This is a genomic window from Streptomyces fulvoviolaceus, from assembly GCF_000718165.1.
GTDB lineage: Bacteria > Actinomycetota > Actinomycetes > Streptomycetales > Streptomycetaceae > Streptomyces > Streptomyces fulvoviolaceus.
On the sequence record NZ_JOEY01000004.1, the window covers coordinates 170152 to 225429 of the forward strand.

At 68.3% G+C, this 55278-nt stretch carries 58 protein-coding genes and 1 pseudogene (1 of these 59 only partly in view); 27 read left to right on the top strand and 32 right to left on the bottom strand.

The features are described 5' to 3' along the window. Positions 1 to 405 carry the 5' portion of a hypothetical protein gene (locus IG08_RS0105815; protein ID WP_030597021.1) on the bottom strand. The gene continues 195 nt to the left of window position 1, outside the view, so only the first 405 of its 600 coding nucleotides appear in the window; it begins with the start codon at positions 403 to 405; the stop codon falls past the left edge of the window. After that, positions 402 to 689, bottom strand: coding sequence for a hypothetical protein (locus IG08_RS0105820; protein WP_030597024.1), 288 nt, complete (start codon positions 687 to 689; stop codon positions 402 to 404). The genes IG08_RS0105815 and IG08_RS0105820 overlap by 4 nt, the downstream gene beginning before the upstream one ends. Positions 690 to 1257: 568 nt before the next feature. Between IG08_RS0105820 and IG08_RS0105825 the strand changes: the two genes are divergently transcribed. Beyond that, on the top strand, positions 1258 to 1971 hold the full coding sequence (locus IG08_RS0105825; RefSeq protein ID WP_052424494.1) for a MerR family transcriptional regulator: 714 nt from the start codon (positions 1258 to 1260) through the stop codon (positions 1969 to 1971). A 3-nt stretch (positions 1972 to 1974) separates the two neighbouring features. Continuing rightward, positions 1975 to 2448: an NUDIX domain-containing protein gene (locus IG08_RS0105830; protein WP_030597029.1), complete on the top strand. Its 474-nt coding sequence runs from the start codon at positions 1975 to 1977 to the stop codon at positions 2446 to 2448. Here IG08_RS0105830 and IG08_RS0105835 read toward each other — a convergent pair. Next, positions 2436 to 3002 (bottom strand): HD domain-containing protein, encoded by a 567-nt coding sequence (locus IG08_RS0105835; RefSeq protein WP_043453333.1) that lies wholly within the window; start codon positions 3000 to 3002, stop codon positions 2436 to 2438. The genes IG08_RS0105830 and IG08_RS0105835 overlap by 13 nt on opposite strands. 1 nt (position 3003) lies before the next feature. Continuing rightward, a complete protein-coding gene (locus IG08_RS0105840) occupies positions 3004 to 3465 on the bottom strand; it encodes a GntR family transcriptional regulator (RefSeq protein ID WP_030597032.1) in 462 nt (153 codons plus the stop codon). A gap of 635 nt (positions 3466 to 4100) precedes the next feature. On the opposite strand from IG08_RS0105840, the gene IG08_RS59955 reads away from it, so the two are divergent. Continuing rightward, positions 4101 to 4370, top strand: a complete 270-nt coding sequence (locus IG08_RS59955) for a hypothetical protein (protein WP_158812182.1) — start codon at positions 4101 to 4103, stop codon at positions 4368 to 4370. A gap of 338 nt (positions 4371 to 4708) precedes the next feature. Here the strand turns inward: IG08_RS59955 and IG08_RS59960 are convergent, their stop codons facing one another. After that, positions 4709 to 4864: a hypothetical protein gene (locus IG08_RS59960; RefSeq protein ID WP_158812183.1), complete on the bottom strand. Its 156-nt coding sequence runs from the start codon at positions 4862 to 4864 to the stop codon at positions 4709 to 4711. 657 nt (positions 4865 to 5521) lie between these two features. Here IG08_RS59960 and IG08_RS0105845 point away from each other — a divergent pair. The 3 genes from IG08_RS0105845 (at position 5522) to IG08_RS59965 (ending at position 6748) form a co-directional block, all read left to right on the top strand. Further along, entirely contained in the window at positions 5522 to 5746 is a 225-nt protein-coding gene (locus IG08_RS0105845; RefSeq protein WP_030597033.1) for a LexA family protein, read from the top strand. After that, a complete protein-coding gene (locus tag IG08_RS0105850) occupies positions 5743 to 5961 on the top strand; it encodes a hypothetical protein (RefSeq protein WP_030597034.1) in 219 nt (72 codons plus the stop codon). The genes IG08_RS0105845 and IG08_RS0105850 overlap by 4 nt, the downstream gene beginning before the upstream one ends. A gap of 217 nt (positions 5962 to 6178) precedes the next feature. Beyond that, positions 6179 to 6748, top strand: a complete 570-nt coding sequence (locus IG08_RS59965) for a hypothetical protein (RefSeq protein ID WP_158812184.1) — start codon at positions 6179 to 6181, stop codon at positions 6746 to 6748. Between the two features lie 623 nt (positions 6749 to 7371). On the opposite strand, the gene IG08_RS0105860 is transcribed toward IG08_RS59965, so the two are convergent. The 13 genes from IG08_RS0105860 to IG08_RS0105920 all read right to left on the bottom strand — a co-directional run bounded on the left by IG08_RS0105860 (position 7372) and on the right by IG08_RS0105920 (position 14720). After that, positions 7372 to 8745, bottom strand: coding sequence for a tyrosine-type recombinase/integrase (locus IG08_RS0105860; protein WP_030597037.1), 1374 nt, complete (start codon positions 8743 to 8745; stop codon positions 7372 to 7374). Then, positions 8742 to 8915, bottom strand: a complete 174-nt coding sequence (locus IG08_RS0105865) for a helix-turn-helix transcriptional regulator (protein ID WP_030597040.1) — start codon at positions 8913 to 8915, stop codon at positions 8742 to 8744. Before IG08_RS0105865 ends, IG08_RS0105860 begins: the two co-directional genes overlap by 4 nt. 11 nt (positions 8916 to 8926) lie before the next feature. Then, a complete protein-coding gene (gene repSA, locus IG08_RS0105870; protein ID WP_030597042.1) occupies positions 8927 to 10300 on the bottom strand; it encodes a replication initiator protein RepSA in 1374 nt (457 codons plus the stop codon). Then, complete coding sequence (locus tag IG08_RS0105875; RefSeq protein WP_030597044.1) at positions 10297 to 10497, bottom strand: hypothetical protein; 201 nt, start codon at positions 10495 to 10497, stop codon at positions 10297 to 10299. The genes repSA and IG08_RS0105875 overlap by 4 nt, the downstream gene beginning before the upstream one ends. A gap of 86 nt (positions 10498 to 10583) precedes the next feature. After that, on the bottom strand, positions 10584 to 10913 hold the full coding sequence (locus IG08_RS0105880) for a hypothetical protein (RefSeq protein WP_030597046.1): 330 nt from the start codon (positions 10911 to 10913) through the stop codon (positions 10584 to 10586). Positions 10914 to 10938: 25 nt separating this feature from the next. Next, positions 10939 to 11094, bottom strand: coding sequence for a hypothetical protein (locus IG08_RS60595; RefSeq protein WP_199820808.1), 156 nt, complete (start codon positions 11092 to 11094; stop codon positions 10939 to 10941). Positions 11095 to 11110: 16 nt separating this feature from the next. After that, complete coding sequence (locus IG08_RS0105890) at positions 11111 to 11305, bottom strand: mobile element transfer protein (protein WP_030597048.1); 195 nt, start codon at positions 11303 to 11305, stop codon at positions 11111 to 11113. A 19-nt stretch (positions 11306 to 11324) separates the two neighbouring features. Then, positions 11325 to 11996: a DUF2637 domain-containing protein gene (locus IG08_RS0105895; RefSeq protein ID WP_030597050.1), complete on the bottom strand. Its 672-nt coding sequence runs from the start codon at positions 11994 to 11996 to the stop codon at positions 11325 to 11327. 72 nt (positions 11997 to 12068) lie between these two features. After that, on the bottom strand, positions 12069 to 12260 hold the full coding sequence (locus IG08_RS0105900; RefSeq protein ID WP_030597051.1) for a hypothetical protein: 192 nt from the start codon (positions 12258 to 12260) through the stop codon (positions 12069 to 12071). Beyond that, the gene (locus IG08_RS0105905) at positions 12257 to 12478 is read right to left on the bottom strand and encodes a hypothetical protein (RefSeq protein WP_234342812.1); all 222 of its coding nucleotides are present in this window, start codon (positions 12476 to 12478) and stop codon (positions 12257 to 12259) included. The genes IG08_RS0105900 and IG08_RS0105905 overlap by 4 nt, the downstream gene beginning before the upstream one ends. Beyond that, on the bottom strand, positions 12462 to 12938 hold the full coding sequence (locus tag IG08_RS0105910; protein WP_030597054.1) for a hypothetical protein: 477 nt from the start codon (positions 12936 to 12938) through the stop codon (positions 12462 to 12464). Before IG08_RS0105910 ends, IG08_RS0105905 begins: the two co-directional genes overlap by 17 nt. Before the next feature lie 85 nt (positions 12939 to 13023). Then, positions 13024 to 14361, bottom strand: a complete 1338-nt coding sequence (locus tag IG08_RS0105915; RefSeq protein WP_030597056.1) for an FtsK/SpoIIIE domain-containing protein — start codon at positions 14359 to 14361, stop codon at positions 13024 to 13026. A 2-nt stretch (positions 14362 to 14363) separates the two neighbouring features. Then, complete coding sequence (locus tag IG08_RS0105920; RefSeq protein ID WP_030597058.1) at positions 14364 to 14720, bottom strand: SCO3933 family regulatory protein; 357 nt, start codon at positions 14718 to 14720, stop codon at positions 14364 to 14366. A gap of 151 nt (positions 14721 to 14871) precedes the next feature. On the opposite strand from IG08_RS0105920, the gene IG08_RS0105925 reads away from it, so the two are divergent. From IG08_RS0105925 to IG08_RS0105935, 3 genes are all read left to right on the top strand, one after another. After that, on the top strand, positions 14872 to 15243 hold the full coding sequence (locus IG08_RS0105925; RefSeq protein ID WP_030597060.1) for a winged helix-turn-helix domain-containing protein: 372 nt from the start codon (positions 14872 to 14874) through the stop codon (positions 15241 to 15243). A gap of 233 nt (positions 15244 to 15476) precedes the next feature. Then, positions 15477 to 16691, top strand: coding sequence for a helix-turn-helix domain-containing protein (locus IG08_RS0105930; RefSeq protein ID WP_030597061.1), 1215 nt, complete (start codon positions 15477 to 15479; stop codon positions 16689 to 16691). Between the two features lie 18 nt (positions 16692 to 16709). Then, positions 16710 to 17198, top strand: coding sequence for an NUDIX domain-containing protein (locus IG08_RS0105935; protein ID WP_043453338.1), 489 nt, complete (start codon positions 16710 to 16712; stop codon positions 17196 to 17198). An 11-nt stretch (positions 17199 to 17209) separates the two neighbouring features. On the opposite strand, the gene IG08_RS0105940 is transcribed toward IG08_RS0105935, so the two are convergent. Both IG08_RS0105940 and IG08_RS0105950 read right to left on the bottom strand, forming a co-directional pair. Continuing rightward, positions 17210 to 18130, bottom strand: coding sequence for a nuclease-related domain-containing protein (locus IG08_RS0105940; RefSeq protein WP_043453359.1), 921 nt, complete (start codon positions 18128 to 18130; stop codon positions 17210 to 17212). 1338 nt (positions 18131 to 19468) lie between these two features. After that, the gene (locus IG08_RS0105950) at positions 19469 to 20044 is read right to left on the bottom strand and encodes a DUF6082 family protein (RefSeq protein WP_158812185.1); all 576 of its coding nucleotides are present in this window, start codon (positions 20042 to 20044) and stop codon (positions 19469 to 19471) included. A 292-nt stretch (positions 20045 to 20336) separates the two neighbouring features. Here IG08_RS0105950 and IG08_RS59970 point away from each other — a divergent pair, with 292 nt between their 5' ends. Then, a complete protein-coding gene (locus IG08_RS59970) occupies positions 20337 to 20912 on the top strand; it encodes a hypothetical protein (protein WP_152039028.1) in 576 nt (191 codons plus the stop codon). Between the two features lie 382 nt (positions 20913 to 21294). Here IG08_RS59970 and IG08_RS59975 read toward each other — a convergent pair whose 3' ends face one another. Both IG08_RS59975 and IG08_RS0105960 read right to left on the bottom strand, forming a co-directional pair. Beyond that, positions 21295 to 21678 carry a hypothetical protein gene (locus IG08_RS59975; protein WP_152039027.1) on the bottom strand — a complete coding sequence of 128 codons (384 nt, stop codon included), beginning with the start codon at positions 21676 to 21678 and terminating at the stop codon, positions 21295 to 21297. 1592 nt (positions 21679 to 23270) lie between these two features. Continuing rightward, a complete protein-coding gene (locus tag IG08_RS0105960) occupies positions 23271 to 23912 on the bottom strand; it encodes a hypothetical protein (RefSeq protein ID WP_030597078.1) in 642 nt (213 codons plus the stop codon). Between the two features lie 810 nt (positions 23913 to 24722). Between IG08_RS0105960 and IG08_RS0105975 the strand changes: the two genes are divergently transcribed. Together IG08_RS0105975 and IG08_RS0105980 are read left to right on the top strand one after the other, a co-directional pair. After that, positions 24723 to 25781, top strand: a complete 1059-nt coding sequence (locus tag IG08_RS0105975; protein WP_030597080.1) for an acyltransferase family protein — start codon at positions 24723 to 24725, stop codon at positions 25779 to 25781. A 42-nt stretch (positions 25782 to 25823) separates the two neighbouring features. Further along, entirely contained in the window at positions 25824 to 26324 is a 501-nt protein-coding gene (locus IG08_RS0105980; protein ID WP_030597082.1) for a peptidylprolyl isomerase, read from the top strand. Positions 26325 to 26384: 60 nt separating this feature from the next. Here IG08_RS0105980 and ku read toward each other — a convergent pair whose 3' ends face one another. Continuing rightward, entirely contained in the window at positions 26385 to 27419 is a 1035-nt protein-coding gene (gene ku / locus IG08_RS0105985) for a non-homologous end joining protein Ku (protein WP_476713186.1), read from the bottom strand. Positions 27420 to 27491: 72 nt separating this feature from the next. On the opposite strand from ku, the gene ligD reads away from it, so the two are divergent. The 3 genes from ligD (at position 27492) to IG08_RS58815 (ending at position 31099) form a co-directional block, all read left to right on the top strand. Further along, positions 27492 to 28373: a non-homologous end-joining DNA ligase gene (gene ligD, locus IG08_RS0105990; RefSeq protein WP_030597085.1), complete on the top strand. Its 882-nt coding sequence runs from the start codon at positions 27492 to 27494 to the stop codon at positions 28371 to 28373. A gap of 38 nt (positions 28374 to 28411) precedes the next feature. Beyond that, a complete protein-coding gene (locus IG08_RS0105995; RefSeq protein ID WP_030597086.1) occupies positions 28412 to 29692 on the top strand; it encodes a vanadium-dependent haloperoxidase in 1281 nt (426 codons plus the stop codon). Positions 29693 to 29788: 96 nt separating this feature from the next. Next, positions 29789 to 31099: a vanadium-dependent haloperoxidase gene (locus IG08_RS58815; RefSeq protein ID WP_052424495.1), complete on the top strand. Its 1311-nt coding sequence runs from the start codon at positions 29789 to 29791 to the stop codon at positions 31097 to 31099. Between the two features lie 4 nt (positions 31100 to 31103). On the opposite strand, the gene IG08_RS0106005 is transcribed toward IG08_RS58815, so the two are convergent. Then, positions 31104 to 31907 carry a nuclease-related domain-containing protein gene (locus IG08_RS0106005; RefSeq protein ID WP_030597091.1) on the bottom strand — a complete coding sequence of 268 codons (804 nt, stop codon included), beginning with the start codon at positions 31905 to 31907 and terminating at the stop codon, positions 31104 to 31106. A 116-nt stretch (positions 31908 to 32023) separates the two neighbouring features. Between IG08_RS0106005 and IG08_RS0106010 the strand changes: the two genes are divergently transcribed. The 6 genes from IG08_RS0106010 to IG08_RS0106035 all read left to right on the top strand — a co-directional run bounded on the left by IG08_RS0106010 (position 32024) and on the right by IG08_RS0106035 (position 37941). Next, positions 32024 to 32530, top strand: coding sequence for a protein-tyrosine phosphatase family protein (locus tag IG08_RS0106010; RefSeq protein ID WP_030597094.1), 507 nt, complete (start codon positions 32024 to 32026; stop codon positions 32528 to 32530). A gap of 97 nt (positions 32531 to 32627) precedes the next feature. Next, a complete protein-coding gene (locus IG08_RS0106015) occupies positions 32628 to 33326 on the top strand; it encodes a hypothetical protein (protein ID WP_030597096.1) in 699 nt (232 codons plus the stop codon). After that, positions 33323 to 34558, top strand: coding sequence for a sensor histidine kinase (locus tag IG08_RS0106020; RefSeq protein WP_030597100.1), 1236 nt, complete (start codon positions 33323 to 33325; stop codon positions 34556 to 34558). Before IG08_RS0106015 ends, IG08_RS0106020 begins: the two co-directional genes overlap by 4 nt. Positions 34559 to 34731: 173 nt before the next feature. After that, complete coding sequence (locus tag IG08_RS0106025) at positions 34732 to 35082, top strand: SH3 domain-containing protein (protein ID WP_030597103.1); 351 nt, start codon at positions 34732 to 34734, stop codon at positions 35080 to 35082. A 40-nt stretch (positions 35083 to 35122) separates the two neighbouring features. Then, complete coding sequence (locus IG08_RS0106030) at positions 35123 to 36484, top strand: FtsW/RodA/SpoVE family cell cycle protein (RefSeq protein WP_030597106.1); 1362 nt, start codon at positions 35123 to 35125, stop codon at positions 36482 to 36484. Further along, on the top strand, positions 36484 to 37941 hold the full coding sequence (locus IG08_RS0106035) for a penicillin-binding transpeptidase domain-containing protein (protein ID WP_030597110.1): 1458 nt from the start codon (positions 36484 to 36486) through the stop codon (positions 37939 to 37941). The genes IG08_RS0106030 and IG08_RS0106035 overlap by 1 nt, the downstream gene beginning before the upstream one ends. Here IG08_RS0106035 and IG08_RS53925 read toward each other — a convergent pair. After that, positions 37936 to 39906 carry a sensor histidine kinase gene (locus IG08_RS53925; protein WP_052424496.1) on the bottom strand — a complete coding sequence of 657 codons (1971 nt, stop codon included), beginning with the start codon at positions 39904 to 39906 and terminating at the stop codon, positions 37936 to 37938. The genes IG08_RS0106035 and IG08_RS53925 overlap by 6 nt on opposite strands. 167 nt (positions 39907 to 40073) lie before the next feature. Between IG08_RS53925 and IG08_RS0106045 the strand changes: the two genes are divergently transcribed. Then, entirely contained in the window at positions 40074 to 40580 is a 507-nt protein-coding gene (locus tag IG08_RS0106045; RefSeq protein ID WP_030597112.1) for a DUF3291 domain-containing protein, read from the top strand. A gap of 180 nt (positions 40581 to 40760) precedes the next feature. Here IG08_RS0106045 and IG08_RS53930 read toward each other — a convergent pair. Further along, positions 40761 to 42039: pseudogene (locus IG08_RS53930) on the bottom strand (RNA-guided endonuclease InsQ/TnpB family protein). A gap of 268 nt (positions 42040 to 42307) precedes the next feature. On the opposite strand from IG08_RS53930, the gene IG08_RS0106055 reads away from it, so the two are divergent. The 4 genes from IG08_RS0106055 to IG08_RS0106070 all read left to right on the top strand — a co-directional run bounded on the left by IG08_RS0106055 (position 42308) and on the right by IG08_RS0106070 (position 45525). Then, positions 42308 to 43246, top strand: a complete 939-nt coding sequence (locus IG08_RS0106055) for an AurF N-oxygenase family protein (RefSeq protein WP_030597115.1) — start codon at positions 42308 to 42310, stop codon at positions 43244 to 43246. Between the two features lie 153 nt (positions 43247 to 43399). Then, complete coding sequence (locus IG08_RS0106060; protein WP_030597117.1) at positions 43400 to 44047, top strand: TetR/AcrR family transcriptional regulator; 648 nt, start codon at positions 43400 to 43402, stop codon at positions 44045 to 44047. Then, positions 44040 to 44360, top strand: coding sequence for a hypothetical protein (locus IG08_RS0106065; protein ID WP_199820809.1), 321 nt, complete (start codon positions 44040 to 44042; stop codon positions 44358 to 44360). The genes IG08_RS0106060 and IG08_RS0106065 overlap by 8 nt, the downstream gene beginning before the upstream one ends. Before the next feature lie 142 nt (positions 44361 to 44502). After that, on the top strand, positions 44503 to 45525 hold the full coding sequence (locus IG08_RS0106070) for a C40 family peptidase (RefSeq protein WP_043453344.1): 1023 nt from the start codon (positions 44503 to 44505) through the stop codon (positions 45523 to 45525). A gap of 81 nt (positions 45526 to 45606) precedes the next feature. Here the strand turns inward: IG08_RS0106070 and IG08_RS0106075 are convergent, their stop codons facing one another. From IG08_RS0106075 to IG08_RS0106095, 5 genes are read right to left on the bottom strand one after another with little or no spacing between them, the layout of a single operon-like run. After that, positions 45607 to 46860 (bottom strand): styrene monooxygenase/indole monooxygenase family protein, encoded by a 1254-nt coding sequence (locus tag IG08_RS0106075; protein ID WP_030597126.1) that lies wholly within the window; start codon positions 46858 to 46860, stop codon positions 45607 to 45609. Positions 46861 to 46896: 36 nt separating this feature from the next. Then, entirely contained in the window at positions 46897 to 47541 is a 645-nt protein-coding gene (locus IG08_RS0106080; protein ID WP_030597128.1) for a GTP-binding protein, read from the bottom strand. Then, positions 47522 to 47938: a DUF742 domain-containing protein gene (locus tag IG08_RS0106085; RefSeq protein ID WP_030597130.1), complete on the bottom strand. Its 417-nt coding sequence runs from the start codon at positions 47936 to 47938 to the stop codon at positions 47522 to 47524. The genes IG08_RS0106080 and IG08_RS0106085 overlap by 20 nt, the downstream gene beginning before the upstream one ends. Further along, positions 47935 to 48471: a roadblock/LC7 domain-containing protein gene (locus IG08_RS0106090; RefSeq protein ID WP_030597133.1), complete on the bottom strand. Its 537-nt coding sequence runs from the start codon at positions 48469 to 48471 to the stop codon at positions 47935 to 47937. The genes IG08_RS0106085 and IG08_RS0106090 overlap by 4 nt, the downstream gene beginning before the upstream one ends. Further along, positions 48468 to 51341: a sensor histidine kinase gene (locus IG08_RS0106095; RefSeq protein WP_078655461.1), complete on the bottom strand. Its 2874-nt coding sequence runs from the start codon at positions 51339 to 51341 to the stop codon at positions 48468 to 48470. Before IG08_RS0106095 ends, IG08_RS0106090 begins: the two co-directional genes overlap by 4 nt. A gap of 365 nt (positions 51342 to 51706) precedes the next feature. On the opposite strand from IG08_RS0106095, the gene IG08_RS0106100 reads away from it, so the two are divergent. Continuing rightward, positions 51707 to 52495, top strand: a complete 789-nt coding sequence (locus IG08_RS0106100; RefSeq protein ID WP_030597140.1) for a protein phosphatase 2C domain-containing protein — start codon at positions 51707 to 51709, stop codon at positions 52493 to 52495. 29 nt (positions 52496 to 52524) lie between these two features. Here IG08_RS0106100 and IG08_RS0106105 read toward each other — a convergent pair whose 3' ends face one another. Continuing rightward, positions 52525 to 55206, bottom strand: a complete 2682-nt coding sequence (locus tag IG08_RS0106105; RefSeq protein WP_158812186.1) for a hypothetical protein — start codon at positions 55204 to 55206, stop codon at positions 52525 to 52527. Positions 55207 to 55278 lie beyond the last annotated feature (72 nt).

The following is a 55278-nucleotide window of genomic DNA, read 5'->3' on the forward strand; positions in this document are numbered from 1 at the left end:
GAGGCGGTAGCCGAACTGGGCGAGTACGTCGATGGCCAGCTCACGGTCATGGTCGGCGGCGCAGGCGGCGGCGCGCTGCGGGGTCCACAGCCCGTAGTCCATCAGGTAGGTGACGTGGGCGAGTTCACCGGCGGCGCACTGTGCGGCGTAGTGCCACGGTGGGGTGTTCTGCGTCTGGTGCTTGGTGTTGCCGGTGACGCCCCACTGACCGGGCTGCGGCTCCCACGCGATGACCTCGGACGTGATGATGTGCATGCCGTAGGCCATGGACAGCACCGCGTGGCCAGCCTCATGGAAGGCCATGCCCAACCGGGCCTGCTCGTAGGTCAGCGGCATGTTCAGCGCCGGGCGGGGCTTGCCGGTGTGGTCGGCCAGCACCTCGGGGCCGGGGGCCGTGGTCCTCATGCCGCCACCCCCTTGCGCGCCGTGCGGCGGCGGGTGGGGCGGACCAGGGGGACGACGTCGAACAGGTCCGGGTTGTCCTCGATGACCTGCGCCGCGATGCGGACCAGGTCGTCGGGAAAGTTCGGGTTGTCGGCGAGGATGTCGCGCGCCGCGTCCTCGCGGGCCGCGCGCTCCTGCTCGCTCTCGCCCTCGACCCCGAGCCACAGCTCAACCGGGGTGCCGAGCGCGAGTTCCGCGAAGTCCTCGGCAGAGATGGCCTGTTGGCGGCCGATGTACGTACGCATGACAGTTCTCCTGGCGTCGAAGGGACGCCGGGGCGGTCGCGGTCCTTGGCGAGAGGCGACCACCCCGGAAGGCAGTTGGCCGCCGCACGAGGTGCGGCGGAAGTTGAGGTGGTGGGTGTCTCCTTCATCGCGACCGCGCTCCCGTATCAGGTAGAGCTGTCCGGCCTCGAAGTAGGCGTATGGAGACGTGACCTTTCGGTCTAAGCCCTCCGGTGAATGCCAAGGCGCCGGGTCGCCTCCCCCCGTCCGATGCGGGGCTCCTGGTCGTGCGGTCTTGCAGATCAAGCACGTGCGGCATGAGCCGCTTCCGCTGAGTTGTTGCGTTCAGCAGATGCAGTACCTGTTTTACAGGTACTGCATGGGGGTCCGTCAAGTGCAGCGACGGAACCTCTTGGTTTTGCGCCGGAACTTCTTGGCGCACAATCAGAATCGCCCCAGGTCAGGGGAGTTGGTCACCCCATACGTGGACAGCGCCGCGTCATCTGGCTACCGTCAAGAAGTCCCTAGAAGTCCACCGGGGGTAAAGGTGTCCAACGAACGGTTGCGGTCTGCCCTGCTAGCTCGCGGCATGACGATCCAGGACCTGGCCGATGAGATCCAGGTGATCCCGAAGACCATCGAACGCTGGATCACGCAGGGCAAGTTGCCGTACCGGCGTCACCAGTACGCAACGGCAGCGGCGCTCCAGGTTGACGTGACGATGCTGTGGGACGACTCCCGGACTCAGGAGTCCGCCGCTGACCTGAGCAAAGCGGAGATCGTCACGGTCTACCCCCATCGGCACGTCGTACCGACCGACCTATGGCGGGAGATGTGCGAACGGGCAGAGGAGCGCATCGACATCCTCGTCTATGCAGGCATCGGCCTTGCCGAAGATCCGCGCTTCCTGTCGGTTCTCAAGGCGAAATCACAGAGCGTCGCGATTCGCGTCCTGATGGGCGACCCAGCGTGCGAGGCAGTCATCCGGCGCGGTATCGACGAAGGTCACCGCATCATGGACGGAAAGATCCGCAACGCTCTGGTCAACTACCGCCCTCTGTTCACCAGCCACCCCGAGATCTCGTTCCGCCTGCACGACACCGTGCTTTACAACTCGATCTACCGTGTGGATGACGAGATGCTCGTCAACACGCACGTGTACGGCATCGGCGCCTACCTGGCTCCGGTTCTGCACCTACGGCGACTGCCCGGGGGCGAGCTCTTCGACACCTTCGCCAACAGTGTTCAGCAGGCATGGGAAGGCGCAAGGCCAGTAGCTGAACACGACTTCACGGGAGCATGAGGCATGGGACGCATCGACTATCTTCACGACCCCGAGGCCCCGCCAGCCAACTCGGTGGTGCCGTCCGTCGTGGCATTCGTGCAGAACGATGCGGGGCAAGTGCTGATGATTCAACGGTCCGACAACGGCCGTTGGGCACTGCCCGGTGGCGGACACGACGTGGGGGAGTCCATCAGCGACACCGTGGTGCGCGAAGTCTGGGAAGAGACCGGCATCAAGGCCGAAGTCGTCGACCTGTCCGGGATCTACACCGACCCCGGACACGTGATGCAGTACGACGACGGAGAGATCCGGCAGCAGTTCAGCATCTGCTTTCGCGCGCGGCCGGTCGGCGGTGAGCTTCGTACGAGCAACGAGACGACACAGGTCCGCTGGGTCGACCCAGCGGACCTGGCGAAGCTGGACGTCCACCCCACGATGCGGCTCCGGATTGAGCACGCCATGGACCGGACGCGGCCGGCTCCCTACATCGGCTGAAGCTTGGCGGCGGCGACCCGTTCGAGCACGCGTGACGTGCACGCGAGGATCTCCGGCTCAGCGCGGCGGATGAACGTTCCGATCAAGCTGTCCGGCCCGTAGCGTCCGGCGATCTCGTTGACGCGGTCGACGGGATTCGTCGACGTACCGTCCGGCGTGGTGTTCATGTCGCAGTAGCAGAGCGCATCGTTCAGGTGCGCGCTCTCGCGCGGGAACTCGCCCTCCAACTCCTCACGCAGGCCCCGAGCCTCTGCTTCCATCCACGCACAGGAGTGGTGAGCCACCAGGTTCACGACCCGTTCGTCCGCCTGCGCCACGTCCCGCAGATAGCGAGCACCATCGAGCGGGTGGAATCCCGTTTTGGCAAGGTCCGGCGAGTAGCCGATGTCATGCAGGACAGCCGCGGCTTCCAACAACTCGGCATCCTCCCCGAGGACGAGCGCAACGGTCCGCGCCCGCTCGGCAACTCCCAACGAGTGCTGCCACCGCCTCGGCAGCGGCTCGGCGAGCAGGGACTCAGCGAGGGGATAGGCCCACTCCGTCAGCTCCGACAAGCTACGAACGCTCCTCTCGAATCGGCACGGCGCGGACCGTCCGCACCTTGCCTTGCCCTTCGCTCGCCAGCACGCCGGCGGCTTCCAACTTGTCGAGCGCCTTGGTCACAGTGGGGCGGGAGACTCCGAACCTGCCCATCAGGTCCGACGCACTCAAGAAGGCCGCACCCACCTCGAACCCCTCGGCGGGGATGAGGTCGGCGATGCGCTCGTCGAGCGGTCGCCGGTCAACCTGCTCACCTTCGCGTACGACGCGCCACCGGCCGCCCCGCACCGGTTCGGCGACACCGTCGCTCTCAAGCGCCTTGAATGCACGAAGTACAACACCGCGCGAGACGTCGTGATCACGCATGAGATCTGCGACGGGCGGAAGCTGGGTCACCTGCGGGTTCGCCTTGACCTGAGCCTTCACCACCTCCGCGATTTGCAAGAAGGTCCCCCGAGGGCTGGCCTGCTGCGACACGCGCTCTCCCCTGTCTAACTCGATTGTTGCAAGCTTCCCACGCTCGGCTTTCGAGGTCGACACTTAGCTCCCACCTTCACGTCCCAGGTCCACTAGGCCTTCCTTGATTATCCCGCATGAGTGACACCTGTGGCATTAATATGCCTCACACAGCTCAACCGAAGGGGGGCTTCGTGTCGCCAAAGGGGCGCAATATACCGGAGCCGATCAAGCGTCAAATACGTCAGCGGTGCGGATTTGGGTGCGTTATTTGCGGCCTTCCGCTCTACGAATATGAACACGTACGAGAATGGTCAATTGTGAAGCAGCATAATCCGGAGGATATGACACTTCTTTGTCCGACTCATCATGCAGAGAAAACACGGGGCCTCCTTCCTGTCAGTGATGTCTTGGCCGCTAACGGCAGTCCGCACAACTTGAGGCTTGGTATTTCCGAGGCATTTCCGCTGCGGTACTCCGGTGACTCCTGTCTGGTGAACGTGGGGAGCAACCGGCTCATGCACGACTTTACGCGTGACGCAGTGATCCCCCTGTTGACCATTAGAGGTTGTCCTGTGGTCAGGGTCAAGAAGCAAGATGGTCGGCTCCTTCTGTCTCTCCGGATTTTCGATAAGGAAGGAAATCTACTGCTTGACGTGAACGACAATGAGTTGATTTTCTCCGTCGATTCTTGGGATGTTGAACTCGTGGGGAGGAGGTTGACGATTCGCGAAGGGTTGGGTGCTATTTTGGCGCAAGTTGAATTCTATGCTCCGAGCGCCATCGTGATCAATCGTGGAATTTTTGCTTATGACGGTTTCCAGGTGCGGGTAGCTGCCGATCACATCTTTCTAGAGCAATACGGCATACGCATTTCGAAATCAAGTGCGCGCATGAACGGCGGTGCGGGATTCAACTTCAATTAAGAGACGGGCTTTGTCGAGAAGTTGGGGGTATCCGATCGGATCGTCTTCCAGCGGGAGGCGGACGGCGACCTGGGGGACACATGAGCACAGGCACGGCGACTCTGTTGGTTGCGCTCGTAGGGGTGGTGGGCACTCTGCTGTCACCGCTGACTACAGCGTGGGTGAGTACACGAACACGGCTGCAAGAGTTCGAGATGCAGCAGCAGGCAAGCGCCGTAGTCCGCAGGGAAGAGTCAGCCGCAGCTGACTTGGAGCGTCGGCGGGAGGCGTACACGGCGTTGAACAGCAGCGCCAGGCGGTGGCGCATCCTCCTCATGGAGGATGCGCGGGCTTTGTCATCAGGTAGCAGCGCAAGCGAGCGCACGGAGGAAGCGCGCCAGGCATTTCACGACGACTTCGCCCGCGTGCAGATGTTGGTTCCAGACCTTGTCCTCGATGCTGCCAACCGTGTTCGACTCGTGCTCGCTGACGCGCATACGCGGCTCGGTCGTCAAGCAAGGGATAGCACTACGACCGAGGCCGAGTGGCGTGAACTGCAAGGTTTCCTGCTGAGTCTCTGGGACGTGATCACTGAGATGCAGGCAGCCATGCGGAAGGATCTCGGAGTGGGTTCCGGCGCTCCAGTTCCTTCGGAACGATCCGGAGCCTATCGGGACGGCGTGGTCGGGTACCCGCAAGTGCCAGGGTCATGAGCTCCGTCGCGGGGCTCTTCGGCGGGACGACGCGTTGAGGTGTACCGCAGGCGAAGGCATGGGGCTAATTCCCCCAGGCGTCCCCCGAGTTGGGCCGGTGAAGTAGAAGTGGCTGGTCAGCGGCGGATGAGCCAGCCTGCTGTAAATCTTCCGGCTCGGCCTTCCCAGGTTCGGATCCTGGCGCCGCCACGCTGGACAGATGGCCTTTCGATGGCCTTTCCCTGTCCGCCCGACCGAGCGTGAGGCACCCAACGGCAGAGGACCCGGACGAAGTGTCCGGGTCCTGCTTGAACGGTCGGGATCCACAGAGGTGGGTAGGAGGTGTCCCACCTATCCAGCTGTCCCATCAGCGGAGGTGACCGACGGGCCGGTGGCTGGCCGTGGGTCCAGGGTGGAGGTCGCAAGTCCGTGCCGCATGTCGACTTGCAGCGCAATTCGAACACGCGCTCTAATTTGGCCATGGCGAACCACAGGGTCGACTACCTCACCAGCACCCAGGAGAACATCCTGCGCTGCATCCGCGAGTCGATCGCCGACCGAGGTGAAGCCCCGACCATGCAGGAGATCGGTGAGCAGGTCGGCATGCGCAGCCGCGCCTCCGTGCACTACCACCTGGGACGGATCGAAGCGCTCGGGTACATCGCCCGCGAGCCCCACAGACAGCGCGGGATCAGGCTCACATGACCAGCGCCACCCCAGGCCCGGAGCGCTTCCACCTCACCGTGGCCACCGCTGGCCGCACCGTCATGCATGGCTGGTGGTCCAGGGAGGTGACGGCCCGCAGCAAGTTCCGGGATTGGATCGGCGCGTACAGCAAGATGCCGGACGCCCACCTCGTCCTTGCGGAGCGAACGGGCGCCGGCGAACAGGTACTGGAGAGCTGGCCCGACGCCTTGTAACTAAGGCATCGGCAGGCTCGGAATGCCGTACGGCGCGCTTCGCTGCCTGCTCCACCTCATGCCGCGACATGAACACGTCGCCAAACCCATGCCAGGTTGGGCGGGGAGCGGTCTGTCACCGTCGAGGGAATGTTGCACTTGGCCAGGTCACGACTGCGACCATTAAGGAGTGACTTCAACTCCCCTATGGGTGCCTCTGGTAGTAGCTGGCATCGGCGTGGCAGCCACGCTAGTCGCAGGGACAGTAGGCGCCCTGATTACGCAACGCTGGTCAGACCGTCGTGAAACCGTCGCCTGGGAGCGTGAGCGACAGCGCGAGCGCGAAACTTGGGTCCGCGAGGACGAGGCCCGTACCTTCGAGCACCGCAGACAAGCGTACGTAGCGTTCTATGAAGCAGTGAAAGCTCTGGCCAGGACCGCTTACGACCATTGCTACGGCTTCACAGAAGAGCCTGAGTTGGAAGAAGGCTGGCAATCTGATGCTTTCGCCAAGCTCGCACAGTTGCAGTTCTATGCCGATCGGGCCGTGGCCGCCGCTGCTTCTGCTGCCTACGGTGCCGCCTGGTCGTGGGGTCAGTTCGGAGTACACGACGCTCCTGATGACCCTAGCTTCTACGAGCGGCAGCAGAAATTCGACGAGGCTGAGCTTGAGATGCTCCTGCTGATGCGGGAAAGCCTCTCGATTCCGGAAGCCGACCTGACACTTCCGCCTCCTGGCTACACACACCAGGGGGACCAAGGCGGAGACGAAGGGCCAGACGAAGAGGTCGTCGTCAGAAGTCCATGAGTTCGTGAACACATGTAGGCACACGTCGCCTGGGCCGTCCGAAGCCGCTCACCGGCCGACAACGACCAACGACGGCCAGCCAAGCGGCCGTGACCAGGCCCCGGAGCTACAAGAACGCACGTCCCCAAGATCCCCGGCAAGACCCAGGGCCTTAGGCCGATATCCTCGCCACCTGCACCGATGAGCATCCCGAGGTGCTTCGAGACCAAGGGGTCGTGGCGTGCACGGCCACATCACGGGCACTCTCAGGGGCGACCAGCTGCAAGACTCTGCGCACGGTACGCGATAGAGATCCCGCATCCGGTCGGCGCCATCCGACATACGCGCAGGTCAAAGCAGGTTTCGGCAGCACTCTTGTCATGCCCTCCGGAGCCGTGTGCGCAGGTTCGAATCCTGCCGGGGGCACCCCTTGTGAGGTGCCTAAAGACCCCGTAACCAGCAGAGATGCTGAGTGCGGGGTCTTCGCGTGTGTGCAGCCATATGCCACTCTGAGCGGCCCTATGTCGGGGTCCGTGGACTATTCGTGGACACGATCTTGAGGCGTCATCCCTGGTCAGCCCCAGGAACGGCGAAAGCCCCCGGACGGGTCCAGGGGCCTGAAGCCTAGCGCGGCGCGTGTGGGATCACTCGTACTCGCGCAACAGCTCTTCGATCTTGCGGTTGCCGGTCTCTTGCCGACCGTCGATGCACTTCGCGTAGCGACTCAGCAGGACCTCAACGCTGTTGCCCGCGCGTTCGGCGACCTCGGTCGGGTCGACTCCGGAGTTGAGCCAGGTCGACAGCGCCGAGTGCCGGAGGTCGTACGGGCGGGCGGCGAGCGGTGAGGCGAAAACGGCCGGCGGGAGTGCCAGCGCGCGAGCCTCCTGCCAGACCCGGAAGTACGTCGACGAGCCGACCACTCCCCCACGTTCGTTGGTGAACAGCCGCCCGTCCTTGGCAGTGCCGAACGTGTCGAGGTGGTCCCGCAGGATCGCCACGAGCTGGGGCGGGATCGGCACCGGTCGGACCTCTTCGGCAGGCCGGTTCTTGAGCCCGCGGTCATCGTGGGTTTCGCCGGAATCGGTCCAGCGCTTGCCGACGCTCGGGCGAGTCCGATTGAGGAGGGCCGTTCCCCAACCCATTTCTGGCAGCTTGAGGTCTGCTTCTTTGACGCCAACTGCCTCCGCCGGGCGAAAGGCGCCGTAGTACATGCAGGCGAACAGGCCGACGAGTCGGCGGCCACGCGCCCGGCGGTATCCACCGATGTATGAGACCGCAGCGAGCAGGGCGCGAGCCTGTTCAGGGTTGGCCACTACTCGGGGATCAACTTCCTTGACCACCTTCGGCTTCTTCCAGCGAATCACGGTGATCGGATTCTCTTTGAACTCGCCGAGATCTACCGCGTAGTGCAAGGCGTTAACCAGTGTCCGCCGCTTGCGCCGCACGGTTTCCGCCGCAGCCGCCGTCCCATCGAGCTTGAGTTTCAGGGAGTCCAAGACAGCCATGCCGATCGCTGGGTCCCCGAGATCGGCGAGAGGGCGCGAAGCCTTCGCCACCCAGTGGAGCGTGTTCGCGATCTCTGTAGGCAAGTCGCTGTCCTCAGGGCCGGGCAAGACGAAGGCCCAGTTGCGGAGCGCCTTCCTGAGCAAGTCGTCGGCGGGCCGCCCTGGGCGATCGTCAAGGAGAGCCACGGTCACAGCGGTCAGTGACTCGTTGATCCCGTCCCGCGTGTTCGGCGCAGCGTGCGGCCACTTCATGGCGAGGTACTTCAATGCGAAGGCGTACCACGTCATCGAGGGCGCCTTTTCGACCATCGAATCCGGAAGCCCGCTGACCGTGTCGAATTCCTCGCCATCACGCATGGCCCGGAGCAGCTTGGAACGGTAGTTGTCAGCAAGTCCCTTGGTGCGGAACTGTTCGGAGCACACGTTCCCGGCGACAACCCACCGAAGGTCATAGGACGGCTTCTTGGTGTTCCTCTTCCGTACGCCCCAGAGCTTCACATCGAGCGACTTCATGCCGCCGCCCTCTCTCGGCTGTTCAGCCAAGCCGTGAAGTCGCTCCGCCACACCCGCAGTTCACCGTTTGGCAGCTTGAAAGCCTGCGGAGCCTGCCCCAGCTCGCGCCAGCGGTAGAACGTCCGGCGCGAGATGCCCTTGAGCTCAGCAAGGATCTCTGGGACGGTCATCAACTCGTCTTTCACGCCGGTTCTCCCTTCAAGGCTTCGCGGGCGGTTTCGCGGTTGAGTTGGAGGCCGCGGTGGATGGTGGCGGCGAGGGCGGATTCGCCGGGGGTGTGGCCGTGTCCGGCGTATTGCCAGTCGGCCAGGACAAGGACGGTGTCCGGCTCGATCTCTTCGAGGCCGCGGGCTTCGCGTTCTTGGGTGGCGCGGTAGTCGGCGCGGGTCTGGCGCAGCGCCCCGAGGGTGGTGGAGTAGCGGCGGGACTTGGAGGAGAAGTGGCCGCGGAAGCCGAGCATGTGAGCCCAGTGGCGCAGCTTGCGGTCCGGGTAGAGGGCGTGCAGGTCGAGGCAGGCGGCGATGAGCCTGCGGGGGTGGTCGGGGATGCCGAGCAGTTCCAGGGCCTCTTTGTTGCCGATCCTGCGATCTACCGTGTCGGTGCTTTCGGCGGCTTTGGTGGCGTACTTAGCGACGTAGGAGGCGACCGCCCGTTCGGTGAGCTCGGAGCCGTCGCCGAAGGCCTTCACGGGCCGGATGTCGAGCTGTCGGCCCCACTGGAAGGTGCGGGCGGGTTGGTCGCCGGAGGCGGGCACGCTGACGCTCGTGTAGGAGTGCCGGGCGGCGGCGCGGATCGCGTCGGTGAGCAGCTCTGTGCTGGCCCATGACGGTGGCGGGGAGTCAGGCCCATCGGGTCCGTCGAGGCGGATCACGGCGTGGAAGTGGACGGCACCGCGCTTCTGGAACTCGGCGACCTTGCCGTAGGAGACCCGGCAGGCATCGGCGAGTTCGCGCTGTGTGAGTCCGGCACGCTTGGCGATCTCACGGCGGAGCCGGTTGGCGAAGCGCATCCACAGCTCGCCCGCATGGTTGTTGAACAGCACCGCGCCCGCGTAGTCGTACAACGCCGGATCCAGGGCCGTGCCGAGCGCCGCATCGTCCGGGGTGTGCCGTGCCCCGCAGCGGCAGGTGCCGCGATCGGGGCGGTTGTGGACCGGGCCGAAGGAGGGGGCGGTGAGGGTGGCGAAGACGCGGGGGTGATCGCGGACGGTGGCGGGGATGTCGCGGCGGTCGTCTCCGGCGAGTCCGGCGCGGATCAGGTGGTAGGTGTCTCCGGCGTAGGTCCAGGCGCAGGCCGGGCAGCGGGAGGCCCGCCGGTTGCCGCAGGCGATACGCAGCCGACCGCCGGGCTCGTGCTCGGTGCTGTAGCGGTGCAGGGTCTCGCCGGTGGTCTTGTCCTTGTGGAGGACCCAGCCGGTCAGGTGGATGGGTTCGGAGCAGCCGCCGGTGCGGCGGATCTGGTCTTGCCAGCGGTCGAAGCCCGGAGACCCGGCCACCCGCAGCGCATCAGCGAGGGTGACCGGGTCCAGGCCCGCGAAGGTCGCGGTGTCACTCATGCACGACCCCCGACAAGCTGGACGGCGCGAACCGGGGTGGTGCCGTGGCCGTGGCAGGCCGTGCAGTCGACGGTGATCGTGCGCAGGTGGCCGGAGGCGTCGCGGCCGAGGCCGGAGGTGACGGCGGCGGTGGCGAAGCCGTCGCAGTTCGGGCAGATCCGCGCCGGGGTGTGCGGGGCCGGGTTGAGGCCGGTCATGATGGAGGTTCCTTCCGGTTGAGAGATCGGACAGGGACGGCGCCCGGGCGGCGGAGACTTGGCGGTTGAGGCCGCCCGGGGGCCGGTCAGCGTCGGGTGTCGCTGGCGAGGATCGAGCGGATCACCAGAGCGCAGATGGCGACCGAGGCGCCGGTGATGGCGACAGCGAGCAGCATCGAGACGAGCACCGCACCGACCACGAGCACGACAGTCACGCCCATCCCGGCCACGGCCACTACCGCGCCGGGAGTGAGCTGGACGGTGGGCCGGGCAGGTGCCGGAGCCTGAGTCATCGGGGCGAACGGCTGGACCGGGGTGCTAGCGCTGGGGATGACGGTGGTCGGCTCGACGATGACGGCGGGCGGCATGGCGTGGCCGGTCGGCATCGGATTGACCGGGATCTTCGGACGGAGCATGAGCTGAACTCCCTTCTGTGGCCGGTTACTTGGTGACGGCGTCGATGGCGGGGGCGAGGAAGCTGTCGGCCAGGAGATAGCCGCCGATCAGCAGGACGATCACGAGCCACCAGGGCGGGCGGATGTGCTTGAGGCCGACCCAGCCCAGGCAGGCGATGAAGAACCACAGCGGCACAGACATCGCGTAATCCCTCCTTTCAGCAGATGGGGCAGCGGTGGCCGCGGGCGGCGACCATGGCGGCCTCGAAGGAGTCGTAGGCGGCAGACCAGCCGCACTCTTCGGCTTCGCAGGCGGCGACGTACTTCATCTCGCCGGTCCGGTGGTCGGGGCCGCCGCCGATGGCGGTGGTGCCGACGCGGTGCATCTCGTTCCAGATCTGATACAGGCCCATGGGTGAACTTCCTTTCATCTCAGGTGAGTTGGGCGGCGATCGCGTCTGCCATGGGGGCGGGGACGCCGAGGCGGGCGCGCAGGGTGTCGGTGTCGATCGGGGTACCGGTCCGCGTCTGGTGGTCGTCGGCGACCTTGCGCGCGTGAGCAACCAGGGCGGCGGGGACCGGCATGGCCGGGGCCGGGTCGGCGGCGGGCAGAGCCGGGGTCTCTTCGCCAGCGGCGAGCGGCACAGCCTGCGGGGCCGGGTCGGGGGCGGGTTCGCGTGCGACTTCGGGTGCGGGGGCCGGGGCTGCGGGCGCCGGCGGAACCGGCACCCGGTCCCCGGCCTGGTTGGGCGCGTGAGCCAGCAGGGTGCCGCCGAGGAAGGCCAGGGCAGGCCAGCCCGCGACGCCGAAGCGCAGCCACGCGGGCGGATGTGCGAGGTCGAGGAATCCGGCGGTGGCAACGTTGGCGCCGAGCGAGGCGAACAGGGCGATCAGGAACCAGCACCAGGCCAGCCGCGACGGGCCGTCGGAGCGCAGTCGTCGCCACGCAGCGACCAAGAGCAGGTCGACCGAGATGGGGTAGGCCCAGGCCTTCCAGCCGGTCTGTCCGGCCGCGGCGGCGAGGTCGTGCAGGTGGGCGAAGGACAAGGCTCCGGCGATCACGGCCTGAACCAGGACGGCATCCGGACGGAACGAGCGGGTCATGTCCTCACCTCCTTCAGGTGGTTGGGCCAGGGCGGGGCGGGGATCGAGTCCGGCCGCCCCGTCCCGGCGGGTTCAGTCGGTGGGGGCTTGGCCGGAGCCGAGGCAGGCCAGGCACAGGCCGGTCTGCTGGCCGACCATGCGGCGCTTGCGGCCGACGTGGACCGTGCGGGAGACCTCTCCGGTGCCCTTGCAGGTCGGGCACGGCGCAGGCTCCGGCTTCGGCTTGACGTGGCGGCGGGCGGTCGGCTTCTTTGCGGCGGTCAGGGCGTCCACCCCTCGCCGGGGTACTCGGGGCCCTCGGTGGGGTCGTAGCCGGGCGGGAAGAGGCCGGGCGGGGGCTCCGGCAGGGACGCGGCCAGGCACGGGCCCACGATCTCGATGAACGTCCGGTCGGCGCCGAGGGTGTCGGCGTAGAGGGCCAGGGCGCCGAGCAGGATCACGGTGCGGTGGAAGTCCTCGCAGTTGTCACACACGGCGCTCACCGGTCCAGGGGCGGCCGTTGGCGGCGGCGATCGCGGTCAGCACCCGACCGAGGTTGGTGGCGTCCAGACTGCCGAGCGCGTGGCCCAGGCGGACCGAGACGCTGCTGTCGGCCAGCGAGGCCGCGATGGCGAGAACGCCCAGTTCACTGCCGGTGGCGACCAGTTCGGCGCCGGTCGGGTCGGCGAGCGCGGACCAGTCGAGGTCATAGACCTCACCGGTCTCGCCGTCAGCGGCCATCAGGTCCTCGCGCTCGGCAAGGCGGGGAAGCCAGACGCCGTGTGCGGCGAGCAGTTCGACCGCAGCCGTCCGGTGCGGAATGCCCTGCGCAGTCAGGCGCAGGACGCTTTCCAGTTCGTCCGCGGTCCAGTCGCTGGCGGTGGCGTACCAGGGGCAGTCGCGTTCGTCGTGGTCGATGCCGGTCTCTTCGCCGTTGATCTCGCCGCAGTGTTCGCAGAACATCGCGGGTCTCCTTCGGGGTTGAGGCATGGAGGGGGTAGGGATCTGGCGCGAAGCGGTCACGCCGACCGTGGAGCGAAGGGGATGTTCAGGCGGCTTCGGCCACCGCGGGCGCCTCGATGGGCGCGAGGTCGACCAGTGGGCGGAAGCGGGCCAACTCCGGGAGATCCGGGGTCAGATGCGCATGCCGGTTGCAGGCGGAGACGGCTTGGCGCATGGTCGTGTGCGGGGTGCGGATGCGCACCCACTCGCCGGTGGAGTAGCCGACCACGGCCATGCCGCGCCGGTTGTTGGAGATCTGGGTGGCGGCGAACACCGCATGCGGGGAGATGTCGCCGAAGGCCATCTTGGCGGTGGATTCGTCGTTGACGCGGTGCACCATCCGGCCGGTGAGCTGGGCGCGGAGCATGGTGATGCCGTCGCCGAGTTCGGAGCCGAAGCGCTGGCCGTAGATGTCCAGGAAGATCCCGGCCGCGCGGCCCAGTTGGGCGAGGCGGACCAGGGCCTTGACGATCCGCTCACGGCGGGGGTCGTTCTTCTTCACGCTCAGGGCGAGTTCGGCGATCTCGTCGATCGTGACCACGATCGGCACCGGGCGCAGATGCTCGGGCAGGTCCCAGATGTTCGCGGCGATCTCCCCATCAAGGGTGTCCGCGCTGATCCGCTGCTCGCGACGGATCACGTCGTAAATGCCGTCCATCCGCGCTATGAGCGCTTCCAGGAGTTCTACTGCGTCGTCGGGGTTGTCGGCCAGGGCGGAGAACCGGCGGGCGAACGGGCCGAGTTCGATCTTCTTACAGTCGATGCCGACCAACGCGACGTCCTGCGCGGCGAGTTCTTTGATCACGGTGCGCTGGGTAACCGACTTGCCGGACTGGGTGGCGCCGACGGTGACCGAGTGCGGCACCTCGCGGTAGTCGCGGTAATGCACGCTGCCGTCTTCCACCAGCGCGAGCGGGATCTTCAACAGGCCGCGCTCGGGCGTGGCGGGCATCTGCACCCGCTTGAGGACGTCGTAGCCGGTCAGCGTGATCTCGATGACGCCCGGCTTGATCTCGCGGGAGGTGACCTGATGGACGGCGAAGGAGTGGCGCAGCCGGTCGGAGGCGGCGGCGAACTCGAAGGCGTCCTGACCCGGCCACAGCCGGATCCGCAGCCGGACCCCGGTACGCGTGGGCCTGATCCACAGCAGCCGGGGGACGCGCTGGGGCGGTACCGGCTTGCCTGCCCAGCGGGCCAGCATCCGGCGCATCCGGGAGGCAGGCATGGTGAGGTGGCAGGCCTCCATCACGGCGGCGTAGCGGAAGACCACCCGCAGCATCGCCAGGGCGACACCGAAGCTCAGCCAGTACCAGACGGGACGGCGCCACCTCAGCAGCAGCGCCACCCCGACCAGGACCGCGAGCGCGATCCCTAACAGCTCCATGCTCAGGCCGCCTTCGGCTTCGACGCAGCCGCAGCGAGCGAGGTGACGGCGACCGCACGGAAGGCGATCCCGTGCCGCTTCTGGCCGTTGAACTCGTTCTCCCACGGCCGCGCGATCAGACCGGTGAGAGCGACCGGGGTGCCCATGGCCAGCTCGCCGGAGATGCCGGGCTCCGGAACGGCGATGGAGAGGATCTCCACCTCGTCGTTGGCCGCGAACATCACGTCAACGGTCATCATCGTCGCGCCGGTCTCGGCATCGGTGGCGATCTCGCCCGTACGGCGGTCCTTGACCTTGGGCTGCGGAGTCTTGGCGACCATCACGGTCGCGGCGGAAGTGTCGACGGGGATCTGACGCATGAAGCGCTCCTAGATTCGATCCACTTAACGTACTTAGTACGTCAACTTCAGTTCGAGGATGCACCTGTCTTACTTGTTGTGTCAAGCTCTCGTTCTCGACTGCTGTCGGCGCGATGTGCTGCACTAGGTACAACAACCTCTGAGAGGGGCTATGGCCGACTTCACCGCCAAGCGCGCCGCGTACCTGCAGATCGCTGACGAGTTCAAACGCCAGATCCGAGACGGCGAGCTATCCCCCGGGGAGAGGCTCCCCTCCGAGTCGGAGCTGATGACCCGTCACGACGTCTCGCGCACGGTGGCACGGCAAGCGATCTCCCGCCTTCGCGAAGATGGCTACGCCACCTCCCACCAAGGCAAGGGCAGCTTCGCCGCTCTGCCCGGAGAAGGCGGGGCGGTAAAGCACAGTCCCGAGTTCGAGCAGATCACCGAGTACCTGTCGGAGGTACGCCAGGACGTTCGCCGCCTCGCGGAGCGGATGGACCAACTTGAGGATCTTGTGCGACAGCAGACGCGAGCGCGGTAACGGCCGCGTCCGCACGGCGGGCCAAATCCACCAAGTCGTCGCCAAGTTCCTTGATCTCGTTGATCAGTTCCAACCGCTCTGCCGGGGTCAGCGCCATCACGGCCCCCTCATCGACACTCGATCCGACAACCTCTTGGGTTGCCACCAACGCTAGGACCAGGTCGAAGAACCACCCCGGAAAAACTCTCCGGGGTCGCATGTAGAGACGGGGGGAGGCTCTTGGCATGCGAGGAATGACGACGAACCTGACGATCGGCGAACGAGTCGCTTGGTACCGCCGTAGGCGCGGCATCTCCCAGGAAGTCTTGGCCGGACGCGTCGGCCGGACGGTCGACTGGCTGAGCAAGGCCGAGAACAACCGACTGGAGTTGGACCGGCTGTCGGTCATCAAGTCCCTGGCTGACGCGCTCGATGTCACCCTCGGCGATCTACTCGCCGAGCCCACCCTGATGGACTGGACTGCCGACAGCGGCCGGCACACGGTCCCCGCCCTGCGGTCGGCGCTGATGAACTACCGCCAACTCACGCCGTTGTTGGGCGTGCCGACCGAGGGCGAGCCGACACCCCTCGATGACCTGCGCAGCAACGTCGCCGAAGTCTGGGACGCCTACCAGGATTCGCGATACGGGTTCGCCACCCGCCGACTGCCGCTCGTGCTCGCTGACGCGCTCATTGCCGCCCAGGCGTACGAGGGCCAAGAGCGCGAGCGGGCACACGAGTTGACGGCGATGACCTACCAGGGCGCCGCCATGGTGCTGACGAAGGTCGGTGAGACCGATCTCGCATGGATCGCTGCCGATCGCGGACTGGCCGCAGCACAGCAGTCCGGCAACGCGATCGTGACAGGCTCGCTCTTCCGGTCCGTGGCGCATTGCCTGCTGTCCAACGGCCGATTCGATGCAGCCGTTCAGCTTGTCGGCGACGCATCGGACTACCTTCGCCCCGGTCTGAACGACGCTGGCCCACAGTTCCTGTCGATCTACGGAACACTCTTCCTCGCGGGCTCGATGGCCGCAGCCCGTGCAGAGAACCGCGACACCACCCGGGCGTTCCTCGCAGAGGCCGAACAGGCTGCGCGTCAGCTCGGAGGAGATGCCAACCACGTCTGGACCGCTTTCGGCCCTACGAATGTCGCCATTCACCGCGTGGCCACGTCGGCGGAGCTGGGGGACATGCAAGTTGCAGTCGACCTTGGCCCGCAGATCGACACTAGCGCCCTGCCGGCCGAGCGCCGAACGCGGCACAACCTCGAAGTGGCACGGGCCTTCAGCGCGCACAACCGAGTGGACGAAGCCCTGTCGATGATCCTCGAAGCAGAGCAGTGGGCCCCGGAGCAGGTGCGGAGCCACTACCTTGCTCGCGAGCTTGTGCTCACCTGGGTCCGGAACCAGCGCGGCCGGCCGAGCCGCGCTATGGCAGAACTGGCGAACCGACTGCACGTCGTCTGAGGTAGGTACGCTCGGCTCATGGCAGCAGCGAACGAGCACGAAGCGAAGATGGCGCATCCGCGCATGGCCGCGGGTGCGCTCTTTTTTGACTCCGCTGATCGAGTCCTCATGGTCGAGCCCACTTATAAGGACTACTGGGACGTCCCCGGCGGGTACGTCGAGACTGGCGAATCGCCGCTTCACGCCGCTGTCCGTGAGGTCCGAGAGGAACTAGGCATCGCCGTTTCCCTGGGGCGCTTGCTCGCTGTCGACTGGGCGCCCAGTGCGGGCGAGGGCGACAAGGTGCTGTACCTCTTCGATGGTGGACAGCTCACCCCCGAGACCTTGGCCCGGATCGCATTGCAGCCCGAGGAGCTGAAGGGCCACGCGTTCCTGTCGCCAGCCGAGATCAACGAACGTGCCATCCCTCGACTTGCCCGGCGAATCCTCGCCGCAAAGGATGCGCGCACAAAGGCCTATCCGATCTACCTGGAACACGGACGGCGACCCGAGGAGGCAGCCGCGTAGCCGTCGGCAGCTCAGGGGCGCAGCCAGACGCGCCGATGCCGGGCGATGGCATAGACCTCCTCCGCTTGGTGCGCGGTGAGCTTGCCCGAGAGCGGACCGAGAGATGACACCTCTCGCTCCTGATAGATCCGTACGGCGTACTGCGTGACGGCGCGATGCAGTGAGGCCACTCCGACGAACACGAGCGCAGGTTCCACAGGTACGGCAAATGTGCAGTGTCGCTCTAACACCCCTTGTACATAAGCGGCTTCCGCTTTGCTCGACGCCGCGTACGGCAGCGGTGGTCCGCCATTGACCTTGGCCATCTCGTCGCCGACCCACACCGATGCGCCGGAATGATGCTTGGTGTTGATGGTGAATACTCCACCAGGGCCGATCAACAGGTGATCGATGTCGCCACCGTTGCTCTTGGGCACCCCGTGCAGGACCCTCCAGTCATGGGCAGACAGGCGCCGAAGCTCACGACCTACGCGCCGTTCACCTTCGAGCCCTGTGTACCAGGAGTCCCACTCCGAAGAACGCCTCAGCACCTTGGACCACGCCCGCTGAGCCGACGATGGGCCGCGAGCCGCGATGGCTTCGAGGAGCACGGCGCCCGGACGGTTCTGCGCCAAGTCATCAGCGACGGTCAGTTCTGGCAGCTTCAGCGGTCGATCTCGTCGGGAGGCCACGGGCGGCGCTGATCGCGGAGGACGTACCGCCGTTTTCTGCTCAGAAGCTGCAACATGCCTCGACGGCTCGTCGTAGACAGTCGCTGAGTCGCCCAGGTGCTGACGCAGCAAGACAACAGCCTCATGGCGGTACTTCTGCACCTTGACGGTGATGACCTTCGTAGCGCGATCCGCCCACGCAACCGTGGTCCCATCCGGCAAATTCACGTACAGCCGATCCCTGCCATGCCGCTTCCACGGGTTCACCGTGAGATCGCTCATTGACCCGCCCCACATGGATGCCATCCCCACACACATGGCATCAGTCGGCGACGAGCCCGGCAAGGGCGCCTTGCGGTCAGACTTTCCCTACTTCATCAAGGCTCGCTGCGCTCGCTCGGCCGGTGGTCAACGGCGCTCTTCGATCGCTGGCCGCGACTCCCGCCCAAGCGCATCAACAGCCGCTTCCGGCTCGCATGCCGCCGCCACCACGATCCGGCCTCGGAGAGGGAAAAGAACAACAGCTGCCAAACCCCAACGCTCCCGTTTCAGGGGCCATCACGCACCCCTTTCCACCCAGTTGCCTACACACGTAGGTCGGATCACCGAGGGCCGCGCAAGCGCGGCGGCGCCGGCCGGTCGCCGCCGCGCCGCCTCCATGTCTCCGCCACCGGCCGCGCCGCGCCGCCCGTCCGTCGCCACACGCAGCGGCCACATACCAACACGGGCACGGGGGCAGATGTGATCCCCAACGGTGCACGTAAAAGACGCTTTGTGCTACCGAAAGAGGCCGGATCGTGGTGGCGGCGGCACGCGGACCGACGCTGCCAGATACGCAGGCGTTCGAGCGGCGCGACGAGTCGGCGCCAAGCCACCGGCCGGACGGCGGACGCGGCCGTCAAGGAGGGGAAACCCGACGTGGCCGGGGTGATCGACTCCGTGACTTTAGCCAGCCACTTTGGGGGGAGCCTCGAAGATCATGGCCCCAACGTCGTGCTTTAACGGGCAGGTCCACAGACTGCCCGACTCGCCGGAAGCTTACGGGGCCATGATCACTCCCCCCAAAGCAGCTCCCGGCCAAAGTCACTCCATCGATCACGTGGGTGACCTCAGGCCTCAGCCTTGGTCTGCTCGATCCGGAATGGTCCGGCTGCCCCGGCGCCAAAGAGCACCGTCTCCGTCCCTCTCTTGCACTCAGTCATCACACTTACCGGGTGTCCGCCGAACTTCTCCAAGGCGTTGACAGCCTGCGCCCACAGCTCTTGCTGAGACTCCTCGGGCACCGGCCGAAACGGATCAGAGGTCAAGTGCTGAGCAGCCCCCTGGTACATACGCCGCACTGGACGCCATTCGTCACCCACCAACACTTCCAGTCGCACGTTCATACTTACCAGCATCCGCCGACAGGGGACGCTCCGCATAGTCTCGGGCCGTCTCGGGGCCGTCGGAGGGTGCTCAACGACGACCAACGCTGACAACCATCGACAGCTAGGTCGCAGCGTTGATCGATTACGCGGTCGCAGGTCAGAGACCCGGACCTTCACTTCTTCGGCTACTGAGCACACTCAGCGGCGTTTAACTCACCCATCCACCTAGCGTGATCTTCGGCAGAGCAGGAGGTCATCGGGCCATAAAGCGCGGCCCATCCGGATCGAAGTAGCCGTCTGCCGCGACTGCAGGTCCTGCCTCCATCGCCGTCTGGTATCCCTCTTCGACGATCGCAGCGAACTCGGCAGCCTTCGCTTTCCGCCCCCCGACCGTCATATGCGGCCAATGATTGCGCGCATTCCGCCAGTGCAGTCGCCCTATCTCACCTCTGAAGTGCTGATCAAGGATGTACCGAAGCGTGGAAGCGTCTACATCGCCGAGCAGGTAAGCCGCATGCCACCTGCCCATGATCAGGTTGGTGTAGATGACTTGCCGGTACCGCTCAAATGTCATCGGAACATCTGGTGGCTCCCAGCAAGCGGCTAGATCGCGATCTTCCATCGCCAAGTAGATCATCTCCCGATGAGTAGCCCTATCGCGCTCATCCCTGACCACCTTCGTCTGCTGCGCTTGGTAGAAGAGCGAACCTGCTACACCTGTCAGCGCCATCCCAGACATCAGCACCGACGCAGCACTAAATGCCTGGATGGTGTCGCTGATCAGAATGAAAGGTGCCGCCAGAAGAGCAGCAACGAACAGCAACGTCACCGCCGAGACGACCACTAGTCGACGGGAGCCCCTCGGACTAAAACCCACTACCCCCCCCCAATTCTGCACTGTCCAGACCAATACTCGCCGTGCGGAGAGCCGCACACAACGAGTCAAACGCCCGTGCCAAAGCCGCGCCAGATCGGGCGGGGAACCACGGGGAACATCGAGGATCAGCAGGCGCCGCCAAGGAGATCAGCGCAGGGCAGGAACGTGCAGGCCAGCCGCCATGTGATCCAACCTCGCTCTTAAAGCGGGTGTCTTAGGGGCCAGCCCCCGGCACACTTCAAGCATGACCGCAGAGCAGGCGACCGTGATCGCCGCCTTGATAGGTGTCGTGGGTGTGCTTGCTGGCGTCTGCTTCGGGCGTTGGCAGGTTCGGGACGAGGCGGTAGTGGAGCACGAGCAATGGCTCCGAGGGCAACGGCAGGAAGCCTTTACAGTTCTTCTCGCTTCCTGGGACGCAAGCATCTTGAAACTTATCGATCTACCACCCTCAAACGACGAGGAGTGGGATCATCGAGAGGCCACATACGAGGGCGATCTAATCGAGGCGACGGAAGAGTACATCTGGAACAAGTCCCTCAAGATCAAGGGGGACCTCGACCAGCCCCTTGAGCGAGTACAACTGCTGGGTCCCAACATCGTTGATGCGGCATGTGTCGCCCTCGCCGGCACGGCGGAGACGGTAGTCCAAAAAGTTCGTCAGGTCCGGTTTCCGCTGGACGAAGCAGCCACTGAGGAACTGGACGAGCTGCGAGAACGCGCCGATGCAGCACGCACAGTGTTCTTCAACGCCGCTCGCCAGGTAATCCACACCCCGCCGAGCCCAAGGCAGAGAAAGTGGATCTTCGGACGGATAGCATGATGCGTCTCGGCTCCTCGCTGCGATACAGCAATGAAGTACAGCAACCGCAACGACCAGTTCGGTGCAAGGGCAACCGCCCCTGACCCATGCACGCCCCATACGACCGTCAATGACCGCTCCACACAGAGCTACGGATCAGAAGGTGCCCGTGCCCCTGCCGTGCCCGATCGACCGGTAATTGGCGGGGAACCACGGTGGTTGACGGACAGAGCACACGAGAACGGCCCCCGACCGAGTTACCTGGTCGGGGGCCGCTGGAGTTTGAACCCACGGTGACTTGCGCCACAACGGTTTTCGAGATCGGTGAATGTCGACACCAGATGAAGGCTTGGCTCGGCCATTGAGACTCCACCAACCTACGAAGCAAGGCCTGTTGGCCAGCCTAATCCGTGTTGGCATGGTAGAGAACTACGATGTCTGACACCGACACGGCCGCGCCGACACCACCACCCTCGCCCTTAATTATAAGAATGTTCTTGGATTCTCTGACCGCGTGAGCATCTAAGACTTCATGCCACGAACGAAGCGCATCCAAGTCTGACCGCGATTCTAGCGAGAAGTTGATTGAAAGCCCGGGGTTGTCGTTTATCTGCATGGTGAGGGATATGTTCCCAGACATCGCCACCTTGAACATCAGAACGGACTTCCGTTCAGGGTCCAGATCGGGCAAGTCGAAGGTGCGCGTGGTTCTGTTGCTGGTCGAATCTGGTAGACGAAAAGCGTCGTCTGTACCTCCAACAGCAACGAATTGGGCGAACTGCGCCATTGATCGCTCCCCTTACTTCGATTGGAGGCCGAGCCGTCGTAGGCAACGGCGGACCGCGGAGTTGCCCTGCGACAGTGTCTCTGGGCGCGGCAAGTCTCGAATCTACTCGCACGAGAGGGCCCTCAACAGGGGCCACGCGGGCCCAATTGAGGAAACGAGACGCTTCACAGCCCTAGCTGCACAACAGTGAATTATAGTAGCCACAGCGGTCCGTCTCGCCTCTATAATGCCGATTGGCAACCCGGCGGCGACTCGTGTAGTCGGGAGTATCCTTCTGGCATAAGCCACGGATTAGAAACTCTCACATTCGAGTTCTATCGAGCACGCCAGTCGAGGCCCTCCGTGGATCATCCAGGGGGCCTCTCGCCTGCAGGGCAGTATCTCGCAACTTCAACTTGTGCATCCTGAGCTACGAAGCCACTCACAGGCCACACGACGCTCAACCCCCTCTTTGGATCGCACGGGTAGATCAATAATTCTGCACCTAAAAGTAACAAGAAGCGCTCAGAAGGTTGACGCTATCTTTAACTGAGTGCAGCCTTGGGTCGCTCAAGCTAGGCAAAATCTAATTGGAAGGTGAAAAATGGATCAGGAAGCTGTTGGTGCTGCAACTCCGGAGGTCGGAACCGAGATAAAATTCCCTGGCAATGTACTTAGGGTTCGCTATTCTATCGGGGCGTATATGCGGTGGGACGAACCTGGCCGATTCGGCGTTGTAGCGCAGCGAACAATCGGGCTTGCGCCTCCTGCACCCCAATGGCCAAATGTCTGCACTCCAACGCGGCTTCTCGACCTAATGGGCTACGCCACGACGGGATCTGACGGTTCGACGATCGTACATGTGCGTAACTTCGTCTGCTGGGACGAATGGAAGATTGCGTCAGAAGACGAGGTCTGGGTTACAGCTACGGCCCGGTCCGACGATCCCGTGTTCTTAACTCATGTGGTTCAGGTGCCGCCACCCGTGCTGCCCGGTCCACCACCACCGCCGACCGAGGTCGACCTACAGATACGGATCTTTTCCTGGGATGGATCCGGACAGCCCAAGCCAAATGTCAATTTCACATGGCGAGCTGTTTTGAGTGTGTCTCTTCCGAGCGGGGAGGGGTAGTACATAGCGGAATCCAACCGGAACGACTGTGTGGCCCTACTCGAAGAAGCGTGCCTCATGCTCTATTCCTGGGTGGCCGCCCCTGCACACGAGCCCGACATGGCGCCACGCGCTGACGCAGTCGCTCGGGCTGAGCGCGTCTGACCACGAGGAGACTGGCGGCGAGGCTGTGGACCATTCGTGGACCGGTCACCCGATAATCGGTGCGCGCAGAGGCAGTGACCTGTGCACATGTCTGAGACCGAAGCGCCCTCCGGAGCCGTGTGCGCAGGTTCGAATCCTGCCGGGGGCACCCTTTCTGAGGTGCCTAAAGACCCCGTGAACAGCAGAGATGCTGAGTGCGGGGTCTTCGCGTGTGTGCAGCCGTGTGCCGCTCTTAGGATCTACGGCGGCTAAGGGCCGTCCCGTAGAGATCCGACTGAGCACCTCGAGCCTGAAGACCGTTGCCAATGAATCCGAGGTAGGGCGCCGGCACGTAGCCCTACCGGTTCGGCGGTGCCACCGGTGTGGGCAGGTCCAACGCACGGCCGAGGGCGGAGGTGACAGGGGTGGCGTGATCGGGCAGGTGCAGGGCGGCCCAGGCGGCGGCCAGTTGGAGGAAGTCGATCAGGTCGCGCTCTGCGTCGGCGAGCAGGCGACGCAGATCGGTGACGGGTAGCTCGATCACCGGGCTGTCGTCGTGCTCGGCGTCGACGGTCAATCGGACGACTTCGCCGTGCCGTTCAGCGAGCGGAGAGGGGTCGTGGCCGAAGGAGGCCCAGCCCTTGCCGTCGATGGCCTCAAGCCAGTCGCGCCTCTCGTCCAGACCGTTGCAGCAGCCCGGCAGCAGCGTGGTGCCGGTTGCGGTGTCAGCGATCCGCAGGCCGCCGGATGCGAAGAGGTCGTCCATGGTGAGCAGTCCGTGCAGGAAGCCCCCGAGTGGGTCGGTGGGCCGTGGTGGGCGCCCGTCGTCCTCGGGATCGATGTTGTTGCATTCGGCGATCCGCATCACCGCTGTGCCGACCTCGGCAGGATCGAGCCTGCCGCTGAGCGGCAGGTAGCCGTATGGCCCGGACTCCGCGACAGGCCAGAGGGTGAAGCCGTCGGAGGCGTGGATCTCCAGGACGGGCTGCAGAACGATCACCCAGGAAGTCTGCGGCACCCCTGCTCACGCCGCACGGCGATTTCTGCGCGACCTCCTGCTCTCGCGCGTCCGTCACACTGCCGACGGGAGCGGGCTGTCCCTGCATCGATCATCCGGTCAGCGGGACGTTGTGCAGGCGGGCGATGCCGAGCACTGCCGACGACCGCCTGGTCGACGGCCCACTCCACCTGGCACGGAGTGGGCTGGAACGCCTGCTTCTTCACGTTGTTGCGGGCGACGGCGCAGGTGCGCTCGGCCGTGTCCTCGCTCGGGTCGTCGGGCGCGGATGCGGCGGCGAGCCGCGTGGACTGAGCGCCGCTGCCGGACGCGGACGACTTCGCGAGCCGCGGGAGCGCCGGGGGGACTCCCGTCCCCTGGCGTTCGGCAGCAGTGGCAGCAGCTGCCGGAGCTGAGTGCGGCGGCGATGGCCGTACTGACCGGCCGCGTCGGCGGTCGGCCCGACGCGTCGTCGGCGCCCCGCGCCTACGAGGGGAAGGAGATCCCCGGGGGCGGACGCAGGAAGTGGGCCGTCGACGGGATCGGCTTCTCGAAGATCGACTTCTCGCTGGTCTCCAAGCTCGACTACGACAGCCTGGAACGGTCGCAGAAGACCGCACCCGTGCGGAAGACCCCGTTCCCACAGGGCAAGCCCACGGAGCGGTCGATCGTCGTCGCCCTGGCCGACATCAACTGCGAACGAGGACGCCCTCAATGCGGCGGAGAAGGTGCTGGGCACCCGAGTGCCCGGGGTGGTACGGCTCGCACAGAGGTCCGGGGTTTGGGGCGGCGGGAAGTGGTGAGGCGGCTGGGATGTCTCAGCGCCTCCTCACAGCCGCCCCTCAGGAAAGTCCCGCGCCCGAGCGCACGCAGGGCCGGGACGCCTTCTTCGACAACGCCAAGTACCTGGCGATAGTCCTGGTGGCGGCGGGCCACGCGTGGGAGCCGCTGCGGGACGGCAGCCGGACGGTGTCCGCGCTGTACATGGTGGTGTACGCCTTCCACATGCCGGCGTTCATCGTCGTCTCCGGGTACTTCTCGCGGAACTTCGACGGGAGCCCGGAGCGGCTGAAGCGGCTGCTGACCGGGCTCGTCGTGCCGTACGTCGTGTTCGAGACGGCGTACACCCTCTTCACTAGGTGGACCGACCAGGAGCCGGACCGGCCCGTCAGCCTCCTGGATCCCCTCTACCTGACGTGGTTCCTGGTGGCGCTGTTCATGTGGCGGCTGACCACCCCCTTCTGGAAGCGGGTGCGCCATCCCCTGCCGATCGCGCTCGCCGTCGCCATGCTCGCGACCCTCGCGCCGTCGATCGGCAACGACCTCGATCTGCAGCGGGCCCTGCAGTTCCTGCCGTACTTCGTGCTGGGGCTGTGCCTGCAGCCGGAGCACTTCCGGATGCTGCGGCGCCGTGCGGTGCGGGTGTGGGCCGTGCCGGTGTTCGTGTGCGCGCTCGTGATCGCGTACTGGGCGGTGCCGCGGATGAGCGGTGCCTGGTTCTACCACCGCGACAGCGCCGCGGAGTTGGGCGCGCCCGCCTGGTCCGGGCCGCTGATGACCCTGGTCGCCTTCGGCTGCTCGCTGCTCCTGGTCGCCTGTTTCCTCTCCCTGGTGCCCGGGCGGCGGATGTGGTTCACGGTGCTGGGCGCGGGCACGCTGTACGGCTATCTGCTGCACGGGTTCCTCGCGCAGGGCGCCAAGTTCTGGGGCTGGTACGACCCCGCCTGGATCCAGGGGCCGCTCGGCGCGCTCGTCGTCGGTGTCGTCGCCGCCGCGATCGTGACCGTGCTGTGCACCCCGCCCGTGCGGCGCGTCTTCCGTTGCGTGGTGGAGCCGGAGATGCGGTGGGGCTTCCGCCGAGAGACCGTGTGACAAGATGCTTCGGTCATGCCATACCAGAAAGGGACGATTCCCATGTCCAGGGTCGAGCTGACCACGAACTTCGGCCGTATCGTTCTCGAGCTCAATGACGCCGAGGCGCCCAAGACCGTCGAGAACTTCCTGTCGTACGTCCAGAACGGGCACTACGACGGCACGATCTTCCACCGGGTGATCCCGGGCTTCATGGTCCAGGGCGGCGGCTTCACCGCGGACATGGCGCAGAAGCCCACCCAGGCGCCGGTCCAGAACGAGGCCGACAACGGTCTGAAGAACACCGCCTACACCGTGGCGATGGCGCGCACCAGCGACCCGCACTCGGCGACGGCCCAGTTCTTCGTCAACGTCGCGGACAACGCCTTCCTCAACTTCACGGCGAAGAACCCGAACGGCTGGGGCTACACCGTCTTCGGCCGCGTCGTCGAGGGTCAGGACGTCGTCGACCAGATCACGGGCGTCAAGACGGGCAGCAGCCGCGGTCACCAGGACGTGCCCACGCAGTCGGTCGTCATCGAGAGCGCCAAGGTCGTCGGCTGACCGACGGCTCTCAACAGGGCTCAACAGGGCTGACGGGACCTGCGGCTGTCACGCCGCAGGTCACGCGGTCCGTTTGCGGGCGGTCGTCTTCTTGGCCGCCGTCTTCTTCGTCCCCCGAGTCGACTGGGCGGTCGACTTCGCCGTCGACTTCGCCGTCGACTTCTTCGCAGCCGCCGTCGTCTTCTTCGCAGCCGCCGTCGTCTTCTTCGCGGCAGCCGTCTTCTTCGCCGTGGACGTCGACTTCTTGCCGGCCGTCTGCTTGGGCGTGGCGCGAGCCGGCTTGCGGGCCGGGAGGCGTGTCACCTCCGCCTCCTCCTCGCCCCGCGACTCCTTCGCGTCCCGCACGCTCTTCTCCAGCGCGGCCATCAGGTCGAGCACCTTGCCGCCGCGAGCCGCTTCGGGAGCCTCCGGCGGCGCCTCGCCCGCGGCCTTCGCGGCGACGACCTCCTCCAGGGCCTCGCGGTACTCGTCGTGCAGGTCGTCGAGGTCGATCTCGCCGAGGGTGTCCATCAGGGCGTCCGCGAGGTCGAGTTCCTTGTCGTTGACCGTGACGTCGGTGTCGGGGGCGACGCCCTGCGGGGCGCGGACCTCGTCCGGCCAGAGCAGTCCGTGCATGGCGATGGCGTCCTCGACCACGCGGAGCATGCCCAGGCGCTCACGGCCGCGTAGCGCGAACTTCGCGATGGCCACCTTGTTGCTGCGCTTCAGCGCCTCCCTCAGCAGCGTGTACGGCTTGGCCGCCGGGACGCCGCCCGCCGCGAGGTAGTACGCGGCCTCCATCTGGAGCGGGTCGATCCGGTCCGCCGGGACGAAGGCCACGATCTCGATCGTCTTCGCCGTCGGAAGCGGCAGATGGGCGAGGTCCTCGTCCGTGATCGGGATGATCGTGCCGTCCGCGTCCTCGTAGCCCTTGCCGATCTCCGCCCCGGTGACCTCCCGCTCCTCCAGCTCGCAGACCTTGCGGTAGCGGATGCGGCCGCCGTCCTCCAGATGGATCTGGCGGAAGGAGATCGAGTGGCTCTCGGTGGCGTTCACCAGCTTGATCGGGATGCTGACCAGGCCGAACGAGATGGCGCCGTTCCATATGGATCGCACGTGCAGCACCCTTTCGGTCGGTTTAGTGGATCTTCTTCACATTTACTCCGCAATACCTGGAATTCTCATCGTATGACGCCGATCACAGAGGTGGAGGGGCGACGGCTCGCGCTCAGCAACCTGGAGAAAGTGCTGTACCCGGCGACCGGCTTCACCAAGGGCGAGGTGCTGCACTACTACGCCACCACCGCCGACGTCCTGCTACCCCATCTGCGGGACCGTCCGGTGTCCTTCCTGCGTTACCCGGACGGACCCGACGGCGAGGTGTTCTTCACCAAGAACGTCCCGCCGGGTACGCCCGACTGGGTCACCACCGCCGAGGTGCCCCGTTCGGAGGGGCCGGCGCGGATGGTGCTCGTGCAGGACCTCGCGAGTCTGATGTGGGCCGCCAATCTCGTCACCGAGTTCCACACGCCCCAGTGGGTGATCGGCGCCCCCGGCGAGGCCGACCGGCTCGTCTTCGACCTCGACCCCGGTGCACCCGCCGGCATCGTCGAGTGCTGCGAGGTCGCGCTGTGGCTGCGCGAGCGGCTGGCGGCGGACGGGATCGAGGCGTACGCCAAGACCTCCGGCTCGAAGGGGCTGCATCTGCTGGCGGCGGTGCGCGGATCAACGTCCGAGCAGGTGTCGGAGTACGCCAAGGAGCTCGCCGTGGAGGCCGAGAAGGCCATGCCCCGGCTGGTCGTCCACCGGATGACGCGCAGCCTGCGCCCCGGGAAGGTCTTCGTCGACTGGAGCCAGAACGCCGCCCGCAAGACCACCGCCACGCCCTACACCCTGCGCGCCCGCCCCGAGCCGACCGTGTCCGCGCCGGTCACCTGGGAGGAGGTCGAGGACTGCCGCTCCCCCGACCAACTCACCTTCCTGGCAGCGGACTTGGCCCCACGCATCCAGGCCTACGGCGACCTGCTGGCCCCGCTCCTCGACCCGGACCACGCGGGCCCGCTCCCCTGACTCCCGCAAAGAGGGGGACCCCACGAAGAAGGAGCCGCATGCACGCACGACCATCCACCCGCACCGCCGCCATCGGCCTGACCGCTCTCGCCCTCGTCGCCCTGCCCTGGGCGACGACACCCACGGAAGCCGCCACCAGGAAGGCCCCGGGCTCCACCGTCATCACCGACTGGAGCAGGACCGCCATGGACGTCGTCTCCGTCGACGCCCAGCGCCCCGCCGCCGAGCCCTTCCTCTGGTACGGCTTCGTCTCGGCCGCCGTCTACAACGCGGTCGTCGGCATCGAGGGCCGCTACACCCCGTACAAGTGGCACGCCCGCGGCCCGCGCGGCGCCTCCTCCGAGGCGGCCGCCGCGACCGCCGCCCGCCGGGTGCTCCTGACCTACTTCCCGGCGTCGAAGACGCGGATCGACACCGCCTACACCGCGTCCCTCGCGAAGGTTCCCGACGGCCAGGCGGAGAAGCAGGGCGTCCGCTTCGGGGAGCGCGCCGCCGCGCGGATCATCGAGCTGCGCAAGGACGACGGGCGCGACGCGAAGGTGACGTTCGACCCGACGCCCGCCCCCGGCGTCTGGCGCCCCGCGCCGCCGGACCACCGCCCCGCCGTCAACCCGTGGCTCGGCAAGGTGCGGCCGATGACCTTCGACGACCCGGCCCGGTTCGTGCCGGGCCCGCCGCCCGCGCTGACCTCGAAGCGGTACGCCCGTGAACTGGCCGAGGTGAAGGCGGTGGGCGCCAAGAACAGCACCGAGCGGAGCTCCTGGGAGACCGAGACCGCGCTCTTCTTCTCCGACCCGCTGCCGCAGCAGCTCCAGCGCGGCTACGCCGACCGCGTCATGCGGCACAAGCTGGACATCGTCGACGCGGCCCGGCTGTTCGCCGCCGCCAACACCGCGTCGGCCGACGCGACGATCACCACCTGGAACGCCAAGTTCCACTACGCCCTGTGGCGCCCGGTCCACGCGGTCCGGCTGGCCGACACCGACGGCAACCCGGCCACCGAGGCCGACCCGGCCTGGGAGCCGCTGCTGCGTACGCCTCCGTACCCGGAGTACATCGGCGGCCACTGCGCCAACGACGGCGCCGTCATGGCCGTACTCGACGGACTGACCGGCGGGGACATCGACCTGCGCCTCACGTCGGCACCGACGGGCACCACCCGGACGTACACCAGCTCCGCCGACTTCAACCGGGACGTCATCAACGCGCGGATCTGGAGCGGGATCCACTTCCGCACCGCCGACGTGGTCGGCAACCGGATCGGCCGGCACATCGGCGAGCGGGCGCTCCGCCACCATTTCCAGCCACTGCACCGGTGAGTTCAGCGGGCTGAGCAAAACGGCGGAACTCGCCGGTCCGCCCCGGTCATGGGTCCAACCTTGGGCACAACACAACCGTCCAAGGGGGGACACCCCATGACAAGAGACACCGCAAGCAGTGCCTTAGCACCCCGTGGCGGGCGCCGGACGCTCCTGACCGGCCTCCTCGCCCTCGCACTCGGCACCGTGCCCTGGGCCGCCTCCGCGGCCGCCCCGCAGCAGCCCACGGCACGGACCGCGAGCCCTCAGGTGATCCTCGACTGGAGCGAGACCGCCGTCGCCACCGTCCACACGGACGCCAAGAGGCCGGTGCCCGAGCAGCTCCTCTGGTACGGCTTCGTCTCGGCCGCCGTCTACAACGCGGTCGTCGGCATCGAGGGCCGCTACACCCCGTACAAGTGGCACGAGCGCGGTCCGCGCGGCGCCTCCTCCGAGGCGGCCGCCGCTGCCGCCGCCCACCGGGTTCTCCTGACCTACTTCCCGGCCTCGCAGGCCCGGCTCGACGCCGCCCTCACCGCGTCCCTCGCGAAGATCCCCGACGGCCGGGCCGAGGACAAGGGCGTCGCCTTCGGCGAGCGGGCCGCCGCACGGATCGTGCAGCTGCGCGAGAACGACGGACGCGGCGCCCCGGTGACGTACGACAGGCCACCCGCGCCCGGCGTCTGGCGGCCCACCCTGCCGGCCAACGCGCCCTTCGCCGTGCCGTGGCTCGGACAGGTGCGGCCGATGCTGCTCGACTCGCCGGACCAGTTCCTGCCGGGCGCTCCGCCCACGCTGACCTCGAAGGCCTACACCCGGGAGTTCGCCGAGGTGAAGGCGGTCGGAGCGCGGACCGGCTCGACCCGCACGGCACAGCAGACCGAGACCGCGCGGTTCTTCTCCGACGCCCTGCCGCTGCAGGTTCAGGCCGCCAACCGCGGCTACGTCGAACGGCACGGGCTCGGCATCGTCGACGCGGCCCGGCTGTTCGCCGCCACCGGTACGGCGATGGCCGACGCGACGATCACGGGATGGAACGCCAAGTTCACCTACGCCCAGTGGCGGCCCATCACCGCCATCCAGCTGGCGGACACCGACGGCAACCCCGCGACCGCGGCCGACCCGTCCTGGCTGCCGCTGCTCGACACGCCTCCGTATCCGGACTGGGTCAGCGGCCACAACGTCAACGACGGTGCCGTGATGAGTGTCCTGAACCGCCTGACCGGCGGGGACATCGACTTCCGGATCTCGTCGGCGGTCACGGGCACGAGTCGTACGTACACCAGCGCCGCCGACTACAACCGGGACGTGATCGACGCCCGGGTGTGGGGCGGGCTGCACTTCCGCTCCAGCGACGTGGTGGCGAACAGGACGGGCGGCCGGATCGGCTCCTATGCCCTCGCCCACTACTTCAAACCGATCAAGTAGCCGGCTAGATGCGCGTCCACGTGTTCCGGTCCCGTGCCATCGCGTGCAGCGCCTCCACGTCCGCCGGCTTCAGCACCCCGCCCAGGCGGGCGAGCCCTTCGAGGTCCGTGTCCTGGAGGATGCGGACCTCGCGGGGCGGGAGGGTGACCGTGACGTCCGCGGGGCCGGCCAGGGCCAGGACCGGATGGACCTCGGCGGTCAGCGCGTAGGAGGCGCGGTCGGCGTCGGCGCGGACGCGGCGCAGCAGCGGGTGCGGTTCACGGCGGCCCAGCGTGACCATGGGGTCGGCGACCGTGACCCGCTGCTTGCGGGCGTACAGGGCGTGGACGGCGAACAGTCCGCCGGGGCCGATCAACAGGTGGTGGACGCGGTCGCCGCCGGGCAGCGGGACCGAGTGCAGCGCGTGCCACCCGGCACCGTCGAGACGGTCCAGGGCCTCTCCCACCGTCTGCTCGGCCTCCAGCGCGCGCCGCCGGGGATCGCGACGGAGCCGGTGCGGCGGGCCGGGGTCCCGGTCCAGGGCGATCTGGAGGGCCTCGCCGGGCCGGTTGGGCGCCAGGTCGTCGTCCGGGTGCAGAGACAGCCGGGCCAGCTCCGCGGGGGTCGGGACCGGCGGCGGACCCACGGCCACCGGGCCGGTCAGGAAGGGGCCGAGGACATGGAGCACGTCGTCCCGGCGGTCTTCGCTCAACAGGTTGATCCGGGCAGCCTCACGGTCGTACCAGGCGATGTTCCTGCCGTCCGTGAGGCAGACGTACAGCCGCTCCTGGCCGTGGCGCCAGGTCGGTACGACGCGCAGTCCGCTCATGCACCATCACCCCCGACCATGGGAACAGGCGGGGTGCTCCGCAGGCAAGAAGCCGGTTACCTTTGGGGTGAGTTGGGCAGTGCCTTGGGGATGGGCAGGGGCTTGGGGAGGCGCCGTTGCGGACCCGCAGGAAGCAACCCGACGTACCGGCTCCGGACAGTCCGTGGAACGAGATCGTGCCCGGGCTGTGGATGGGAGGTCACGAGTTCAGGGGCCTTACCGGACAACTGGAGTTCGCCGTCGTAGGCGATGAGTTCGATGTCGTGCAGACCTTGCTACGACTGCCGGGTCACGGGCCCGACCCGGACGTCGAGCACCATGTGTGGCCGATCCCGGACGGCCCGCTGGACGGCACGCAGCTCGCGGGCGTGATACGCCTCGCGCAGGCCGCGTGCGACGCGATGGACGAGGGCCGCAAGGTCCTCGTCCGCTGTTACAGCGGCTACAACCGCTCGGGGCTGGTCGTGGCCCACGCCCTGGTCCGGCGGGGGCATGCCACGGACGAGGCGATCCGGCTGATCCGGGCCCGCCGCTCGCCGTGGGCCCTGCACAACGAACTGTTCGTCGAGTACCTCCAGGCCGGGCTGTCGACGGCACGGCTGCTGGAGGAACTCACCGAGTAGGCGGTCCCGCGGGGACACCGCTGCGCAAAAAGGACTTCCCTACGAATAAGGTGGTCGGGGCCGACCCAGAGCCCCGGACCCGACCGCCAGGAGCACAGTGCCACGCCCCGCCCGTACCGCCCTCGCCGTAGCCCTGCTGCTCGCGACGGCCGCGGGCTGCGGCGACGCGGGCGGGCTGCGGGGTGCGGGCGCGACGCCGACCGCGATCAGCCCGGACCGGCTGTGGCCGCAGCTGACGCCCGCGTCGAGCCCGGCCTTCGAGATCGGCGAGGTGGACACGGAGGTCGTCAAGGGCGTCAAGGTGCCCGGCGACGACATCCGCGAGGTGGATCCGGTCGCGGTCGTCCGCGCCGAGATCAAGGCGAGTCCGGGCGACTACTCCGACGGCGCCTACGACGACACGGCCCGCCGGATGGCCGACTGCGGCAAGAAGGGGACGGCCGGCAGCAAGTGCCCCGTCCTCCAGCCGTACTACCGCGACCTGACCGGCGACGGACACGCCGACCTGACGCTGGGCTTCCGGCAGCTGCCCGGCAATCTGACGGCCGTGCGCGTCTACACCGTCGAGAAGCACCGGCTCGTCAAGATCATGGCCTGGGAGGACGCGGTGAGCGGGGTCGAGCTGGCCGGGCGGTCCGTGATCATCCGCTCGCCGTCCGAGGTGGCGGGCTACGAGTACCGGCTTCAGTGGACCTGGGACCAGCAGCAGAAGTCGATGCTGCTCACGCACGACGAGATGCTGCGGACCGGTACGCGTACGAGGACGGCGACTCCCTCCGCGAGCGCCACCCGATGAGGCTCGTACTCCCTCGCTGGTCCGGCACCCTCGCGGTGAAGGCCGCCGTCTTCATCACCGTGATGTGCTGCGCGCTCGCCGCGCTGCTCGGCGTCCTCGTGCACGTCTCGGTGACGAACCAGACCGTCGGCGAGGCCCGCGACCTGGCGCTGAGCCGGCTGAAGGACGCGACCGAGGCGTACGAGGCCGGGGACACGCTGATGTGGGACGCCGGCGTCGATCCGCCGGATCTGCCCGCGGCACTGCGGGACCTGGCGGTCGCCGGGGACCGCGGCACGATGGTCGGCGAGCACCGCGGGCGCCCCACGATGTGGGCGGCGGGGCCGGTGGACGACGACCGGGCGCTGGCCGTCGAGGTCGACTACTCGCAGGGCTCGCGCACCATCGAGGGCCTGGACCGGGCGATCGTGTGGTCGTCGGTGCTGGCGATCGGGGTGACCCTCCTGGTCGGCGCGATCGCGGTGACCCGGGTGACGCGGCGGCTGCACGCGACCGCGCAGGTGGCCCGGCGGATCAGCGGCGGCGACCTCGACGCGCGCGTCGACGATGCCCGTACGAAGGATCCGACGCGCCCTCAGGACGAGGTGGCCGCGGTCGCCGCCGCGCTGGACTCCATGGCGGCCTCGCTGCAGGGCAAGCTGCTGAGCGAGCAGCGGTTCACGGCGGACGTGGCGCACGAGCTGCGTACGCCGTTGACCGGGCTGCACGCGGCGGCCGAGCTGTTGCCGCCGGGGCGGCCGACGGAGCTGGTGCGGGACCGGGTGGCGGCGTTGCGGACGCTGACCGAGGACCTGTTGGAGATCTCGCGGCTGGACACCGGGCGGGAGCGGGTGGATCTGGACACGGAGAGGCTGGCCGCGCTGGCCGAGCGGGTGGTGCGGGCGTCGGGGACCGACACGGAGGTCGACGTCGTACGGGATGTCGCCGTGGAGACGGATCGGCGGCGGCTGGAGCGGGTGCTGGGGAATCTCGTCGCCAACGCGCATCGGCATGGGCGGGCGCCGGTGTCTCTGACAGTCGACGGGGCTGTCGTGACCGTTCGGGACCATGGGGACGGTTTCCCCGACTATCTGGTGGAGCATGGGCCGCAGCGGTTTCGGACGGAGGGTGGGGCAAAAGGGCACGGTCTGGGGCTGACTATCGCGTGCGGGCAGGCTGAGGTGTTGGGGGCTCAGCTTGTGTTTTCGAATGCGGTGGATGGTGGGGCGGTTGCGACGTTGATGTTGCGGTAGCTGACTGCCTGCGGGCCGGTGGGGGCTGGTCGCGCCCACGCGGCGGAGCCGCACATCGATACAGCCCCGCGCCCCTTCGGGGCGCTCCTATGGCCCAGCGTGACGGGCGATGCCCGTACACCCCTCCTAATGTGGCGATTAGTCAGCTTCGCCCCCATACGGAGGTTCTCCCCATGTCCCTGCGCTCCCGCCTCCCCATAGCCGTCGCCGCCGGCACGCTCCTCGCCGCGGCCGCCGCCACTCCCGCCGTCGCGAACGACGACTGGGGTCACCACCACGACCACCCGCGCCTGTACAAGGGCGTCGTCACGGCGAGCACGCTGAACCTGCGCAGTGCCCCGAACCGTGGCTCGCAGATCATCCGGACCGCCCACAAGGGCGAGATCGTCACGATCTTCTGCAAGACCGGCGGCGAGACCGTCGGCAGCAACCCCCTCTGGTACCTCCTCACGGACGGCACCTGGGCCTGGGGCGCCGCCCGGTACATCGACAACATCGGGCCCGCGCCACGCTGGTGCTCGTAGCACAGGAAGACAACCCTCCCGATTTGGGTAAGTTCCGGACATGACCAACGCCGGAACCACCGTGGCACCAGCGGATGCCCCCGCTCCCGCGGTACGCCTCCCCCGGCGCCGTGGCATCGAACTGGCCCTCATCGTCCTCGCCGTACTGCTCTCCGTGTACGGCTACTGTGACGTCGGCCTCGCCAAGAACGGCACCGTCCCGCCCGGCGCCGCCGGTTACGGCGCCGGGCTCGGCGTGCTCGCGCTCCTCGCGCACTGCGCGGTCCGCATCCGGGCGCCGTACGCCGATCCGCTCCTGCTGCCCATCGGCGTGCTGCTCAACGGCCTCGGCCTGGTCCTCATCTACCGGCTGGACCTGGAGACACCGGGCGCCCGCGCGGCCCCCGCCCAGCTCGTCTGGTCCACGGTCGGCGTGGCCCTGTTCATCGTGATCGTGCTGGCCCTGCGCGACCACCGGGTCCTCCAGCGCTACGCCTACGTCTGCGTCGCCGCCGCGCTCGTCCTCCTCACCCTCCCGATCTTCTTCCCGGCCGTGAACGGCGCCCGCATCTGGATCCGGATCGCCGGATTCTCCATCCAGCCGGGCGAGTTCGCGAAGGTGCTGCTGGCGGTCTTCTTCGCCGCGTACCTGGCGGCCAACCGCAACGCGCTGGCGTACGCGGGCCGCAGGATCTGGCGGCTGCAGCTCCCCACCGGGCGGGTCCTCGGCCCGATCGTCGCCATCTGGCTGATCAGCGTCGGCGTACTGATCCTCGAGCGGGACCTGGGCACTTCGCTGCTCTTCTTCGGCCTGTTCGTCGTTCTCCTGTACGTCGCCACCGGCCGGACCGGCTGGATCGCCGTCGGGCTGCTGCTGGCCTCGCTGGGCGCGGTGGCCGTCGGCTGGCTGGAACCGCACGTGCACAGCAGGGTGGAGGACTGGCTGCACCCCTTCGCGTCGATCGAGGCGGGCCAGGGCCCCAACCAACTGGCCCAGTCCCTGTTCTCCTTCGCGGCGGGCGGCATCCTCGGCACGGGTCTCGGCCTCGGCCATTCCATCCTCATCGGCTTCGCGGCGAAGTCGGACTTCATCCTGGCCACGGCGGGTGAGGAGCTGGGCCTGGCCGGCCTGTCGGCGATCTTCCTGCTCTACGGCCTCCTCGTGGAGCGCGGCTACCGGGCGGGGCTGTCCCTGCGCGACCCGTTCGGGCGGCTGCTCGCGGTCGGGCTCGCCTCGATCGTGGCGCTCCAGGTGTTCGTGATCGCGGGCGGGGTGACCGGCCTGATCCCGCTGACCGGCATGGCGATGCCGTTCCTCGCGCAGGGCGGCTCGTCGGTCGTCACCAACTGGGCGATCGTGGCGCTGCTGATCCGGGTGAGCGACTCGGCCCGCAGCCAGTACGACGGAGAGGCCGCCCCCTGATGACGCGTTACATCCGCTACGCCGCCGTGTTCTGCGCCCTGCTGCTCGCGTCCCTCCTCGTCAACGCCACCCGCATCCAGGTCTTCCAGGCCCGGTCCTACGACGACAATGCCGCCAACCGCCGCCACAACATCGCCGTGTACAGCCGGCCCCGCGGCGACATCCTGGTCGGCGGCCGGCCGGTCACCGGCTCCCGGGACACCGGAGAGCAGCTCCGCTACGAACGGACGTACAAGGACGGGCCGTTGTACGCCCCCGTCACCGGCTTCGCCTCGCAGGAGTACGGCACGACCTTCCTGGAGCACGCCGGGGACGAGATCCTCTCCGGCACGGACCCGATGCTCACCCCGTTCCCGCTGTGGAACGACCTGACCCGCGCCCAGAACTCCGGCGGCGACGTCGTGACGACGCTGGACCGGGCCGCGCAGGAGGCGGCGTACACCGGACTCGGCGGGCGCAAGGGCGCGGTGGCCGCGATCGAGCCGTCGACCGGGCGGATCCTGGCGCTGGTGTCGACGCCGTCGTACGACCCCGCGGTGCTGTCCGGAAACAACGCGGCGGTGGGACGGTCCTGGTCCCGGCTCAACGCCGACGTGGACAAGCCGATGCTCAACCGGGCGGTACGGCAGACCTATCCGCCGGGCTCGACCTTCAAGGTGGTCACCGCGGCGGCCGCGCTGGACGCGGGTGTGATCACCGACCTCGACGCGCCGACCGACTCGCCGGCCCCGTACACCCTGCCCGGCACGACGACTTCGCTGACCAACGCGTCCGACGGCTGCGAGGACCTCTCGCTGCGGGAGGCCTTCAAGTGGTCGTGCAACACGGTGTTCGCGAAGCTGGGCGTGTCGGTGGGCGTGGGCGACATGACGGCCACGGCGCAGGCCTTCGGCTTCAACGACACGGGGCTGCGGATCCCCTACGCCGCGGCGGAGAGCACCTTCGACACGAGCCTGGACAAGGCGCAGCTCGCCCTGTCGTCCATCGGGCAGTACAACACCCGCGCCACGCCCCTGCAGATGGCGATGGTCGCGGCGGCCGTCGCCAACGGCGGACAGGTGCGCTCGCCCTACCTGGTGGAGCGGACGACCACGGACGACGGCGACACCGTGGCCACGGCCGGCTCCCGCCCGGTGCGGCAGGCGATGCACCCCTCGACCGCCGTCCGCCTCAAGGAGCTGATGGAGCAGGTGGTCACGGAGGGCACCGGCACCAACGCCGCCATCCCCGGCGCCACCGTCGGCGGCAAGACCGGCACCGCCCAGCACGGCATCGGCAACTCCGGGACGCCGTACGCCTGGTTCGTGTCCTGGGCGAAGGGCGACCGGGACATGGAGGCGAAGGTGGCGGTCGCGGTGGTGGTGGAGGACGCGGAGGCGGACCGGGGGGAGATCAGCGGGGGCGGGGACGCGGCGCCGATCGCCCGGGCGGTGATGGAGGCGGTGCTGAACTCATAGGCGGGCGGCGGCTTTCGACGAGTCGGCCTGGTCGACGAGCGCGCTCGGGAGAGCGACGTACGCCGTGACGCCCGTGCCCTGCGTCGGGCGCAGTTCGACGTGGGCGCCGAGGCGGGCGGCGAGGGCGCCGACGACGTGGTGGCCGAGGAACCGGGTGGGGGCGGTGGCGAGCGGGCCGCTGCGGCCGGTCAGCAGGTCGTTGGCCTGGGTCATGCGTTCCACTGTCATGCCGATGCCGCGGTCCAGGACGGCGAGGCAGTACTCGCCGCCGTCCCGCCAGCCGTAGATCTCGACGGGCTGCTTCGGCGGGCTGAACATCAGCGCGTTCTCCACCAACTCGGCGAGCAGGTGCGAGAGTTCGGCGACGCAGTAGCCGCGGACCCGGCACGGCTGGACGTCGGTGACGGCGACGCGCTGGTACTGCTCGACCTCGGCGACGGCCGACTGCACGACCTCGTGGACGGCGACCGTGCCGCGCCAGGTGCGGGCGGGCGACTCCTCGCCGGCGAGCACGAGCAGGGACTCGGCGTTGCGGCGCATACGGGTGGCCAGGTGATCGAGTTCGAAGAGCTCGGAGAGGGCGTCCGGATCGAGCTCCTGGCTCTCCAGGGTGGTGATGAGGCCGAGCTGGCGGTTGAGAAGGGCCTGGTTGCGGCGGCCGAGGCTGGCCAGCGACTCGGTGCTGTTGCGGCGCAGGACGGCCTGCTCGGCGGCGAGGCCCACGGCGGTGTGCTCGACGTTGCGCAGGGCGGCGGCCAGGCGGGTGATCTCCCGTGCGGTGCCCGTGAGTTGGGGCTGTTCGAACTCGGGCGGGAGCGGGTCGTCGGGGTCCGCCTCCTGGATGCGCCGGACGGCGTCGGGCAGCCGGGCGCCGGCCACCGTGTCCGCCTCGTCGGCGAGGGCGCCCAGGGGGCGGGTGATGGAACGGGCCGAGAACACGGCGAGCGCGGTGGCGACGGCGAGGATCAGCACGCCCAGGGCGACGAATCCGGCGAGCTGGCGGGTGGCCGCGTCGCCGGTCTCCTCGGCGCGGACCCGGACATCGTCCCCGACCTGCTTCTGCACGCCGTGCAGAGCGTCGACGAGGGTCGTCATGTCGGCCCACCAGCGGGCGGGGGCGACGGAGAGGGCGGAGCCGTCGGCGCCGCGTTCGGCCTGCGTCTCGTAACCGGTGACGCGGCGGGCGGCGGCGGTCGCGAAGGCCTTGTCGAGCGTGGACTTCTCGGCCTGGGTGGCGAGTTGGCGGAACTGGCCGAGCGCGGCGACGCGGGTGGCGCGGATCTCGGTGAAGTCGAGGAACTCGCCGGAACGGAAGCGTTGTGCGGCGAACACGCCGTTGAGCGAGCCGCGTTCGAGGGCTACGGCCTCCGTGGCGCGGGCCAGCGCCTGGAGTGCCTGCACGCCCTGGGCGATCCGCCGGTCACCGCTCGGGGCGCCGGCCGACTCGGCGTCGATGAGGGCGGTGACGGCCTTGGTGTACGTGGTCAGGGTGGCAGCGCGGTCCGCGGTGCCGGCGTCGACGCCACGGCGGACGGCGGGGAGGGCGGCGAGGGGGATCTCGGCGGCGTCGAGGGCGGAGACGGCGGCATCCGGCAGATCGCCGCGCTCGTCGGAGAGGGCGGCGCGCAGCTTGGTGCGGGCACCGTCGGTCCGGTCCCGCTGTGCGTCCACATCGTCCCGGTACTCCTTCGCGCCGCCCAACAGCCCGTTGGTCAGCCCTCGTTCGAGCTGCACCTCCCGGACGAGGTCCTGCACGCGCAGCAGGACACCGACGTGCGCCTCGGTCTCCCGGGCGGCGGACCAGTCGGCGGCGCGGTCGGCGACGCCCAGCCCGATCAGGGCGAGCAGGAGACAGGTCGGGACGGCCAGCACGATGGCCATACGGCCGCGGATGGAGTTCCAGCCGGGCAGTGCGGGCAGGCGGAGGTTGGTCGATCGGAGGGTGGTCGATACGTTCCCCATCATGGACCGCGAGGCTACGGGCGGGCCGGTCAGAAGGCGGTTTCTCCGCCGTAAGCCAGCTGTACACAGGTACTCACGCGAGCGGTGGGCGGGCTGTGAAAGGCGGACAATGCCCATCTGATGAGACAGGGTCTGGGCCCGCACCGATGTCCCGACCTATCGTTCGGTACATGACTTCAGCCGCCGCGTACGAACTCGCCCAGGCCAACATCGGCCGACTCAAAGCCCCGCTGGACTCACCGCAGTTGAAGGACTTCGTCGACAACCTCGACCCCGTGAACGCCGACGCCGACGCCGCCGACGGTTTCGTCTGGCGCCTGGAGGGAGACTCCGGCGACGCGACGGACATAGCCGTCTTCGACGACGAGTGGCTGATCATCAACATGTCGGTGTGGCGCGACACCAACGCCCTGACGGCGTTCATGTACCAGGGCCGGCACCGCGAGATGCTGGCCCGGCGCCGGGAGTTCTTCGAGCGGGTGCAGGAGATGATGACGGTCCTGTGGTGGGTCCCGGCGGGGCATCAGCCGACCGTCGCGGAGGCGGAGGCGCGGTTGCTGCATCTCCGGGCGAACGGCCCGACGCCGTACGCCTTCACCTTGCGGACGTCGTTCCCGGCGCAGGGGGCGGAGCCGGTCGCGCTGGAGGTGCCCGGCGATCTGGGGTGCCCGGCCTAGTGTCTCGTGATCCCGTCGGCGCTACTTCCGCAGCTCGCAATTCCGCTGGTCAGCGGCCTTGTTGGATGCCCACGCGAGACACGCGAACAGAATTGCGCGACACAACGAGAGCGGCTCCCCTGATAGAGGGTGAGGAGGCGGTCTCGGTCATCGTCGTACTCCCAGGTCAACTACCCAGCGCTAAAGCGCTGGGCTTGCACAACGGGCGTCACTGGCGGTGATGCTGCGTTTGCGTCCAGGACCGCTCCGGCGGTATTGCCGGGGCGGGGCAGGGGCCGTTGACTGGGCCCCGCTTCGCCACAACTCCCAGGCACGAGCCCGGATGTTGCGGGAGCCTCCCCCACTCTCGGCTTCGCTCGAGCGGGAGGTGCCCCCATCGGTCTGCGTGATCAACGAGTCCGCAGCTCCGGCATGCGAACCAGGCCTGACTGACCCGGTTCGCCTTGTCGATGTGACCGCATTCGGCGCAGGTGCGGGAGGTGTACGCCGGATCGACGTGCACCACCGGCACCCCCGCCTTGCGGGCCCTGTACGCGATGAAATCCCCCAGCTGGGCAAACGACCAGCTGGAATGGGTGGCCCGTTGGGGCTTGCGAAGCCGTACCCGCTCGCGGATGCCCGTCAGATCCTCCAGGGCGATCCCACGACCGGTGCGTTCAGCCTCGGCCACCACATGCTTCGCGATCTTGTGGTTGATGTCCTTGGCCCGCCGTGATTCCTTGCGCCGCCGCTTCTTCAGCCGACGCTTGGCGGACGGGGTGTTCTTCTTCTGCAGCTTGGTACGGAGATTTCGTTCCCGCAGACGGGTCCGGTTGAGCTCGCGCCCGGCCATGATCTCGCCGTCCGAGGTGGTGGCGATGTTCACGATGCCCAGGTCGATTCCGAGGAAGTCCACCGGGTCGGCATTCAAGGGCGCCTCGGGCACCTCGCAGGTGGCCAGCAGGAACCACATACCGTCCCGACAGACCAGATCGGACTCGCCCCGGCGGTACAGCGCCAAAGTGGCCAGCTGTTCGGCAGAGGCGGTGAACGCCACGTCTTTCACCCGCCCGGCCACCGTCCAGATCGACACCCGCCGCTCGGCGATCTGCCAGGACAGCATCCGGTCGTCGTAGGGCTGCGCACCCTGGGGGCGGAAGACGATCGGCTTCTCGGTGGCCCGGCGGTAGCGCTTCGAGCCGGGCTTGCCGAGGTTTCCGGCCTTCAGGTTCGCCTTCAACGTGGTGTACGCGTCGCACGTCTTCTTGATCGTGTGCTGGGCGGCCTGCGCACCCAGGCGCCAGCGGGACTTGACGGTGTCGTAGGCGTGTTTGCGCAGGGTGAAGTTCTTGAACTCCCCGCGCTCGAAGGCGACCTCGCTCACCCAGGTGGCGGCCTCGTTGCAGGCGTGCAGGGTCGCCTCGAATGCCGCCGCCTGCTCGGGCGTCGGCAGCAGCTTGACCTGCACCACCAGCTTCACAAGCACCGAACGTACACACCCGCACGAGACGGCACCGCACGTTCGAAGTGGATCACCTGAACGAGTGACCCATAGCTGTGCGTCGACGCCTTGACCGGACGAGAGACCGGACCGCCCCGTCGCCGACACCTGCCAGAGGGGGGCGTCCAAGCTCCGTGATGTACAGGTCACAGGTCGGCATGCCCTGCAGGCCCCTTCGTAGACGAGGGGTCAACAAGTCGCGCACAGGGGATTGACGGCCTTGCTGACAAGCAGTCTCATAAGTGCCATGACGAGCCTGACAGAAGTCGAGGCGCTCGAAGGGCTGCGTGACGCACTCGGTCTGCTCAAGGACCGGGAGCAGGTGGCCGAGCGGCTGCTCGACTCCTCCGCCAAGCACTCCTTCGACCCGGACAAGGAGCTGGACTGGGACGCGCCCTTCGAGGAGGGCAAGTGGTTCTGGCCGCCGGAGCTGGTGTCGCTGTACGACACCCCGATGTGGCGCCGGATGAGCGAGGAGCAGCGGATCCTGCTCTCCCAGCACGAGGCGGCCGCGCTGGCCTCGCTCGGCATCTGGTTCGAGATCATCCTGATGCAGCTGCTGGTCCGGCACATCTACGACAAGGCGGCGACCAGCGCGCATGTGCGGTACGCCCTCACCGAGATCGAGGACGAGTGCCGCCACTCGAAGATGTTCGCCCGGCTCATCTCGCACGGGGACACGCCGTGGTATCCGGTCAGCAGGGCTCATCAGAATCTGGGGCGGTTGTTCAAGACGATCTCCACGACACCGGGTTCCTTCACCGCGACGCTGCTCGGCGAGGAGGTCCTCGACTGGATGCAGCGGCTGACCTTCCCGGACGAGCGGGTGCAGACCCTGATACGCGGGGTGACCCGGATCCACGTGGTGGAGGAGGCGCGGCACGTGCGGTACGCCCGTGAGGAGCTGCGCCGCCAGATGGTGACGGCGCCGAGGTGGTCGCAGGAGTTCACGCGGGTCACCTCCGGTGAGTTCGCGCGGGTGTTCTCCGTCGCCTTCGTGAACCCCGAGGTCTACACGAATGTCGGCCTCGACCAGCGGGAGGCCATGGCCCAGGTGCGGGCGAGCGGGCATCGGCGGGAGGTCATGCAGACGGGAGCGAAACGGCTGACGGACTTCCTGGACGACATCGGGGTTCTGCGGGGTGTCGGGCGGCGGCTTTGGAGGTCTTCGGGTCTGCTGGCCTGATGTCGGCTGCGGGCCGGTGGGGGATGGTCGCGCAGTTCCCCGCGCCCCTGGGTGGGTTCGGCTGAACGCAGGCTGGCCATGCCGACCCAAAGGGGCGCGGGGAACTGCGCGACCAGCCACGACGCGCCCGCAGCCGCCGACTACGCTGCACCCATGACCCCCTCCGCGCCCGCGTACCGTCGTCTCAGCGTCGAGGAACGCCGCACGCAGCTGCTCACCGCATCGCTGACTCTCTTCGCGCACCGCGCCCCTGAGGAGGTCTCCCTCGACGACGTGGCCGAGGCAGCCGGAGTCTCACGCCCCCTGGTCTACCGGTACTTCCCGGGCGGCAAGCAGCAGCTGTACGAGGCCGCGCTCAGGTCCGCCGCCGACGAGCTCCAGCAGTGCTTCGACGAGCCCCGCGACGGCCCCCTCCTCACCCGCCTCGCCCGGGCTCTGGACCGCTATCTGGCCTTCGTCGACCAGCACGACGCCGGCTTCAGCGCCCTGCTGCAGGGCGGCAGCGTCGTCGAGACGTCCCGTACGACGGCCATCGTGGACGGCGTACGCCGGGCCGCCGCCGAGCACATCCTCAGCCATCTGCGGGCCACCGACCCCGGCCTGCGGTTGCGGATGACCGTACGGATGTGGATCACGGCCGTCGAGGCGGCCTCGCTGATCTGGCTCGACGAGGGCAAGCAGCCGCCGGTGGAGGAGCTGCGGGACTGGCTGGTCGAGCAGTTCGTGGCCGTGCTCTCGGTGACCGCGCGGCGGGACCCGCAGACGGCCGCGCTGGTCGAGGCCCTCGCGGCGGATGGCTGACACTGGTCCCGTGAAGAGCGAAGACACCCCCTTCGAGGGCGGCCCCATGGACGGCCGCGTGCTGCCCGTCCTGGTGGGACCCACCGGCCAGCCGCCCAGGACGTACCGCATTCCCGTCCCCGACGCCGCCGGCGGGCCGCCCACGGTGCTGGTCTACCGACGGGTGCCGCGGGGGCACGGCAAGCGGCTCGGACTCCCGGCGGGGTGGAAGTACGCGTACGACCCCGAGGGCAAGAAGGACAACAAGCTCAAGTGGCCGTGGTCCAAGCCCGACGCCACGCCGGGCGGCAAGCCGGATGACGCGGACGGGTGACGTCGTTGCGCCGAACCGCGCACACCCGGCGCGCGGACCTCTCCCGTACGCCTGATGCTCACGGTGCGGAGCGGAAACGCTGCCCCGCACCGGAGGTGATGACGTGTCAGGAAGGCTTCTGCGCCTGGTCTGTACGGCGGCGATGGCGGCCGGCACCGTCCTCGCGCCCCTGCCCGCGACGGCCGTCCCGGAGCCGGAGCCGCGCGAACGCTCCGTCGCCGAGCTGCTGACGGACCTTCAGCGGCTGTACCAGGAGGCCGAGGAGGCCACCGAGACCTACAACGCCACCGAGGAGCAGCTGAAGAAGCAGCGCACCGAGGTCCGCCGCCTCGACACCGAGCTGTCCCGGGCCCGGCTCTCCCTGCACGACAGCCGGGGCGCGGCGGGGCGGCTGGCCCGGCAGCAGTACCAGAACAGCACCGACATCTCGCCGTACGTACGGCTGCTGCTCGCCCGCGATCCCCAGCACGCCCTCGACCAGGGCCATGTGATCGGCCAGTTGGCCCGGGAGCGGGCCCAGACGGTGGGCCGCCTCACCGGCAACGAGCACCGCGCCGACGAACTGGCCCGCAAGGCACGCAAGGCCCTCGACGCCCAACTCACCCTCGCCGCCCGGCAGAAGAAGGAGCGGGACGCCGTACGCAATCGTCTGAAGGACGTCGAGGAACTCCTCGCCACCCTCACCGCCGAACAGCTCGCCGCCCTGGCCGAGTTCGAGGAGAAGGGGGTCACGGAGGAGCAGGAGAAGTTCATGGCGTCCGGCGCGCTCAGCGACCACGACCGCGAGCCGTCGCGGGCGGGCGAGAAGGCCGTGCGGTACGCCGTACGACAGATCGGGAAGCCGTACGAGTGGGGCGCGGAGGGCCCGAAGACGTACGACTGCTCGGGCCTGACCTCGGAGGCCTGGGGCCACGCCGGGGCGCCCATCCCCCGAACCAGTGAGGAGCAGTGGGCGCAGCTGCCGAGGATCCCACTGAAACAGCTGCGCCCCGGCGACCTGGTGATCTACTTCCCCAAGGCGACGCACGTGGCGATGTACATGGGCAAGGGCAAGGTGGTCCAGGCACCGAGAACCGGCGAGAAGATCAGGGTGAGCCCGATCGCGTCCAACCCGGTACTGGGAGCCGTACGCCCAGACCAACGCCCTTCAGGGGCGCGGGGCTGAGACATTGTGCGGCTCCGCCGCGTGGGCGCGACAAGCCACAACGGACCCGCAGCCGCCACCCAACCGCACCCCCAACGGCGACTAGGCCCCAGCCACCGACCCCAGATACGCCTCAGTCCTGGCCGGATCGTAGAAGAAGTTCTCAAAGTCGGCCGGATCGTCGAACCCGTTGGCGAACCGATCAGCAACCGGCGGCAACTGACCCGCCGCACCAATCAGGTTGAGGATGTGCTCCGGCGGCGGCGCGAGCATCGCGTTGGTCCACTTCGTGACGTGCTGCGCCGTGTCCCAGTACCGGTCGAACGTCCCCCGCATCCACTCCTCGTCAAACTCCTTCTCGCCTCGATCCAGAATCGAGGCGAGATACGCGGCGGCGCACTTGGACGCCGAGTTGGAGCCCTGTCCGGTGATCGGGTCGTTCGCGACGACCACGTCGGCGACGCCGAGGACCAGACCGCCACCGGGGAGGCGGCCGATCGGGTTGCGGACGGTCGGGGTGTAGCGCCCGCTCAACACCCCGCCCGCGTCGGTGAGTTCGACGTTCGTGGCCCGCGCGTGCTCCCAGGGGACGAACTTCTCCATGAGTTCCAGGGTCAGGGAGAGGTGCTCCGCCGGGTCCTTGACGCCGTTGAAGGCGTCGAGCGGGCCGCCGGGTATGCCCTCCCAGAACAGGATGTCCGCGCGGCCGGAGGTCGTGAGCGTCGGCATGATGAACAGCTCGCCGACGCCGGGGACCAGGTTGCAGCGGACGGCGTCGTGGTCCGGGTGCTCGGGGCGCGGGCCCAGGCCGTGGACGTAGGCGACCGCGAGGGCGCGCTGCGGCTCGCTGTACGGGGACCGCTCCGGGTCCCGGGCGAACATGGACACCAGCTCGCCCTTGCCCGCCGACACCAGCACCAGGTCGTACGTACGGGAGAAGTAGTCGAGGTCGCCGACCGCCGTACCGTGGATGACCAGCTGGCCGCCGCGCTGGGCGAAGGTCTCCATCCAGCCGGCCATCTTCACGCGCTGGTCGACCGACTGCGCGTACCCGTCGAGCCTGCCCACCCAGTCGATCGCACGCTGCGTCGGACCGGGGTCGTGCGACCCCGGAGCCGCCACCGAGACGCCGAGTCCTTCGATCTTCGGGGCCTGGGACTCCCAGAAGTTCAGCTGGAGATCGCGCTCGTGCTGCAGTGCCGCGTGGAACATGCACTGCGTCGACATGACCCGGCCGGAGCGGATCTCGTCCGCGGTCCGGTTCGACATCAGGGTGACCTCGTACCCGTGCGACTGGAGTCCGAGGGCGAGCTGGAGTCCGGACTGACCGGCTCCTACGACGAGTATCTTCCGCATACGGGTGGTGGCTCCTCAGTTCCGACTGCTCGGGGGCTACTCGGGGGTGACGTCCAGCGCGTGGCCGACAAGGGACAGGAGGGTCTCGACCGCCGAGATCCTCCGCCGCGCGTCCATGATCATTACAGGTATGTGCGCGGGGATCGTCAACGCCTCCCGCACGTCCTCGGGTTCGAAGCGCTCACTGCCGTCGAAGTGGTTCACCGCGACGACGTACGGCATCCCGCAGCTCTCGAAGTAGTCGAGCGCCGGGAAGCAGTCCTTCAGGCGGCGGGTGTCCGCGAGGACCACCGCCCCGATCGCGCCGCGCACCAGGTCGTCCCACATGAACCAGAACCGCTGCTGGCCCGGCGTGCCGAACAGGTAGAGCACCAGGTCGTCGTCGAGCGTGAGGCGGCCGAAGTCCATGGCCACGGTGGTGGTCAGCTTGCCGGGCGTCGAGGTGAGATCGTCGGTCTCCTCGCTCGCCTCGGTCATCAGCGCCTCGGTCTGCAGCGGCGTGATCTCCGAGACGGCGGTGACCAGGGTGGTCTTGCCGACGCCGAACCCGCCGGCCACGACTATCTTCGTCGCGATCGGGGCCCGGGTCCGGTCCGTCTGCCAGGGCCGTACGGGCCCCTCCTGGTCGAGGAGCGGGGTGACGCCGTAGGAGAAGGCGGCGTCAGAGACGACGGAGTCCACTCAGCACCCTTTCGAGCAGAGCGCGGTCCGGGCGGCCGGTGCCGTGACCGGTTCCGGTGCCGTACACACGGATCTTTCCCTGGTCCGCGAGATCGCTCAGGAGCACGCGGACCACACCGAGCGGCATCTTCAGCAGCGCGGCGATCTCGGCCACCGTGCGCATACGGCGGCACAGTTCGACGATGGCCCGCATCTCCGGCATCACCCGGGTGGTGAGGGAACCTTTCGTCAGTTCCTTGCGCTCTTCGGGCGCCTCCAGGGCCGCTGTGCTCGCTACGAACGTCTCCACCAGCAGCACGTGCCCGAAGCGGGTACGACCGCCGGTGAGCGAGTAGGGACGTACCCGGGCGGCCTTGCGATCGCCGCCGCGGACGGGGAGGTTCGGCCTGTCGGTCATCGCGTCGTGCTCCCCGTCGGCTCGTTCTCCAGCGATTTTCGTAGCTCACTGCGGAGTTCGGGGGTCAGCACGTGGCCGGCGCGGCCCACGAACAGTGCCATGTGGTACGCCACCACGCTCATGTCGCAGTCGGCGCTGCCGTGCACTCCGAGCAGCGAGCCGTCGCTGATCGACATCACGAAGAGGCTGCCCTCGTCCATCGCGACCATCGTGTGCTTCACCGTGCCGATCTCCATCAGCTTGGCCGCGCCGACGGTGAGGCTGCCGATGCCGGAGACGATCGTGGCGAGGTCGGCGGCGGAGCCGCGGGGGCCCTTCGCCGCGCGGGGCCGGCGGGCCTCCTCGATGGGGGTCCCCGCGCGCAAGGTTGTTCGAGCGTGGGGGAGGCCGGGGTCGGAGGAGAGGAGGAGGAGTCCGTCGGAGGAGACGACCGCGACCGACTGGATGCCCGGCACCTCCTCGACGAGATTGGTCAGCAGCCAGTGCAGATTGCGGGCTTCTCGACTCAGTCCGAAGGTACTGGGCGCGGTCAACTGCTTGCCTCCTCGACGGTGCCCCCCGTGGCTTCTTCGGATGCTGGTGTCGGTGCCTTCGTCTGGCCCGTCTGTTCGGCGATCTCCGCCTCCACGTCTCGGTATCCGGCCTCCGCCCCCCGGCGGAAGCCGCCGAGGCGGCGACGGAGCGCTTCGGCGTCGACGGTGCCGGTCCGCTGGCGCGGGGCCTGGGTGGGGGCTGTGATTTTGGGGGTGCGCTTGGGGAGGCCCTTGTCGGTGACGAGCTCTTCCGGGGCGTCGGGTACGCGTTCGTGCACCGCCTCGGCTTCGCCTTCGACGGGTTCGTTCCCACCCGCACCACCCGTACCACTTTCGTCGTCGAGTGCGGGTGGCCCCTGTGGGGGTTCCTCACCGTCGGCGGGTGCGGGAGCGGGGACCGTGGGTTCGGTGGGCTCGAACTCCGGCAGCTCGGGGGCCTCGTATTCGGCGCGCTCGAACTCCGGCGGGGCGGGGACCGTGGGTTCGGTGGGCTCGGACTCCGGCGGCGCGGGGGCCTCGTATTCGGTGGGCTCAGGGGCCGTCGGGATCGGGGCCAACAGCTCTATCGTCGTCTCGGCCGGGGTTTCCTCCCCCGTCTGCCGTACGGCCTTCTCCGCCAGCGCGACCAGCGGGTCCCGGCCCGTCGAACGGCTGCTCAGGACATTGGAGTTGACCTCGGCGTCCGCGCCTGGCAGGGAGAACGACTGGGTACCGCCGGTCACGGGCCCGGAGGCCGGCATCGCGGTTGTGGGCGCCGCGGCCAGCAGCCCCTTCGACAGGACGACGACCGCGGCGACACCCCCCTGCTTCTGCTCGCGCAGCTGCACGCGGACGCCGTGCCGGTGGGCGAGGCGGGCCACGACGTACAGGCCGAGGCCGAGCCCCTTCTCGCCTTCGTGGTCGTAGGAGTCGTAGGACGTCTCGGGGTCGAAGTCGGCGAGGCGGGCGTTGAGCATGCTCATGCGGTCGGCGGTCATGCCGATGCCCTCGTCGTGGACGGAGAGCATGACCTCGCCGCTCTCCAGGAGCCAGCCGGAGACCTCGACGGGCAGGTCCGGCGGGGAGAACGAGCTGGCGTTCTCCATGAGTTCGGCGAGGAGGTGGCTCAGGTCGTCCGCGGCGAAGCCCGCCACGTGCGCGTGCGGCGGCAGGGCGGCGATGCGGACCCGCTCGTACCGCTCGATCTCGCTGACCGCGGCGCGTACGACGTCGACCAGCGGGACAGGTCCGGCGCTCTGCTGGACATGCTCGGTGCCGGCGAGGACGAGGAGGTTCTCGCTGTGGCGGCGCATGACCGTGGCGAAGTGGTCGAGCTTGAAGAGGGTCGCCAGGCGGTCGGGGTCCTGTTCGCGCTCCTCCAGGCCCTCGATGACGGCGAGTTGACGCTCGACGAGGCCGAGGGTGCGCAGCGCGAGGTTGACGAAGGTGGCGCCGATGGTGGCGCGCAGCTTCTCCAACTGGGCGGAGGACTCGGCGAGTTCCGTCTTGAGCTGCTCGCGGGCGTCCGCCATCTTCTGCCGCTGGCCGACCAGGTGCTTGCGGTCGGACTCCAGGGTGGTGACGCGTTCCGCGAGGGCGACGGCGTGCGCGTGCAGGGTGTTGACGGAGCGGACGACCTGGGCGAACTCGTCGTTGCGGCCGGTGAAGCTGACGGCTTCCTCGGCGGTCGGGTCCTCGGCCTCGGCGAGGCGGGCGGAGCCGCGGCGCAGCACGGAGAGCGGCCGGGTGAGGGTGCGGGCCATGGCGGTGGCGATGCCGACGGCGAGCAGCATGAGCGCGCCGAGGACCGCGATCCGGATCTCCAGCGCGGTGACGTCGTCGTCGCGCAGCTGGGCGAGGTCCTTGGCACGCCGCTCGTAGAGGGCCGACTCCACGCCGCGCATCAGGTCGACGCGGGCGGAGAGCGCGGCGTCGAGCTTGGCGGTGCTGGTGCCGAGTGCACCGCTGGAGAGCGTCGGCTGGTCGGTGAGGGCGGCGAGGTACTTGTCGGCGGAGTTGACCTCGGGGCCGGTGACCGTGGAGTCGTAGCTCGCCTTGGCGGCCGCGGTCGCGGAGTCCTGGAAGTCGGAGAGGGCGGCGTCGGAGCGCAGCCGGGCCTGCTGGGCTGCGGCACTGAGGGCGTCGCGCTGCTTGGTGTCGGCGTCCGAGGAGACGGTCTTGGTGCTCGACAGCCCGGTGAGGGGGTCGATGACGGTCTGGGTCGTCGTCGGCACGTCGAGCGCCGCGAGGAGCAGTCCGCGGGCCGCGGCGGACTGCTGTACGGCGGAGTCGAGCTCGGCGAGGGCGTACGCGCCGGAGCCCGCGCGGGGCGGCATCCGCTCGGCCAGTTGCTCGGCGAGGTGGTGGAGTTCGGTGATGGCGGCGGAGTAGGCCAGGTGCGTCTCGAGAGCCGTGCTCTTGCCGGTGAGCGCCGCCCGCCGTACGGCGGCGATGTCGTCGAGGTCGCCGTGCAGGGAGGCGGGCGCGTCGGCATCGGCGCGCAGCTCCTCGACCTGCCGGTCGACCCGGGCGCTCTGCTGCTCGGAGGGCGCCTTGGACTTGGGCCGCCCGGCGGCGATGTACGAGGTGACCTCGTCGCGCTCGTCGGCGAGCGAGTGGGCGAGGCCGAGCGCGTCCTGGGTCTGCTCGGCGAGGGTCACCAGGTCCTGGGAGTCGCTCAGTTCGCCGGAGGCGGTGACGAGGGACGGGACGCCGGCCCCGGCGATGGCGGCGGCCACGACGGCGACGGCGAGAATCAGCCGGGTGCGGACGTGCGTGGGGCGGCCTGTGCCGACGGGGGTCTCGGGGGCGTGCTCCAGGGCCGTGCCCTTGCCGGAGGCCGTCTGCTTGCCTGTGCGACGAGGCCGCGTCTTCTGCACCGCTGCTCGCATTCCTGACTCGATATACCCAAATACCCAAGGCCCGGGGTGACGCTCCGTCAACTGGCGTGCACACCGAGTACGGTTCCTGACCCTCCCAGCGCCGGTGGGCGGTGACCGCGCATCATCCAGGCCGCCACCCGAAGGAGTGAACATCGGAGGGGAGTTGGCGGGCAAGTTCCTCCGGCGCGCGCGACGGCCGTACGCGGCGGGCCGGTTGGACGTCCGCGACGACCGGTGGCACTATGCGCCACCACGCCTTCCCGGAGTGAACCATTCCATCCTAAACCCGGCGTCTGACCTGCGCGGCTGCGCCAATTCAGCAACCGTTGCCAGCCTTTGATGATCCTCGTGAAGGGCTCGTGCAGACTGGCCGAATGCGCACGGAACTTGTCTCGGAGTCAGGCGACCCGACCCGCCCCAACGAGGACTTCGCAAGCCTCGCTCTACCCGCGTCCGGAGGGGGCGGCGCGCTCGTGGTCCTGGACGGAGTGACGCCACCGAGGGGAGCGACGGGCTGTCTGCATTCGGTCCCTTGGTTCACGGCACGCCTCGGCGGGGCGCTGACCGAACTGACCGTTTCACTCCCGGATGTTCCGCTGCCGGAGCTCCTGAGTCGGGCCATCTCGCGTACAGCTGGGGCACATGGTGAAGGTTGTGACCTTTCTCACCCACGAACACCACAGGCGACGGTGGTGGTGGCGCGGTGGTCTGCGGAGACGGTCGAGTACCTGGTCCTGTCGGACTCCGCGCTGTTGGTGGAGTCCGGAGACGGCTCGGTGACGGCTCTGCTGGACGACCGGCTGTCCCGACTCCCTCGCTCTTCCCTGGCCACGGACGCGTTGGTGGATTCCACGGTCCGCAACAAGGAGGGCGGCTTCTTCACGGCGGCTGCGGATCCGTCAGTAGCGGCGCGGGCGGTGACGGGAGTGCTGCCACGCTCGTCGGTACGGGCGCTGGCCGCGCTGACGGACGGGGCGACGCGGTGGGTGGAGAAGTTCCGGGAGGGGGACTGGGCGGACTGCTTCCGGGCCGTACGGAAGGAGGGGGCGGGGGCGTTGGTGGCCCGGGTGCGGGAGCTGGAGCGGGGGGATGCGGAGGAGCGGGTGTTTCTGCGGCGGAGCAAGACGCATGACGATGCGACGGTGGTGCACGTCGAGCTGTGAGCCGGCGGACGGCTTCGCGGATGAAGCTCTCATGGCCCGCCGGGATCAGGTGTGCCACTCACGGAGCTCGACGGACTCGGGGATGGACCGGAGTCCGGAGTGATCCAGGCACCGACCATGGCGGTGGCGAGCGCGGTCGTCGCCGCGACGAGGACGGTGGTCACCGGCACTGCCGCCGCGGACAGCGAGCGAAAATTGCGGATCTGCCCCCAGCGCAGTCCTCCGGCCCGGACCAGGCGAACCTCCCAGTACAGGCCGAGCAGCAGGAGTACGGCCACCGTGTCGCCGCTGGTCAGCATCAGCCGGATGCCGAAGTCACCAGCGTCCCTGAACTGGTAGAGCAGTTCGGCCAGTTCAGCTGGAAGAACCACGGCAAGCAGGCACGACGCCTTGCCGATCGGGGTCGCACCGCGCAACCAGGAGTACGCGTACCCGTACACGAACCCGTACAGCGGCCAGCGAAGGGCGGTCGACCAGACTTCCACGACGTCGCTCACGTCGTACCCGATCGTGGTGAGCCGGGACGGCAACGTGTAGACGAACCAGGGCAGACTCAACACGGCGAGCAGGACGGCTGCCGCCATCCCGTTGCGCCAGGCCGTGCGGCCGCCGGACGTGCCGAGGGCGAGGATCCGCAGCGCGGTCGGGCGTCGGGAGGTCGGACCGCCCGGCGCCGGCCCACCCAACTCACGCCAGCGCTCACTCCACTGCTTCGGGGTGAGGGTGCCGTCGGACAGCTCCGTGCGTGACGCGGTGAGGAAGTCTCGACGGCCTGCCGCCAGTGACTGGTCCTTCAGCAGGGTGTACATGCGACGGGTGTGCGTGGAGATGGTCGTGCGGTGCAGGCGCCGGGCCCGTGGTTCGTCGCGGGGCGGGAACAGCCACAGGAAGCCGAGAGCGGCGATGGTCACCGCGAGGTAGGGCCCGCTTGCGTAGGAGGTGCTGGCGAACGACTCGATCCCGCTCAGCGTCACCTCAGTGAGCAGTGCGGCGGTTCCCAGGGCGACAACGGCGATGCGGACGTGCTCCGGCCAGTTTCCTTCCTCACGGCCGGAGGACCACAGGAGCAGCAAGGTCGTCGCGATCGTGGCGGTCTGAAAGAAGTCGAGGGGGAGCCCGTACACGTAGGTGGTGTCGAGCCACAGGACGGACTCCTTTTCCAGGAACCACCACAGAACGGCCGCCGAAAGGCCCGCACGCCACCAGGTCCAGCCGCGCGCGGCAAGCACGGCCCACAGCGCCCCGGGCCAGCCCCACGCGAGGACGAGCGCCGTGATACGGCGAGCTGCGTCCCAGTCGTCCGTGAAGGAGACGTCGGCGTACCCGCTCACGTCGTGCATCCCGGTGCCGGGTCCCGCACTCAGCACGGCCAACCACACCGCCGACACCGCCGTGACCGCCCAGCGGCGGCCGGTCGGGCCCAGCGGACCGCGCCTCAGGATCAGGGCAGTAGCCCCGGCGAGGACGCCTGCCGCCACCACGATCAACACAGGCACGGGCGACCCGGAAGACCGGGCGAGCACGGCGGCAGGCACGCACAGCAAGGCACTCGGCACGAGCAGGGGCAGCAGGTCGCGCACCTGCGGCGGACGTCCACGGCCCACCCGCGTGGCGAAGGCCGCTACGCAGAGTGGGAGCAGCATCTGCCACCAGATCATGAGAGGCGCTTCTCGGCCGAAAGCCGCCCACCATTCGTCGTCGAACTCGCCGCTTTCCGCTGCGGCCCACAGCAGGAGCACACACGTGAGCCCGGTGCCTGTCACGGCTGCCGCAATCCAGCGGTGGCGTGTCTCATCCGGTGCCCAGCGTCGTACGAACGCGACGGCGAGACAGCCCACCGCCGCGACGGCGCCGAGGGCGAAAACCGCCTCGCGCAGGGCTGACGGGCGCAACTGCAACACCCAGACCATGTCCGCGATGTCGCTGCGGGCGTCGTCGCCGAACAGCGACGGTTGCGGGACGGTCAGCGTGACCGAAGCCTCTGTCTTCGGCGACAGGACCAGTTCGACCCGGTGTCCGGACATGTGCAGCACAGTGCCGCCGTCCACGCCGGTGACGGCCTGCTCGTCCGCCGCCACCGTGACTGTCCACTCGTCGTAGTAGGCCTTTTTTCCGAAGACACCCGGAGCAGGCGTCAGCCTCATGTACAAGGGCTCGCTCGAGTCGCCCTCCAGGCCGCACTCCCCCAGGTCCACCATGGCCTCCCAGTCTGCGGTGACGTAGGCCGTCGCCTTCGGCCCGTCCTGTCGCAGTGGCTCACCGCTCCACGTTTCGAAGAGCGCTTGCGTGCTGCAGGCGTCGTACCCGGCGGAAACCACGGCTTCGAAGGGGATCCAGGCCTGCGCACCATTGGTGTCGGCACGCAACACGGGCCTGAGCGGATCACCGGGCAGCAGCACGATCCGGTGCGTGGCCGTGACCCGCCATGCTCCCTCGCCCGTACTCGTGACGCGGAAGGTGGTCGAGCCGATGCGCCGGGGCCGGGCCGTCCCGCCGAACCTCTTCAAGGTGGAGTCGTCCTTGGTATCGCCGGATTCCTCGCTCGCGTCCGGCTGATTCGCGCGCTCGTTGGCCTGCTGCGCACGCCGGTACTCCGCCGACGTCACCCCCTGCCACTGCAGGAACGCGATCCCACAACTCACCACCAGCACCGCGGGCAGCGCGACCGCGCACAGCCCCCGTGCCCACCGCCGTGTCGACGACCATGCCACCGCACCGCCCCCGTCCCCCAGCGCCAGGGTAGCCCCGCGTGGTCCACGGGTTGTGTCCCTGTGGACAACTGC

Excerpts from the sequence above, each read along its gene's own strand:
- IG08_RS0106055 (WP_030597115.1), top strand. The coding sequence starts at position 42,308 with ATGACGAGCCTGACAGAAGTCGAGGCGCTCGAAGGGCTGCGTGACGCA.
- IG08_RS0105925 (WP_030597060.1), top strand. The coding sequence starts at position 14,872 with ATGGCCGACTTCACCGCCAAGCGCGCCGCGTACCTGCAGATCGCTGAC.
- IG08_RS0105995 (WP_030597086.1), top strand. The coding sequence starts at position 28,412 with ATGCACGCACGACCATCCACCCGCACCGCCGCCATCGGCCTGACCGCT.
- IG08_RS0105980 (WP_030597082.1), top strand. The coding sequence starts at position 25,824 with ATGTCCAGGGTCGAGCTGACCACGAACTTCGGCCGTATCGTTCTCGAG.
- IG08_RS0105930 (WP_030597061.1), top strand. The coding sequence starts at position 15,477 with ATGACGACGAACCTGACGATCGGCGAACGAGTCGCTTGGTACCGCCGT.
- IG08_RS60595 (WP_199820808.1), bottom strand. The coding sequence starts at position 11,094 with ATGTCTGTGCCGCTGTGGTTCTTCATCGCCTGCCTGGGCTGGGTCGGC.
- ligD (WP_030597085.1), top strand. The coding sequence starts at position 27,492 with ATGACGCCGATCACAGAGGTGGAGGGGCGACGGCTCGCGCTCAGCAAC.
- IG08_RS0106025 (WP_030597103.1), top strand. The coding sequence starts at position 34,732 with ATGTCCCTGCGCTCCCGCCTCCCCATAGCCGTCGCCGCCGGCACGCTC.
- IG08_RS0106045 (WP_030597112.1), top strand. The coding sequence starts at position 40,074 with ATGACTTCAGCCGCCGCGTACGAACTCGCCCAGGCCAACATCGGCCGA.
- IG08_RS0106020 (WP_030597100.1), top strand. The coding sequence starts at position 33,323 with ATGAGGCTCGTACTCCCTCGCTGGTCCGGCACCCTCGCGGTGAAGGCC.
- IG08_RS0105915 (WP_030597056.1), bottom strand. The coding sequence starts at position 14,361 with ATGGAGCTGTTAGGGATCGCGCTCGCGGTCCTGGTCGGGGTGGCGCTG.
- IG08_RS0105920 (WP_030597058.1), bottom strand. The coding sequence starts at position 14,720 with ATGCGTCAGATCCCCGTCGACACTTCCGCCGCGACCGTGATGGTCGCC.
- IG08_RS0106085 (WP_030597130.1), bottom strand. The coding sequence starts at position 47,938 with ATGACCGACAGGCCGAACCTCCCCGTCCGCGGCGGCGATCGCAAGGCC.
- IG08_RS0106095 (WP_078655461.1), bottom strand. The coding sequence starts at position 51,341 with ATGCGAGCAGCGGTGCAGAAGACGCGGCCTCGTCGCACAGGCAAGCAG.
- IG08_RS0106035 (WP_030597110.1), top strand. The coding sequence starts at position 36,484 with ATGACGCGTTACATCCGCTACGCCGCCGTGTTCTGCGCCCTGCTGCTC.
- IG08_RS0106065 (WP_199820809.1), top strand. The coding sequence starts at position 44,040 with ATGGCTGACACTGGTCCCGTGAAGAGCGAAGACACCCCCTTCGAGGGC.
- IG08_RS0105875 (WP_030597044.1), bottom strand. The coding sequence starts at position 10,497 with ATGACCGGCCTCAACCCGGCCCCGCACACCCCGGCGCGGATCTGCCCG.
- IG08_RS0106100 (WP_030597140.1), top strand. The coding sequence starts at position 51,707 with ATGCGCACGGAACTTGTCTCGGAGTCAGGCGACCCGACCCGCCCCAAC.
- IG08_RS0105910 (WP_030597054.1), bottom strand. The coding sequence starts at position 12,938 with ATGTTCTGCGAACACTGCGGCGAGATCAACGGCGAAGAGACCGGCATC.
- IG08_RS0106060 (WP_030597117.1), top strand. The coding sequence starts at position 43,400 with ATGACCCCCTCCGCGCCCGCGTACCGTCGTCTCAGCGTCGAGGAACGC.
- IG08_RS0105880 (WP_030597046.1), bottom strand. The coding sequence starts at position 10,913 with ATGCTCCGTCCGAAGATCCCGGTCAATCCGATGCCGACCGGCCACGCC.
- IG08_RS0106075 (WP_030597126.1), bottom strand. The coding sequence starts at position 46,860 with ATGCGGAAGATACTCGTCGTAGGAGCCGGTCAGTCCGGACTCCAGCTC.
- IG08_RS59975 (WP_152039027.1), bottom strand. The coding sequence starts at position 21,678 with ATGGCGCAGTTCGCCCAATTCGTTGCTGTTGGAGGTACAGACGACGCT.
- IG08_RS0105890 (WP_030597048.1), bottom strand. The coding sequence starts at position 11,305 with ATGGGCCTGTATCAGATCTGGAACGAGATGCACCGCGTCGGCACCACC.
- IG08_RS0106070 (WP_043453344.1), top strand. The coding sequence starts at position 44,503 with ATGGCGGCCGGCACCGTCCTCGCGCCCCTGCCCGCGACGGCCGTCCCG.
- IG08_RS0105895 (WP_030597050.1), bottom strand. The coding sequence starts at position 11,996 with ATGACCCGCTCGTTCCGTCCGGATGCCGTCCTGGTTCAGGCCGTGATC.
- IG08_RS0105830 (WP_030597029.1), top strand. The coding sequence starts at position 1,975 with ATGGGACGCATCGACTATCTTCACGACCCCGAGGCCCCGCCAGCCAAC.
- IG08_RS0105865 (WP_030597040.1), bottom strand. The coding sequence starts at position 8,915 with ATGACCGTCCCAGAGATCCTTGCTGAGCTCAAGGGCATCTCGCGCCGG.
- IG08_RS0105850 (WP_030597034.1), top strand. The coding sequence starts at position 5,743 with ATGACCAGCGCCACCCCAGGCCCGGAGCGCTTCCACCTCACCGTGGCC.
- IG08_RS0105940 (WP_043453359.1), bottom strand. The coding sequence starts at position 18,130 with ATGAGCGATCTCACGGTGAACCCGTGGAAGCGGCATGGCAGGGATCGG.
- IG08_RS53925 (WP_052424496.1), bottom strand. The coding sequence starts at position 39,906 with ATGATGGGGAACGTATCGACCACCCTCCGATCGACCAACCTCCGCCTG.
- IG08_RS59970 (WP_152039028.1), top strand. The coding sequence starts at position 20,337 with ATGACCGCAGAGCAGGCGACCGTGATCGCCGCCTTGATAGGTGTCGTG.
- repSA (WP_030597042.1), bottom strand. The coding sequence starts at position 10,300 with ATGAGTGACACCGCGACCTTCGCGGGCCTGGACCCGGTCACCCTCGCT.
- IG08_RS0105820 (WP_030597024.1), bottom strand. The coding sequence starts at position 689 with ATGCGTACGTACATCGGCCGCCAACAGGCCATCTCTGCCGAGGACTTC.
- IG08_RS0105825 (WP_052424494.1), top strand. The coding sequence starts at position 1,258 with ATGACGATCCAGGACCTGGCCGATGAGATCCAGGTGATCCCGAAGACC.
- IG08_RS0106030 (WP_030597106.1), top strand. The coding sequence starts at position 35,123 with ATGACCAACGCCGGAACCACCGTGGCACCAGCGGATGCCCCCGCTCCC.
- IG08_RS58815 (WP_052424495.1), top strand. The coding sequence starts at position 29,789 with ATGACAAGAGACACCGCAAGCAGTGCCTTAGCACCCCGTGGCGGGCGC.
- IG08_RS0105975 (WP_030597080.1), top strand. The coding sequence starts at position 24,723 with ATGTCTCAGCGCCTCCTCACAGCCGCCCCTCAGGAAAGTCCCGCGCCC.
- IG08_RS0105845 (WP_030597033.1), top strand. The coding sequence starts at position 5,522 with ATGGCGAACCACAGGGTCGACTACCTCACCAGCACCCAGGAGAACATC.
- IG08_RS0105935 (WP_043453338.1), top strand. The coding sequence starts at position 16,710 with ATGGCAGCAGCGAACGAGCACGAAGCGAAGATGGCGCATCCGCGCATG.
- IG08_RS0105860 (WP_030597037.1), bottom strand. The coding sequence starts at position 8,745 with ATGAAGTCGCTCGATGTGAAGCTCTGGGGCGTACGGAAGAGGAACACC.
- IG08_RS0106005 (WP_030597091.1), bottom strand. The coding sequence starts at position 31,907 with ATGAGCGGACTGCGCGTCGTACCGACCTGGCGCCACGGCCAGGAGCGG.